We start from the raw sequence: 57671 nt of genomic DNA on the forward strand, positions 1-57671 counted from the left end.
GGTCGTACTGTTCGACTTGCCCGCCAAAGAAGGCGACAAGAACGGCATCGTCAAGCGCGCCATCGACAACCTCAAGAAGCTCAGCCCTGCACCGCTTGGCAACAAGGACGATGCAGCCCTGATCCAGATCGCCAACTACGAAGACAACCTCGAACTGCTGGCCGGCTGCGACCTGATCATCGAAGCGATCGCCGAGCGCATGGACTGGAAGCACGACCTGTACGCGAAAGTCGCGCCGCACATCGCGCCGAACGCGATCTTCGCGACCAATACGTCCGGGCTGTCGATCACCAAGCTCTCCGAAGGCTTTGATGCCGAACTGAAGGCGCGCTTTTGCGGCGTGCACTTCTTCAATCCACCGCGCTACATGCACCTGGTCGAGATCATCCCGACCGAGTCCACCCGTCCGGAAATCGCCGACCAGCTCGAAGGCTTCCTGACGACGACCCTGGGCAAGGGCGTAGTACGCGCCAGGGACACACCGAATTTCATCGCCAACCGTGTCGGTATCTTCGGCATGTTGGCGATCATCCACGAAGCCGAAAAATTCGGCCTGTCCGTGGACGTGGTCGACGACCTGACCGGCGCCAAATTGGGCCGCGCCAAGTCGGGCACCTTCCGTACCGCCGACGTTGTCGGTCTGGATACGATGGGCCACGTGATCAAGACCATGCAGGACAATTTGGCTGACGATCCGTTCTTCTCCGTCTACAAGACGCCGGATGTGCTGGCCAAGCTGGTCGCTGCAGGCGCACTGGGTCAAAAAGCCGGTGCGGGTTTTTACAAGAAGGTCGGCAAGGACATTCAACGCCTTGACTTCGCATCCGGCGAATATGTTGCCGGCGGCGGCAAGGCGGCCGACATCGTGGCGCGCATCCTGAAGGAAAAGGATCCGGTCAAGAAGTTCAAGGCCCTGCGCGAGTCGACCAATCCACAGGCGCAGTTCCTGTGGGCGATCTTCCGCGACGCGTTCCACTACATCGCCGTGCATCTCGGCTCGATCGCCGACAACGCGCGCGACATCGACTTTGCGATGCGCTGGGGCTTCGGCTGGAACGTCGGCCCGTTTGAAACCTGGCAGGGCGCAGGCTGGACCCAGATCGCCACCTGGATCAAGGAAGACATCGACGCCGGCAGCGCGCTGTGCGCAGCACCTTTGCCGGCATGGGTCTTCGAAGGCCAGGTCGCTGAAAAAGGCGTGCATACGCCGGAAGGTTCGTACTCCGCCTCAAGCAACGCGTACATCCCGCGCTCGACGTTGTCGGTGTATGACCGCCAGCCATTCCGCGCGCCAGTATTGGGCGCCGGTGCGGTCGACGGCAAGACCGCCGGCGTGACCTTCCACGAAGACGACTCGGTGCGCATCTGGCACCAAAACGACGACGTGCTGATCATCTCGCTGAAAACCAAGATGCACGTCATCGGCGAAGGCGTGATCAACGGCCTGAAGATGGCGCAGGCCGAGGCTGAGAAAAACTTCAAGGGCCTGGTCATCTGGAATGCGGATGCAGCTGACGGCGGCGCCTTCTCGGCCGGCGCTGACTTGCAGTCGGCACTGCCACTGTTCATGCAGGGCGGCGCCAAGGCCATGGAGCCGGGTATCGCGCTGCTGCAGGACACCTTCATGGCGATGAAATACTCGAACGTGCCAGTGGTGGCCGCGGTGGCGGGCCTGGCGCTGGGCGGCGGCTGCGAAATGGCGCTGCACGCTTCCAAGCGTGTCGCATCGATCGAGTCGTACATCGGCCTGGTGGAAGTGGGCGTGGGCCTGATTCCTGCCGGCGGCGGCTTGAAAGAGGCGGCAGTGCGCGCTTCGAACGACGCCAAGGGCACCGACATCCTGCAATTTTTGAAGACCGGTTTTACCAACGCGGCAACGGCCAACGTGTCGAAGTCGGCGCTGGAAGCCAAAGCGATGGGCTACCTGAAGGAAGACGACGTCATCGTCTTTAACATCTACGAGCTGCTGCACGTGGCCAAGGTGGAAGCGCGCGCGATGTTCGACGCGGGCTACCGTCCGCCGCTGCAAAAGCCGGTGACGGTCGTTGGCCGCTACGGCTACGGCACCATCAAAGCGCAGCTGGTGAACATGCGCGACGGCGGCTTCATCTCCGCGCACGACTTCAAGCTGGGCGAGATGATCGCCGAGATCGTATCGGGCGGGAATGTGGACCAGGGCAGCGTGGTCAGCGAGCAGTGGTTCCTCGACATGGAGCGTAAAGCTTTCCTCGAGCTGCTGAACCATCCGAAAACCCAGGAACGGATCATGGGCATGATGCAGACCGGTAAACCGGTACGCAACTGATCGACCTGCATGTCGCTCCTGTCCCAAGCATTCAAACTTTTACTGCGCGTGAGGCCAAGCATGGTGTATGACCGTATCAAGCAGCAAATGATGGAGACGCTGCCGTTTGTGCAGCTGCTGGGGATCAGGATCGACGAGATCGGACCGGGCACGTCAAAAGTGTCGATGCCGTCAGATCCAAAGCTGAACAATCACCTCGGCACGCCGCACGCCGGGGCCTTGTTCACGCTGGCCGAAACGGCATCCGGCGCTGCCATGGCGGGCGGCTTTGCCGACCTGATCATGGGTCTGCGTCCGGTCGCCAAGGAGTCGCGCATCCAGTACCAGAAAGTGGCCAAGGGCGCGACGCGCGCCGAAGGCCGCGTTCCGGGCGATATCGCGGCATTGAAAGCGACGTTGAAAGCAGACGGCAAGATAGCTTTCCCGGTTGAAGTCGATATCTTCGACGAACAGGGAACCTTGGCGGCGCAGGTGCAGGTCGACTGGTACTTGTCGGAAAAGCGGTAAGTGTCCAGTCGTGGACCCGGTCATCCCCATTTCGAACCACAGAATTTTTGAGAGAACAACATGAGCAAACAACTTACTGAAGCGTACATCGTCTCCGCAACCCGCACTCCGATCGGCAAGGCGCCGCGCGGCATGTTCAAGTCGACCCGTCCGGACGACCTGCTGGTCCACGCGATCCGCTCGGCCATGGCGCAAGCGCCGGGCCTGGACCCCGCCTTGATCACCGACGCCATCATCGGCTGCTCGTTTCCGGAAGCGGAGCAGGGCTTCAACATCGCCCGCATGGCGGTACTGCTGGCAGGCCTGCCAAAGACCGTTGGCGGCGTAACCGTCAACCGTTACTGCGCGTCCGGCATCACGGCAATTTCGATGGCGGCTGACCGGATTCGCGTTGGCGAGTGCGACGTCATGCTGGCCGGCGGCGTCGAGTCGATGTCGATGGTGCCGATGATGGGCCACCACCCATCGATGAATCTGGAGATGTTCACCGACGAGAACGTCGGCATGGCATACGGCATGGGCCTGACCGCGGAAAACGTGGCCAAGCAGTGGAAGATCACCCGCGAACAGCAGGACGCGTTCTCGGTCGAGTCGCACCGCCGCGCCATCGCCGCGCAGCAGGCGGGCTTTTTCAAGGACGAGACCACGCCGGTCGAAATCATCACCCGCACGCCAAACCTGGCGACCGGCCAGATTGACGTCGCTACCCGCACGGTCGACACCGACGAAGGCGCGCGCGCCGATTCGACTCTCGAGTCGCTCGGCAAATTGAAGCCGGTTTTCGCAGCCAAGGGTACCGTCACCGCGGCCAACAGCTCGCAGATGTCCGACGGCGCCGGCGCGCTGTTGATCGTCAGCGAAAAATTCCTGCGCGATCACAACCTGACGCCACTGGCGAAGTTCTCGTCGTTCGCGGTGCGCGGCGTGCCGCCGGAAATCATGGGCATCGGTCCTAAAGTGGCCATTCCAGCGGCGTGCGCCGCGGCCGGCATCACCCAGGACCAGCTGGACTGGATCGAATTGAACGAAGCGTTCGCAGCCCAGGCATTGGCTGTGATGGGCGACCTGGGTCTCGATCCGGCCAAGGTCAACCCGATGGGCGGCGCTATCGCGCTGGGCCATCCGCTGGGCGCGACCGGCGCTATCCGCGCCGCGACCGTGATCCACGCACTGCGCCGCAATAACCTCAAGTACGGCATGGTCACCATGTGCGTCGGTACCGGCATGGGCGCAGCGGGTATCTTCGAGCGCGTATAAGGGTTCGAGCTGTTTAGACGCTCGAGCGGTTTAAACTGTTCGGTTAAAATATTGTCATCAAGGGCGCTGCGGATTACCTCGGCGCCCTTTTCACTTTTTGGAGTTACGCATGGATATTGAGATCAGCAAGGCTGACGGCATTTTGACAATCGCGTTCAACCGCCCCGAGCGCAAAAACGCCATCACGGGCGTGATGTACCAGGTCATGGCCGATGCGCTGGTTGGCGCCGAGAGCGACGCGGCAGTGCGCGCCATCCTCATCACCGGCAAGCCGGAGATTTTCACGGCCGGTAATGACCTTGAAGACTTCATGAAAAATTCGGTGCCGGTTGAAGGCGTGCCTGCCGACGCGCGCCCGGTATTTCAGTTCATGCGCGCGCTCTCGGGCAGCAGCAAGCCGGTGGTGGCGGCGGTGTCCGGTGCGGCCGTCGGCATCGGCACCACGCTGCTGATGCACTGCGACCTGGTCTACGCGGCCGACAACGCCAAGTTCTCGATGCCGTTCGCGCAGCTGGGGCTGTGCCCAGAGTTTGCGTCGTCGCTGCTGTTCCCGCAGTTGGCGGGCTACCCGCGCGCCGCTGAAAAGCTGCTGCTCGGCGAAGCGTTTCTGGCGCAGGAAGCATTCGAGATGGGACTGGTGTCGCGCGTGCTGCCGCTGGCCGACCTGATGGCCTTTGCGCAGGGCCAGGCCGCCAAGCTGGTGGCGCTGCCTGCAGCGTCGATCCGCGCCACCAAGGCGCTGATGAAGCGTGCCAGGATGGGGCCGATCAATGACACCATGGCGGCGGAAAATGAACTGTTCGGGGCAATGCTGCTGGCGCCAGAAGCGAAGGAAGCATTTACGGCGTTCTTCCAGAAGCGCAAGCCGGATTTTTCGACCTTTGCATAGGGCAGGAAAATATACCTCAATGTGGCAGTCGAATAAACTATTCATCGTCATCGGCTTGCTGCTCGCAGCCTCGGCCTCCTGCCGCGCCGCGCACGTGGTGGTGGGCGACCTGACGAAATATCGCACGGTCGATGACGTGCACGGTTTGTTCGAAATTAACGCGGAAGGGCAACGGTTTCTGCGTGCCTATAACCGTAAGCACCACACGAACTGGGTTGGTTTCGGACCCGACCTGAGAATGCAGGTCGAGCGTTGCCTGGTTCCCTTGCGAAGCAGGTGGGCTGTGCAATCTGACGGCCAGGAGGGGCCGGGCGTGATGGTCTTGTGCGACAAGTCCGTTCAAAAAAGACGCTGGGACATTTTGGTCAACGCGTACCCCCCGTCCCGGAAACGCTAGTCATTTCCTGGTGTTTATTGCCGAATAGGCATAATCTGCTTCACGCCTGCCACGCCCGCCCGGGTTGGCCTTTCTGGGAATGTGAATGGATTCTGTCTACAACGTCATCGCCACGGTTTTTGGCCTGTTTGTCTTTCTCCAAAAACTTCCCGGTGCTGCCCTCCCACGCAAGTAAGCGATTCGACGGTGAGCAAAGACCGGCAGGGGTTGACCACGCCGCTGGCAGCTATTACATTAGGTGAGCAGTAGCTTATAAAAAACGGGCGGAATGACATGGGTCGACACAAGACGGTGCAAGATGAACAAATACGCGACTTGGCACGGGCGGTTTTTCTTGAGCATGGCGCGGTAGGTTCCACCAAGGAGATTGCACGTCGCGCCGGTATTTCGGAAGCGACGCTGTTTCAGCGTTACCCCACCAAGGCGGCGCTGTTTATGGCCGCGATGGTGCCGCCCGTCGTCGATATCGATGCCATCATGGGTACCGGCCTTGCGCCGCAAGACGTGCGTTCGGCGCTGGTCGCCATCGGGCACCGCATGCTGGCGTACTTCCGCCAGCTCATTCCCGTCCTGCTGCAACTACTGACGCATCCATCGATCAACATTGCCGACATTTCCAGCCATTTCGAGCGCTCGCCTCCGGTTGCTCTCACCGAGGCGCTGGCCGATTTTCTCGATCAGGCTGGCGCCCGCGGCGTCATTGCCAAGCACGATCATTTGCCGGCCGCAGGTCTGTTCATCGCGGCCATCCACAGTTTGCCGCTGTTCGAATTGATGGGTGTGCATGGCGGGAATACGGAACAACTGATCGACGGCTTTGTCGAGGCATTGTGGCGCGGCATGCAGCCGCCGGTTACAAGCACGCCGCTTCGCTGAGCGGGCAAATGTTCACCGCTCAGGTGAATTGCCAAAAATACCAGTTGTACTAGTTGACATGCGCCCGTCACTCGCGTAAATTTATAAGTAAGTTATTACTTATAAATACACGCCAGATTGCGAGAAGCCTTATGCACCCAGTTGCGCATGACACGAACACAGTTATCCCGGATCGGTCCGCTTTGCCGGCACTGATCTCGATGCGCCACGTGAGCAAGCGTTACCAAACACCGTCGGGCAGTTTCGATGCATTGCGTGATATTGAGCTTGAGATCAGCAGCGGTGAATTTGTCGCGGTGGTGGGCAAGTCCGGCAGTGGCAAGACGACCTTGATCAACTTGCTGACCGGGATCGACACCGTCACCTCCGGTCACATCCAGATTGGTTCCACCGCCGTGCACACGCTGTCGGAGGAGCAACTGGCGGTATGGCGCGGCAAGGCGATCGGCCTTGTCTTCCAGTTTTTCCAACTGTTGCCCACCTTGACCATCGCCGAAAACGTCATGCTGCCCATGGATTTTTGCCGCACCTACCCGAGCGCGGCGCGCCGCCCGCGCGCCCTTGCCTTGTTGACCAAATTAGGTATTGCCGATCAGGCCGACAAATTGCCGGCTGACTTGTCCGGTGGGCAGCAGCAGCGCGCCGCGATCGCGCGCGCGCTGGCGAACGATCCGCCAGTGCTGGTGGCCGACGAGCCCACCGGCAATCTCGACTCCAAAACCTCGGATGACGTCATGCAACTGTTCGCGGCGCTGGCGAAAGAAGGCAAGACCGTGGTGATGGTGACCCATGAACGCGACCTGAGCCGTTATTTCACGCGTACCATCATGCTCTGCGACGGCGCCGTTGTTGCCCCGGCGCGGGACGCGTGATGCTCAGCCCCCGCTGGAAAAAACTGGCCGGCGACCTACGCGCCATGCAAAGCCGGCTGGTCATGATGGTGATGGTGCTGGCGGTGGCGGTCGGCATATTCGGCGTGACCGCCATTTTGAGCGCGTACACCATTTTGACGCGCGAAATCAGTGTCAATTACCTGGGAACGCACCCGGCTGCGGCGCTTATCGAGCTCGACCAGGTTGATGCGGTGCTGCTCGACGTGGTACGGCGCTTTCCCGGTATCGAGGACGCCCAAGCCGGCGCGTCTGTGTTGTCGCGGGTGCAGACCACGACGGGCAAATGGCTGCCCTTATTATTGTTCGTGGTGCCCGACTTTAACGATGTGCGCATCGGCCGCTTTACCCGGCAGTCTGGTGATTGGCCGCCACCGACTGGCAGCATGCTGCTTGAGCGCACTGCTTTTGAACTGCTGGAAGCACGGCCGGGGGCAAGCCTTGCCGTGCAGTCGCCTGACGGGGCGCGCCGGTCGATGCGGCTGGCCGGGGCCGTACACGATCCGGCGCTGGCGCCAGCCATGCAGGAGCAGACGGCCTACGGCTATATCACGCCGGCCACGCTGGCCTGGTTAGGCGAACCGGCGCGCTTGCACCTGCTCAAGCTCACGCTGCGGCAAGGGCGGTCGGACAACGCTGCGGCGCAGGATACGGTCGGCAAGCTGGCCGCATGGCTGCGCGCGCAGGGGCACAAGGTGCAGGAAATTCGCATTCCTCCGCCAGGCAAGCATCCCCATCAAAACCAGATGACAGCAATCCTGATCATGCTGCTGCTGTTTAGTTCCATGGCACTGGTACTGGGCGGCATTCTTATCGCGAGCATGATCGATACGCTGCTCACGCAACAGATCCGGCAGATCGGGATCATGAAGGCCATCGGCGCGCGCACTGCGCAGATCGTGCAACTGTATGTGGTACTGGTCGTGTTGATCAGCCTTGCAGCGCTGGCCATCGGCATGCCGCCGGGCGTGATGGCCGGGCGCGGCTTCGCGCAGGCGATTTCCCACGAGCTCAATTTCACCCTGTACAGCCAGGCCATCCCGGCCAGCCGTTACCTGATCGCGGTGATGGCAGGCCTCTTGACTCCCTTGTGTATCGCGCTGGTACCAATTGTCAGAATTACCCGCGTGACTGTGCGCAGTGCGATCAGCGACTTCGGCGTTGGCCGACCGGCTAGTGGCGCCGGCAACTTGTTCGCGTGGCTGGGGAAATTCGCGGCCATTGACCGCAGCTACTTGATGTCATTTCGAAATATTTTTCGGCGTCGCGGCCGACTGGTACTCACGTTGGCACTGTTGGCCTCGGCAGGGGCGATGTTCATGACCAGCGTAAACGTCAAGTCGGCTTGGGAACGCAATCTTGCCGACGCTGCGGCGGACCGTCGTTACGACCTTGAAGTACGCCTGAGCCACCCTGCACCGCACGAACCAATGCTTGCCGCCGTGCGTGCGATGGAAGGGGTGGCCTGGGCAGAGGCATGGAATGTGTCGCCAGCGGCGCCGGCACGACCGGATGGCCTGGACATCGTCCGCACCTATCCCGACGGCGGCCATGGCAGCTTCTCATTGCGCTCGGTGCCCGCAGGCGATGGCTCGACCGCTCTGACGGTGCTGGAAGGCCGCTGGTTGCGCGACGACGACACGGACGCGGTCGTGTTAAATCATGTGGCGCACGCTTTGCTGCCCCAGGCCAAGGTCGGCCAGCACATTGCGCTCAATCTCGATGGGCGCCAAGCGCGCTTTCTGCTGGTGGGGATAGCGCGCGAAATCATTACCCCGGCCAGCGCCTACACGAGCGCCCGAGGCTACGCCGATGCCACCGGTCAAGCCGGTACGCTCAACGCCTTGCGTGTGGTGACGACGCGGCACGACACGGCCAGCGTTGACGCGATCACCCGGCGGATTGAACAGGTCCTGGAGCGGGCCAATGTCAGCATGAAAATCGTCGTTTCCGAAAGCACCCTGGCGCGCGCCTTGAGCGGCCACGTGTCGCTCTTGATCTTTGCGCTAAGGGCCATGTCGGTGGTGATGGCCATCGTTGGCACCTTGGGACTGATGTCGGCAATGAGCACCAGCGTGCTTGAGCGCACGCGTGAATTTGGCGTCATGCGCGCCGTTGGCGGCACGCGCCGTATCGTCGTTCGTAGCGTTGTCATCGAGGCAGTGGCGATTGGTTTGATGAGCTGGTGCATGGCCGTGTTGTTCTCCCTGCCCTTATCCCTGCTCGTAGGGCGCACGATCGGTAAGCTCGCTTTTCAATGGCCGCTACCGTTGACGCTGGCGCCATTGGCGATGCTGACCTGGCTGGGCGTGGTCGTACTCGGCGCCGTTGGCGCTAGCGCCGTGCCGGCGTTCAACGCAAGCAGCCTGACCATTCAAAAAGCGCTTATTCACCTTTAAGGAGCACGCGATGCACAAACGGTTGTTATACATTTTGATGGGTGTTGTTCTCGTGGGATTGCTCATTGCGGCTCACCGCTTCAACTTCGCCGGCGTCATCAGCGAGCTGCACGGACACTGAGCGCGCGCAGCGCGTCGAAGGCGCCGCCAGCCGGCCGCGCCGCCAAAAAAAGCGTTGACGCTCAAAACTTGCCGGTGCTACTATCACTTGCATGGAAGCGCTTCCACACGCCTTATTGAAGACCCAGCAAAAAGGCTGCACCCGCCAACATGTCGCGCAATCTACCCCGGGTGTGGGCTTGCTGAGTGGAACGGGATACCCAGTCGATCAGGGCGTGGTCGATGCATGCAGGCGAGTATCTGCATATGTGGCAGCCCGCCTGAGCGCTTTTTTGCCATTCTCTCGCAAATCACTTCCAGGAGTTAATTACGTGGCAACGATCAAAGATGTCGCCTTGCGCGCCGGCGTCGGCATGAGCACCGCGTCGCGCGTCGTCAGCGGCAAAGGCTACGTTGCGGCGGCCACCATCGCGCGCGTGCAAAAGGCGGTCGAGGAACTCGACTTCAGGCCGTCGCATGCGGCGCGCGCGCTCATGTCGGGCACCTCGCAAATGGTGGGCGTGTACATCCCCATCCTGAAAGGCACCTTCTACACGCCCATCCTCGCGGCCATCGACGCCGAGCTGCGCGCGGCCGACCTGCACATGGTGGTCGCTTTCGGCGTGGGCAAGGGCGACGCGCGCCGCCAGGCGGTGGAAGGCATCAACTTCCTGCTCGAGCGCGGGTGCGACGGCCTGATCGTCATCAGCAATCACCTGTGCGAGGAAGACGTGCTCGCGCTTGGCAAGAACCAGTCGCGCATCGTTTTCATGAACCATCTGCTTGACGGTATCGAGTCGCATTGCTTCACGGCCGACCATCACTATGGCGGCGTGCTGGCGGCGCGCGCCTTGCTCGAACATGGCCACCGCAAGATCGCCGTGATCGGCGGGCCGTCCACCTCGCCCGACAACGTGGCGCGCCTGTCCGGTTTCATGGGCGAACTCGAACGCATCGGCATCAACCCGGCCGGCGTGTGGCAAACCGAAAGCGACTTTTCGCCGGAAGCCGGATGGGCGCAAGCGGCGCGGCTGATCGAGTCAGGTTACCAGTTCACCGCCGTTTTTTGCGCCAACGATGAAATCGCCGTCGGCGCCATGGCCTATTTTCAGGAGAACGGGCGTGAAGTGCCGCGCAATATCTCGGTGATCGGCTACGACGACACGCCGAGCGCCGCATTTTCAAGCCCGCGCCTGACGTCGGTGCGCATTCCCTGGCTGGAGATGACGATGGCAGCGCTCGACGAACTGTTCAACCGCTGCTACGGCACCCAGCGCACCATCCAGCGCCACTTCCTCATTTCGATCACCCAGCGCGCGTCGCTCGCCCGGCCGCCCGGCACCTAATAACGCAATAGTTCTCGCCTGGCACGCGAGTTTTTTTAACATTGACATGGAAGCGCTCCCATGTCGCAGGAGACAAATCAGATGAACTTGAAAAATACGTGCTTGACCGTGTTGATGGCGACGGCCCTTGCCGCTTGCGGCGGCGCCGGGGGCGGGGTGGCGCCCTCGGTGCCCAGCGTGCCCGCGGTACCCGCCGTGCCTGTCCCGCCGGTCGTCGTCACCGCAACGCCGGTCGCGCCGCCGCCCGCCGCGCCCATCCTGAACGCCTCCCAGATGATCCATGCGCAAGGCGCAAAGTGGGTGCGCGCCGACGGCACGCCCGTGCTGCTCAAGGGCGTCAACCTGGGCAACTGGCTGCTCAATGAATTCTGGATGATGGGCCAGGGCTCCAACGGCATCGACGACAACTGCAAGCTCGATGCGGCGCTCGATACGCGCTTCGGCTACGCGGAGCGCGAGCGCCTGATGAAGGTGTTCCGGGACAACTGGATCGGCGAGCGCGATTGGGATCTGATGGCCAGATACGGCTGGAACGCCGTGCGCGTGCCCTTCATCCACAGCGTGGTCGAAGACGAAAAAAATCCGCGCCACCTGCGCGCCGACGCCTGGCGCTACCTGGACGACGCCGTCGCGCAGGCCGAAAAGCGGGGCATGTATGTGATCCTCGACCTGCACGGCGCCGTCGGCAGCCAGGGCGTGGAACACCACAGCGGCTGCGCCAACCGCAATCTGTACTGGTCCACGCCGCAGTACCAGGAACGCACCATCTGGCTGTGGCAGCAGATCGCTGCGCGCTACAAGGACCGGCCGGCGGTGGCCGGTTACAGCCTGCTCAATGAACCGTGGGGCACGGGCGCCGCCAACCTGGCGGCGGTGGTGGCCAAGCTGTACGAGGCCGTGCGCGCCGTCGACCCGAATCACGTGATCATCCTGCCGGGTCATAACTCGGGCATTGCAGCCTACGGCAATTCGGCGGCGGTCGGCATGAAGAACGTCGCCTTCGAGATGCACTTCTATCCCGGCATGTTCGGCTGGGGCGCCATCGGCGCAGACGTGCACCGCGACTGGCTGACCTGCAGCGGCGGCGCGGCCAGCGGCGTGTGCGAATGGGACCAGCGCATCAAGGCGCTCGACACGCCATTTTTCATCGGCGAATTGCAGCCATGGGCGGGGCTGGGTGCGGACCTGGGCGGCCAGATCACGCGCGTGACCTTCGACACCTACGGCAAATTCGGCTGGGCCGCCACCGCCTGGACCTGGAAGCTGGTCACCAACGACGGCGGGCAGGGCGCAGGGACTTGGGGCCTGGTCACCAACGCTGCCGGCCAGAGCATCCCCAAGGTCGACTTCACCACCGCGTCCAACGCGCAGGTAGAGTCGCTGTTCAAGCTTTTTGGCAGCGTGCAGTATGAGCCGCAGCAGCGCGTGATGGACTGGATGACCAGCACCACCGCGCCCACGCCGTTTGCCAAATAGGTATTGTTTACTGTTCACTGCCCAAGGGAGGAGGCGACAAGCGCGCCAAACCGTCATGGCCTGGCCATGAACGGACACAGTCATGTCATACCGCGCCCGCATGCACATTCCCGGCAGCGCGCGGCCTATACTGATAATGGAGAGAACATGCATTCGCAAATAACTATGCGCGCCCCAGGCGCCCTTCGACTCTTGCTCGGGCTTGGTCTGGCCCTGGCCGGAGCGACCAGCGCGGCCCAGACAGCACTACCGGGCACGCTGCAGGCAGAGTCTTACACCAGCATGGCGGGCGTCGCGCTCGAAGCGACGGGCGACGCCGGCGGCGGCAGCGACGTTGGCTGGATCGACGCCAACGACTACATGACCTATTCGGTCAATCCGTCGTCGGCGGGCTGGTACACGGTGCAGTACCGGGTGGCCTCGGCCGGCACCACCGGCCAGATCGTCTTGAGCCAGAACAGCCTTGATATCAGCAGCGTAACTGGCGTGCCAAACACGGGCGGCTGGCGAACCTGGACTACCATCGCCTCGCGCATCTACCTGTCGGCGGGCGCCCAGAATCTGACGGTGTTCGCCAAGGGCGGCGGCTTCAACCTGAACTGGATCGGTTTCACCAGGGAAGCCAGTACCGCCGCGCTGCCGGCGATTCGCCAGAGCGGCAAATACTGGGTCGACGCCAGCGGCGCGCGCGTGAACCTGCGCGGCGTGAATCTGGGCAATTGGCTGGCGATGGAAATGTGGATGATGAATTCGTCCATTGCCAACAGCGGCGGGGCGATCGCCGACCAGTGCACGCTTGAGTCCACGCTTGCCAGCCGTTTTGGCGTGACCGAAAAAGAGCGCCTGATGAACGTCTGGCGCGACAGCTACATCACGGCGCGCGACTTCGACCTGATAAAGGCAATGGGCATGAACGTGGTGCGCGTGCCTTTTTTGTATGACGTGGTCGAAAACAAGAACGCGCCCTACACGCTGCGCGCTGACGCCTGGAAGTACCTCGACTTTGCCGTCAACGAAGCGGAAAAGCGCGGCATGTATGTGATCCTCGACCTGCACGGCGCCGTTGGCGGCGCGGCGGCGGCCAGCGAGCAGCACGACGGCTGCGTGGGCCCGGCGGAAATGTGGACCAACCAGACTTACCGCGACCGCACTAAATGGGTGTGGGACATGGTCGCCAGCCACTACTGCGGCCGCACCGCGGTGGCCGCCTACGACCTGCTCAATGAACCGTGGGGGACCGACGCCACCACGCTGGCCAACTTTGGCTACGAGCTGTTCGACACCGTGCGCGCCAAGGATCCGGAGCACATGATCATTCTGCCGGGGCACAATTCGGGCATCGACGCCTATGGCAACCCGAATGCGCGCGGCAAGAGCAACGTCGCGTTCTGGATGCATTTTTATCCCGGCCTTTGGGGATGGAACGAAGTCTCCGGTCCCGCGGCGCAGGCAAACATGTATGCGGACTGGCTGCAGTGCGGCACCGGCGACGCGCGCGAGGTGTGCGCCTGGAATACCAAGCTGACCGCTTTGAGCACGCCGTTCCTGGTGGGTGAATTCCAGCCGTGGACTTTGCTGGGCAACTACGGTGCGCAGATGACGCGCCATACCCACGACATCTTCAACATGCTTGGCTGGGGCGGCACCGCCTGGTCGTACAAGACCACGTCGCAGGCAGGCTGGAACGGCGGCGGCTGGAACTGGGGCATGGTCACCAACAGCACCGCCGGCGCCTATGGCAACCTGAATGTGAGCACCGCGTCGGCCGCGGCGATCGAAGCATATTTCCGCGGCTTTGGCACGCAAGCGCTGGTCAAAAATGAAGCGATGGCCACGTGGATGAACTGGAAGCCGACGGTGGGCACGCGGATTGAAGCGGAAATGTTCAATAATCACGTTGGCATGCGCGTGGAGACGACCACGGATACTGGCGGCGGCTTCAATGTGGGCTACACGGACAACAATGACTGGATGACGTATCCGATCAATGTGCCGGTCGGCGGTGCGCACACGGTGCAGTTCCGCGTCGCCAGCGGTTTTACGGGCGGGCAGTTGGTGCTCAGTAAAAACGGCGCCGATCTGGCGCTGATCAATGTGCCCAATACGGGCGGCTTTCAAGCTTGGACCACGGTCAGTGCGACGGTGCAGTTGACGGCAGGGCAGCAGGACTTGGCGATCTACTCGCGCGTGGGCGGGTGGAACCTGAACTGGTGGCAGCTGAACAAGCAATAGACCAAGCAATAGACGTTCTGTAGCTCCTCTTTGCAACAGCGGCGCAGCAGCGGCGCTGTTGCTTTTTTTTTGGTGTCCGAAGAGCTGGCGTCGCCCAGCCACGAGTGAACATTCGTCATCAAATCGATTGACTTCGCAAACACCCCAATGCTACGATCAACACATGATGTGGGAACGCTCCCACATCATGTCATTGCCCCGGTTTCAGTCGTTGCGCTCCCCAGCAGGTGCGCCTGGCTGCCAAACCCGGGCAAAATTTTCGGGTCACTGTGGAAGCGCTTCCAGATCGTTCCTGCATCACCGACCCGGCATCACCGCTTGCTCTTCATAAAAATAAACCGGAGACAGAGACACCATGCATACCCAAGGTAACCAGACGCGCCAGCTTCACCCGCGCGGCATCATCCAGATCACCCCGATCGCCGCCGCCTGCGCGCTGCTGCTGTCGGCCGCGGCTGCGCAAGCGCAAAGCACCGCGCCCACTGGCGAGAGCACCAATGTGGTGACCGTGACCGGGATTCGGGGCAGCATCGCCAGCTCGATCGCCATCAAGCGCGACTCCGATTCGATCGTCGAAGCGGTCACCGCCGAAGACATCGGCAAGCTGCCCGATGTCAGCATCGCAGAATCGATCTCGCGCCTGGCCGGCCTGACCGCGCAGCGCGTCGAAGGGCGCGCGCAAGTGATCTCGATCCGCGGCCTGGCCCCCGACTTCGCGGGCACCTTGATGAACGGACGCGAACTGGTCTCGACCAGCGACAACCGCGGCGCCGAATACGACCAGTATCCGTCGGAGCTGATCAACGGCGTGACCGTCTACAAGACCCCCGACGCCACGCTGATGGGGCAGGGCTTGTCCGGCACCGTGGACCTGCAGACGGTGCGCCCGCTCGACCGGCGCGGACGCACCATTGCCATCGGCCTGCGCGGCGAGCGCAATTCGAACGGCGCCCTCAACGACGGCTCAAAAGCGGGCGGCAAGCGCATGAGCTTTTCTTACATCGACCAGTTTTTCAACAATACGCTGGGCGTGGCGGTCGGCTTTGCCCATCTCGATTCACCCGGCCAGCAGCGCGAATACAAATCATGGTGGTGGGGCGGCGAGAACAATGGCCTGCCGGCCGACGTGATAGCGCTCAAGGGCGCCGAAGTAACCGCCTCGTCACGCCAGCAGCGGCGCGACGGCCTGATGGCGGTGATCGACTTCAAGCCGGGCAAGAACTACCGCACGGCGCTCGACCTGTACTACTCCGAGTTTGACCAGGAAACCACGATGCGCGGCATGATGTGGAATTCGCACCAGTGGAGCGCAGTCCGCTACAACAATCCGGTGATCGACACCATCGGCGGCACCAAGCTGCTCACGGCCGGCGCCATCGTCAACCTCGAGCCGATCGTGCGCAACGACTTCAATACGCGCAAGGACAAGATCGGCGCGCTGGGCTGGAACAACCGCCTCAAGGTGGGCGGCTGGGCGCTGGACGGCGACCTGTCGTATTCGAGCGCCAAGCGCCGCGAGCAGGTGCTGGAAACCTACGCCGGCCTCGGTCCTGCCAACGCCGGCCTCACCGACAACGACTTCAAGTTCAAGATTCCCACTGGCGCCGGGCTGCCCACTTTCACGCCGAGCGTCGACTTTGCCAACCCGGGCAAAATCAAGCTCACTGACGTCGGCGGCTGGGGCAAGGACGGCGACATGCACCGCCCCGTGGTGGAAGACACGCTGGGCGCGTTCAAGCTGAGCGCCAGGCATGACCTTGGTGGTTTTTTCCGCAGCGTTGAAACGGGCATCAGCCAGTCCAGGCGCGAAAAGACCCACGTCGACGTCAACAACTACTACTTCCTGAAGAACAATCGCGCCCCCGCGACGGTGTCGTCCGACCTGCTGGTGCCAACCACCTCGCTGTCGTTCGCCGGCCTGCCGGGCACCCTGAGCTACGACACGCTCGCGGTGCTGGACAAATACTACGACCAGCAACCGGCGCGCCCCGACAACGACGCGCTGAACAACTGGAGCGTGACGGAAAAGCAGACCACCGCCTTCGGCAAGCTGTCGATCGATACGGATCTGGGCCAGGTGCCCCTGCGCGGCAACCTGGGACTGCAAGTGATCCGCATGCAGCAGGATTCGGACGGCATTGCCTTGTCCGGCAACACCACCAAGCCGATTTCGGGCGGCGACGCCTACACCGACGTGCTGCCTAGCGCGAACCTGATTTTCGACCTGAACCACTACCTGGGCGGCACCACCGCGCGTTTTGGCGTGGCCAAGACGCTGGCCCGGCCGCGCATGGCCGACATGCGCGCCGGCGCCACCGGTGGCGTGGACGCCACGACCAAAATGTGGAACGGCAGCGGCGGCAATCCAGGCTTGCAGCCTTGGCGCGCGAACGCCTTCGACCTCTCGCTTGAACATTACTTCGGCAAGAGCGGGTACATCGCCGGCGCGCTGTTCTACAAAAAGCTCAAAAGCTATATCTACAACCAGCAAACGGCATTCGATTTTACGGGCTTTCCGAATCCGTCGAGCGTGGTGCCGCTGTCGAACACCGGCACCATGAACCGTCCCGCCAACGGCGAGGGCGGCATGGTGCGCGGCGCCGAGTTGTCTGGCTCCTTCGAAGCCAGCCGCCTGTGGAGCGCGCTGGAAGGCTTTGGCGTGCTGGCCAGCATATCGGCCACGGAAAGCTCGATCCATCCCAACGGTCCCGGCACCAAGGAAAAGCTGCCCGGCCTGTCGGGCGTGGTGTCGAACGTGACGGCGTTTTATGAGAAAAATGGCTTTTCGGCGCGCGTGAGCCGGCGCTACCGTTCGGCCTATCGCGGTGAAGTCACGGGCTTGTTTGCGCAGCGCGCCTTTAGCGAAATCCTGGCCGAAAACCAGGTCGACTTCCAGCTTGGCTACAGCTTTGACACCGGCCCCCTGAAAGGCGCCGCGCTGCTGCTGCAGGTGAACAACGTGAGGAACGCGCCGTACCAGACCATGCAAGGCGACCCCTTTACCGGCGGCTCGTATGCGCCGGAACGTTACACCACGTACGGGCGCCAAGTGCTGCTGGGCCTGAACTACAAGCTGTAATTAACCCGTCGGGCGCCCCTGCAGCAAGGCAGCTGCGCCCTCTATTTGTGAGCGACTCCATGCATAAGAATATCTATCTCATTCTCGCCGCCCTGGCCTGTGGCGCCAGCGCCTGCGCCGCGCCGCTGGCCGACTGGCCGCACATCACGAGCGCGGTGCGCACCGACGCGCACCTTGAAGCGCGCGTCAAGGAAATCGTCGGCGCGATGACGCTGGCCCAGAAAGTGGGCCAGATGACGCAACCGGAAATCAAAACCGCAACGCCGGACGACGTACGCCGCTATTACCTCGGCTCGGTGCTCAACGGCGGCGGCAGCTGGCCGGCCATGAACAAGCACGCCGCGCCGGCCGACTGGGTGGCGCTGGCCGACCAGTATTACGACGCGTCGATGGCCACCGACATGCGCCTGAAGGTGCCCGTAATCTGGGGCATCGACGCCATCCACGGCAACAGCAACGTGGTCGGCGCCACCCAGTTCCCGCACAACATTGGCCTGGGCGCGGCGCACAATGCGCGCCTGGTCGGCAAGATGGGCGCGGCGGTGGCCAAGGCGGTGCGTGCCACCGGCATTCACTGGGTGTTCGCGCCCACGCTGGCAGTGGTGCGGGACGCCCGCTGGGGTCGCACCTACGAAAGTTTTTCGCAAGACCCGGCCGTAGTCAATGCCTACGCCGGCGCCTACGTGCGCGGCCTGCAGGGAAAGCTCGGCAGTGACGCGAGCGTGATCGCCACCGCCAAGCACTTCATGGGCGATGGCGCCACCGATCAGGGCAAGGACCAGGGCAACGCGCTGGCCACGCGGTCACAGATGATCAATGTGCACGGCCAGGGGTACTACAGCGCGCTGGCCGCCGGCGCGCAAACGGTGATGGTGTCGTACAACAGTTGGCATGACAAGGCCGGCGGCATCGACTATGGCAAGCTGCACGGCAGCAAAGCGATGATCACCGAAGCGCTTAAACAAAAGATGGGCTTTGACGGTTTTGTCGTCTCGGATTGGAACGGCATCGCCCAAGTGCCCGGTTGCAGCAACGCCAGCTGTCCGCAAGCCATCAATGCGGGCATCGACATGGTCATGGTGCCGGACGACTGGAAGGCTTTCATCGCCAACACTATCGGACAGGTGGAAAGCGGCGTGATTCCGATGGCGCGCATTGACGACGCGGTCACCCGCATCGTGCGCGTGAACTCGTGCGCGAATCCCTGGTCTTACTGAAAAATGACGGGAATGCCTTGCCGCTGGCGCCAGGCAAAAAAATTCTGGTGGTGGGCAAGGGGGCCGATAGCCTGCCGCTGCAAAATGGCGGCTGGACGCTTACGTGGCAAGGCACGGACAACAAAAATGGCGACTTTCCCAATGGTGATACGATTTTGGCCGGCATTGTCGAGAAAGCGGGAGCGGCCAACGTCACGTACAGCCACGATGTGAAAGGCATCGACGTGGCCGCATTCGACGCCGTGATTGCGGTCATTGGTGAAACGCCGTATGCGGAAGGCGCGGGCGACATCGGGCCTGCGGGAACGCTGCGCCACAGCGCGCGTTATCCGGAAGACCTGGAGGTGCTGAAAGCTGTTGGGGGTAAGGGCAAGCCGGTGGTAACGGTACTGTTGTCCGGTCGGCCTGTGTATGCCAATGACTTGATGAATCTGTCGGACAGCTTTGTCGCCGCGTGGCTGCCCGGCACGGAAGGCAAAGGTATCGCGGATGTCTTGTTCACAGGCGTAAATTCAAAAGGAATGCATTCAGGAGGAGGGCATTCAAAGGACTCACATTCCAGTGGCAGACGCCCCTTCAGCGGCACATGGTCATTCGCGTGGCCCGGTAGCGTTTGCCAGACGGACCTGAGCACGGCGGGCAAAGACAGCGCGCCTCTGTTCAAGCTTGGCTACGGCCTGCGCTACGGCAGCTCGGCCACGGTCGGGTAGCTTGACACGCGCTATACCGAGGGGGGCTGCGGCATCACGAATGCGTGGCCGGTGCTCACGCAAGGGGATCGCGCGAGCTGGCCGCTGTATCTTGGCAGCGGCGCCGAGCGCATTGCCCTGGGCAGCGATTTGAACAAGGTCTTCACCGTGTCGGGCGCCACGGTAGAAACGGTACAAATGAACACCCAGCAAGACGGCAAGCGCATCACGTGGCGCGGGCCGGCGCGCTTTGAGGCAAGCGGCGACAAGGCGCGTGCTCTGCCGGCCTTTGCCGCCACTGACGGCGCGCTGCAATTCGATACCATGGTCGACACCACACCCACGGCACCCGTGATGGTCGGAATAAACGGCGAGTCCATTGACATCGCCACAACGCTGGCAGGCCTGGTTGGCAAAGGGAAGCAAACCGTCAAACTTGCGCTGGCCTGCTTTACTGCCAAGGGGGTCGACCTGGGCAGGATCATCACGCCGTTCAGCATCGATACCGAAGGCGCGTTCAAGGCGGCATTTGCCAATATTGAAATCGTTGGCGGCGGCGCCAAGAGCCGTGATGCGCTGGCCTGTCCGCCATGATGCGGTCGCCACCAAGCTGATACCCGCCTCAAACAGGACGGGACCCGTGACGAATCCCGCGATCAGGCGCCACTATCGAGCGCTATTGGCCACTAACGCAGGAAAGTCCTCGCCTCGATCCCGGCGGCGGTGGCCAGCGCCACCATGTGCACCGTCCCGCGCGCGCAGCCCGGCTGGCCGTACTGGGCATGAAACGCCAGCACCAGGTCGATGCCGGTCGCGAGCATGCGCTCGTTCAGTCCCTTCCAGCTGTCGGCCGGGTAGGCTTTGCGGTCGGCCCGGTTCTTCTTCATTGGTTCGGCCGCCAAGCCCAGTTCGGCGGCCAGCGCAATGGCCAGCGCATCAATGCCGGGCGTGTCCCCCGTCGCAATGGTGGACCCTTCCGGCAGCGCCGACAGCGCGCGCCGCAAGGCGTGCGCATCGGTCCAGGTGGTCGATCCGGTGACCAGTACGCGCATCAGTTTCTCTCCTGTTTTGGCAAGCTGCCGGCAATTAAGGTAAGGTATAAATTGTTGAAATAGCTACCAAAGTGAGTACTGTATATGATCGATCTCGAACAGATCAAGGCGATGTTTGCCAACGTCGGCGAAAACGCCGGCTGGGACCTCGCGCAGCCCATGGAATGGGGCTACTTCTTTACCGACCGCAAGCGCGCCAAGCTGGAGTCTGCGCTCAAGGAACTGCAAAAGCTGGGCTTTCGCTACGTTGACATCTTCATTCCCCAGCTTGAAAAAGGGCAGGAAGACTATTTTTTCCTGCATGTGGTGAAGGTGGACGTGCACACGCCCGAGTCGCTGTTCGCACAAAATGCGCGCTTGTACGAGCTGGCCGCCAAGCACGAACTCGATAGTTACGACGGCATGGACGTCGGCCCCATCACGCCAAAATAAACCAGGAGTTTCACGCTGCAGTCAATCGCGTCCAAGCTGTGGCATGTTCAGCACGCCTTCACGATCGCCGGTTCCACCGTGTCGTCGCGCATGACCATCGTGCGCCTGGGTGACGGCAGGCTGTGGCTGCATTCCCCCGTGCCCCAAAAACAGGTGGTGCCGCTTGTCTGGCGCGTCGATAAAGGCGGCATCGGCGCCACAACCACATCGTTGAACGCGACGGGTACGCCGCGGTCGAGCACGCCTTTCGTGTATTTGTGTAAAGAGTTGCACGGCAACCGGGGGCAGACCACAAGCTCCGCACCCGATCTTGCGGCTAAGCAATTGTGAAAGTTTCTCCGGGGATGTATATTGGTGAATTCGGAGGAAACGATGGTTCAAGAGCGGAAAGACCGGTTGATGGCTTACCGGGTTGAGAAGGGCCTCATGGTCCAGAAGCAGATGTCCACGCGTGCCGCTGCCGCCTATCTTGCTACCTATGGCGTGCCGATGCATGTGTCGGTGCGGGTGCTGACGGGCCCGAACAAGCGCCCCCCCGCACAGCATGAGGACGGGACGTTTTGGTTCGAAATCATCCGCGCCGCTGGCATGACCTACGGCGGCTAGTTTTTTCCGCCATATCGTCGGCGTCAATTCCCGGCTTCAGTTCGCACCTTCAGTTCGCACCTTCATTCCTCACCTTCAGTCCTCACCTTCAGTCCTCACCTTCATTTCCCACCTTCATTTCCAACCCACGCTCAGAATGAATTGACACCCAAAATCGATGGGTGTTATATTCTCGATATTGCGTTGGGAACGTTTCCAAGTTGGCGTCTTCCAAGCAAGCGGACACAGATCCGCCCACCCGGAGACACGATGGCCGCACCAAGCAAGCACCTGCTTCGCAGACTCATCCCGTTTGCCGCACTGATTCCGATGGCGCTGACCGTCATCGTCGGCTATCTGGGCACCGTGCTCTGGTCGCTCAATACTTCCTTTACCAACGCACGCACCTTTCCCACCGATACCTACGTCGGCATGGCGCAGTACACGCGCCTGTTCGACAACGAACGCTGGATGGTCTCGCTGCACAACCTGGCGCTGTATGGCGTGCTGTTCATCGCCGCCTGCCTGGTCATCGGTTTTCTGCTGGCCGTGTTCATCGACCAGAAAGTGCGCGGCGAAGGCGTGCTGCGCACCGTCTTTTTGTATCCGTATGCGATGTCGTTCGTGGCCACCGGACTGGTATGGCAATGGATGCTCAAACCGGCCGACGGCATTGAACACGCCGTCATCCAGGTGGGTTTTGCCGGCTTTTCCTTCGACTGGATCGAGAACGAAGACATGGTCATGTACACCATCGTGATCGCCACCGTGTGGCAGGCGTCAGGCCTGGTCATGGCCATGATGCTGGCCGGCCTGCGCGGCATCGACGCCGAAATCTGGAAGGCCGCGCGCCTCGATGGCATTCCCGTCTGGCGCGTGTACATGTCGATCGTGCTGCCGATGCTCGGCCCCACCGTGGCCACCGTGCTGCTGCTGCTGACTACCGCCGTCGTCAAGCTGTTCGACGCGGTCGTCGCCATGACCCAGGGCGGCCCCGGCACCGCCAGCGAAGTGCCGGCCAAGTTCATTATGGATCACCTGTTCCAGCGCGCGAACATCGCGCTGGCCTCGGCGGCAGCGGTGGTGATGCTGGTGCCGGTCATTGCGATGGCCGCGCCATTTTTGTATGCGCGCCGGCGCAAGGATCATGCATGAAGCGCCGCTCGCAATTTTCGCGATTTTCGCCCGCCCGCCTGGGCATCTACGCGTTCCTGTTCAGCGCCGCGCTGTTTTTCCTGCTGCCGCTGTATGTGATGCTGGTCACCTCGGTCAAATCGATGGAGGAGATCAGGCTCGGCAATATTTTCGCGCTGCCGCTGCAGGTCACCTTTGAACCCTGGCGCCAGGCCTGGAGCAGCGCCTGCACCGGCCTGTCATGCGAGGGCATTCGCGGCGGCTTCTGGAATTCGGTGGCAATCGCCGTCCCCAGCACCATCCTGCCGATCCTGCTGGGCGCGATCAACGGCTATGCGCTGTCGTTCTGGCGCCCGCGCGGCTCCGCGCTCCTGTTCGCGGTCTTGATGGTGGGCGCCTTCGTGCCGCTGCAGGTGATGATCTATCCGCTGGTGCGCGTCACCGGCGCCATGGGCCTGTTCGGCTCCCTGTCGGGCATCGTGCTGGTGCATATCATCTTTGCGATGCCGGTCATGACGCTCCTGTTTCGCAATTACTACGCGGGCGTGCCGCACGAATTGTTCCAGGCCGCGCGCATCGATGGCGGCGGTTTTTTCCGCATCTTCGCGCAAGTCATGCTGCCCATGTCGCTGCCGATCATCGTGGTGGCGGCCATCATGCAGGTGACTGGGGTGTGGAACGATTACATCCTGGGGCTGCAGTTCGCCGGCACCGACAATTATCCGATGACGGTCCAGCTGAACAACGTGATGAACACCACCACCGGAACGCGCATGTACAACGTCAACATGGCCGCGACCATCCTCACGTCGATGGTACCGCTGGCGATCTATTTTATTTCAGGGCGCTGGTTTGTGCGCGGTATCGCCGCCGGCGCGGTAAAAGGCTAACGTCATGTCGAATGTTTGTTTGCGGGACCTGTGCATCAACCTGGGCGGGAACGAGATCATCAAGGACCTGACCCTGGCCGTGGAGGAGGGCGAGTTCCTGGTGCTGCTCGGGCCTTCCGGCTGTGGCAAGTCGACCCTGCTGCACAGTATTGCAGGCCTGATCGACGTCACTTCCGGCACGGTTGAAATCAAGGGGCGCGACATGACCTTCGCCGACCCGAGCGAGCGCGGGATCGGCATGGTGTTCCAGTCCTATGCGCTGTATCCGACCATGACGGTGGAAAAGAACATGTCCTTCGGCCTGCGCATCGCCGGCACCCCCAAGGCGGAAATTGCGCGCCGCGTGGCGCGCGCCGCCGAGATGCTGCACCTCGACGCGCTGCTGCAGCGCAAACCGGCGCAGCTGTCGGGCGGGCAGCGCCAGCGCGTGGCGATCGGGCGCGCGCTGGTGCGCGAGGCCGGCGTGTTCCTGTTCGACGAGCCGCTCTCGAACCTGGACGCCAAGCTGCGCGCCGAGCTGCGGCGCGAACTCAAGCTGCTGCACCAGACGCTGCGCTCGACGATGATCTACGTGACGCACGACCAGGTCGAAGCGATGACGCTGGCCACCCGCATCGTAGTCATGAAGGGCGGCAAAGTGCAGCAGATCGGCGCGCCGGCAGAGGTCTATGAGCGCCCGCAAAACCTGTTCGTGGCCGGCTTTCTGGGCACGCCCGCGATGAACTTCATCGACGGTACGCTCGACGCCGGCGGGCGCTTTATGTCGCCGTCCCTGTCGCCGTCGCCGTCGCTGACGCTCGCGCTCGGTCCCTCTTGCAGCCTGGCTGGCGGCAAGGTGGTGCTCGGCATTCGTCCCGAACATATCCTGCTCGGCGACTCGGGGCCTTTTACCGGGACGGTGGCGCTGGTGGAACCGATGGGCAATCACCAGATCGTGTGGATCAGGATTGGCGAGCGCAAGCTGTCGGCGATCGTCAACGACAACCGCGTTTTCGCGCTCAATGAAGCGGTGCGTTTTGGCGTCGACTGCGCGCGCCTGTCCGTGTTCGACAAAACGAGCGAGCAGCGGCTCGCCGCATCCTGAGGAAAATGACATGGCCACTATCAAGGATGTAGCCCGCCTGGCGGGCGTGGGACTGGGAACCGCTTCGCGCGTGGTCAGCGGCAAGGGCTCGGTGTCTCAGGCAACCATGGAAAAAGTCAGACAGGCGATCGAGGAGCTCGACTTTCGGCCCTCGCACGCGGCCCGCTCGCTGCTCTCGGGCAGCTCGCAAATGATCGGGGTTTACATCCCGGTGCTCAAGGGGACGTTTTACACGCCGATCCTGCAATTGATCGACACCGAGCTGCGCGCCGCCGGGCTGCACATGGTGGTCGCTTTTGGCGTAGGCCTGGGCAACCCGCGCGAGCAGGCAATTGAAGGCATCGAATTTCTGATGGAGCGCGGCTGCGACGGTTTGATCGCCATGACCAACCACCTGACCGACGCCGACATTGCGGCGCTGGGGCCGAAGCAATCGCGCCTGGTGGTGCTGAACCACAGCTTTGCGAGCATTCCCGAACAGTGCTTCACGGCCGACCATACGCAAGGCGGGGTGCTGGCGGCGCGCGCCTTGCTCGACCTTGCGCATCGCAAAATCGCCGTGATTGCCGGCCCTTCCACGCTGCCCGACAACGTGGCCCGTATCGCCGGCTTCATGGGCGAAATGGAGCGCGCGGGGATCGACACGGCCGCCATGTGGGTGGCCGAGAGCGATTTTTCGCCCGAAGGCGGCTGGGCCTGCGCCAAGGAGCTGGTCGAGTCAGGCCACGTGTTCACGGCGCTATTTTGCGCCAATGATGAAATGGCCGTCGGTGCGCTCTCGTTCCTGCACGAGATTGGCATGTCGGTGCCGGGCGACGTGTCGGTGCTGGGCTACGACGATACGCCAAGCACTGAATTTTCGGCCCCGCGCCTGACGTCGGTGCACGTCCCGTGGCGCACGGTCACGCGGTCCGGGCTGAACGCGCTGCTCAACCGCTGCTATGGCCTAGAGCGCGCCGTCACGCGCGATTTTCCGATCAGCGTCACGCAGCGCGCTTCGCTCGCCAAAGCCGCACAATCAGATTGACAAAAACACCCCGAGACCGCAATATCGATCTTAATTGGAATCGCTTCCAATTTGACCTCCACCGACCCTGCGCAAAGACCATGATCAAACATTCCTGTCTCATCGCCGCCGCCGCGCTGCTGCACGCCGGCGCCGCCTCCGCCGCAACTGCCCCCACCGCTGCCGTCAGTGCGCCACTGGCCGACTGGCCCCGCATCCGCAGCGCCGTCCCGCCCGACGCCAGGCTTGAAGCGCAAGTCAAAAAAATCGTGGCCGGCATGTCGCTGCGCCAGAAAATCGGCCAGATGACGCAGCCCGAAATCAAGTCCGTCACGCCCGACCAGGTCAGGGAGTTTTACATTGGGTCGGTCTTGAATGGCGGCGGCAGCTGGCCGAACGGGAACAAGTACGCCACGCCGGCCGACTGGGTCGCGCTGGCCGACAAATACTACGACGCTTCGATGAGCACCGACATGGCGACCAAGGTACCGGTCATCTGGGGCATCGACGCCATGCACGGCAACAGCAATGTGTACGGCGCCACGCTGTTCCCGCACAATATTGGCCTGGGCGCGGCGCGCGACAAGCTTTTGATCCGCAAGATGGCCGCGGCCGTGGGCCAGTCGGTGCGCGCCACCGGCATCAACTGGGTGTTCGCGCCCACGCTGGCCGTGGTGCGCGACGATCGCTGGGGCCGCACCTACGAGAGTTTTTCGGAAGACCCCGCACTGGTGAGCAGCTACGGCGGCCAGTACGTGAGCGGCCTGCAGGGCAACCTGAAAGGCGACGCCAACGTGGTGGCCACAGCCAAGCACTTCATCGGCGACGGCGGCACCGACCAGGGCAAGGACCAGGGCGTGAACAAGGCCGGCAAGGCCGAGATGATCAAGCTGCACGCCCAGGGCTATTACAGCGCCCTGGCGGCCGGCGCGCAGACGGTGATGGCGTCGTTCAACAGCTGGAACGATGTGGCCGGCGGTGTCGATTACGGCAAAATGCACGGCAGTAAAGCCTTGCTGACCGATGTCCTGAAAACGAAAATAGGCTTTGACGGCATGGTCGTCTCGGACTGGAACGGCATTGCCCAGGTCCCCGGCTGCACCAACGACAGCTGCCCGCAGGCGATCAACGCCGGCATCGACCTGGTCATGGTGCCTGACGACTGGAAGGCCTTCATCGCCAACACCGTCAGGCAAGTGGAAGCCGGGGAAATCCCGATGGCGCGCATCGACGACGCCGTGGCCCGCATCGTGCGCGTCAAGCTGCGCGCCGGCTTGTTCGGCAAAAAGCCTTCAGCAAACCCGTTTGCAGGCAAGCCGGAGGCGCTGCAGGCGCGCGCGCTGGCGCGCCAGGCGGTGCGCGAATCGCTGGTGCTGCTCAAGAACGACGCCGGCGCGCTGCCGCTGGCACGCGGCAAAAAAATCCTGGTGGTTGGCAAAAGCGCCGACAACCTGTCGAACCAGAGCGGCGGCTGGAGCCTGACCTGGCAGGGCACCGCCAACCGGAACAGCGACTTTCCCAACGCCGACTCGATCCTGAAAGGCATCCAGGAGGCAGCGGGCGCGGCCAACGTCACCTACAGCGAAACGGCGGCGGGTGTCGATGTGGCAGCGTTCGACGCGGTAATCGCGGTCATCGGCGAGACGCCCTATGCGGAGGGCGACGGCGACATCGGCCCATCGGGCACGCTGCGCCACAGCGCGCGCCATCCTGAAGACCTGGCGCTGCTGCAGGCCGTGGCCGGCAAGGGCAAGCCGGTCATCACGGTGCTGGTGGCGGGCCGCCCGCTGTACACCAACGACCTGATGAACCTGTCGGACAGTTTTGTCGCCGCCTGGCTGCCCGGCACCGAAGGCAAGGGCGTGGCCGACGTGCTGTTCAAGGGCGCCTATGGTTTTACGGGCAAGCTGTCGTTCTCGTGGCCCAAGGCCGTCTGCCAGGGTTCGCTCAACGTGGGCGACAAGGATTACGCGCCGCTGTTCGCTTACGGCTACGGGCTTGATTACGCGAGCCGCGTCAAGGTCGGCCAGCTGGACGCGGCATTTGCCGACGGCGGCTGCGGCGTGACCAATATGTACCCGGTCTTTCACCAGGCCGACCGCGCCACCTGGCCCTTGTACGCCGTCAGCGGCGCGCAGCGCACCGCCTTGGGACTGGACGTCAACAGCGTGGCTACCGTGCCCAATCTGAAAGTGGAAACCACCCAGGTCAACACCCAGCAAGACGGCAAGCAGGCCACCTGGACCGGCCCCGCGCGGCTCGAGGCGCATGGCGCCAGGGCGATCGCCCTGCCGGCCTTTGCCAGCGTTGACGGCGCGCTGCAGTTCGATACCATCGTCAGCGCCGCGCCAAAGGGGAAGGTCACCGTGTCAATTGGCGCCGCTGCGCTTGACGTGACCGGCGTGTTTGAACGCCTGGCCGGCAAGCAGAAGCAAACAGTGCGCATTCCCTTGGCATGCTTTAGCGCCAAGGGCGCCAACCTGGCCAGCATGGATACCCCGTTCGCCGTTGACAGCGAGGCCGCCTTCACGGCCGCTTTCGCCAACATCCAGATCGTTGGCGGTGGCGCCAAAGAGAAGGATGCCTTGACTTGCGCGGAGGCCAAATGAACCTCGACAATGTGCGCTTTTCCGATGGTCCGCGCCTGCTGGCCGACGTCGGCGGCACCAACGCGCGCTTTGCCATCGAAACGTCGCCGCGCCAGTTCGACGCCGTTGCGGTGCTGCCGTGCAGTGCGTTCCCGAGCCTGGGCGCGGCCGCCGCGGCGTATCTGAACAGCGGCGCGGCCAGTGCCCATGCGGGCGCGGTTCGCCATGCGGCGATCGCCATTGCCAACCCGATCGACGGCGACGCCATCCGCATGACCAACCATACGTGGAGCTTTTCGACGGCCGCTCTGCGCAAGGAGCTTGATTTGTCCACGCTGCTGGTGGTGAACGACTTCACGGCGCTGGCGATGGCGCTGCCGTACTTGCGCTCGTCGCAGCGTATCCGGGTGGGCGGCGGCGTCGAGCTGCCGGGGCGCACCATCGGGCTGGTGGGGCCGGGCACCGGCCTTGGCGTGTCGGGCATCGTGCCGGTGGACGGGCGCTGGGCGCCGCTGGCCAGCGAGGGCGGGCACGCCAGCTTTGCGCCCGCCGACGATATTGAAATCGCCATCATGCAGCAGCTTTGGCACGACTTCGGACACGCCTCGGCCGAACGGCTGCTGTCGGGGCCCGGGCTGGAACTGATCTACCGCGTCATCTCGGGCGGCGCCTTGGGGGCGGCGGCCATCACCGAACGCGCGCTGGCCGGCCAGGACGCCGACTGCCTGCGCACGGTCGACTGCTTTTGCGGCGTACTCGGTTCGGTTGCGGGAAATGTCGCCTTAACCCTGGGCGCGACCGGAGGCATGTATATTGGCGGGGGCATCGTGCCGCGCCTGGGCGCACTGTTTGCGCAGTCGCCGTTTCGGGCGCGCTTTGAGGCCAAAGGGCGCCTGCAGAGCTACCTGGAAAAAATCCCGACGTACCTCATTACCGAGCAGTACCCCGCGTTCCTCGGCGTGTCGGCGATCCTGTCCGAACAACCGGCGCACCGGCATTAAAACACCCAACGGAGACTTCACTACATGGAACACATTTCACAGCCGGGCGCGCTGCGCAGCAATTACGCGGAGCAGGGCAGCACCACCGGGCCGCTCATCATCGTCACCATCCTGTTTTTCATGTGGGGCTTGCTCACATCCATGAACGACGTGCTGATCCCGCACCTCAAATCGGTCTACACGCTCACCTACGTGCAGGCGATGCTGGTGCAGTTCTGCTTTTTCGGCGCATATTTCGTGGTGTCGCTGCCGGCCGGGATATTGATCAAGAAAATCGGCTACCAGAAGGGCGCCGTCACCGGCCTGATGATCGCCGCCGCCGGGTGCGCGCTGTTCTATCCGGCCGCCACGTCCGGCTATGGCCTGTTCCTGCTGGCGTTTTTCGTGCTGGCCTCGGGCATTACCATCTTGCAGGTGGCGGCCAATCCGTATGTCACTGAACTGGGCAATCCGCAGACGGCGTCGAGCCGGCTGACGCTGACCCAGGCCTTCAATTCGCTGGGCACCACGGTCGGTCCGCCGCTGGGCGGCATGCTGATTCTGGGCGGCGTGGTGCTGAGCGTGACCGAGCTGGCGGCGCTGCCGGCGGCCGAGCAGGCGGCGTATCGCGCCAAGGAAGCGGCGATGGTCTCGGGTCCTTACCTTGCCCTGGCGGCGGCCTTGATGGCGCTGGCGGTGCTGTTTGCGCTGGCGCGCCTGCCCAAGATCACCCACGCCGAGCCGGTCAGCAGTGTGGCGGCGGCGCAAGGCAAGCCGTCGGCGCTGTCGCACCTGCACCTGTTGCTGGGTGCGGTCGGCATCTTCCTGTATGTGGGCGGCGAAGTGAGCATTGGCAGCTTCCTGATCAGCTTTATGGGTGATCCGTCAATCGCCGGACTGCGCTCAGACAGCGCAGCCAACTACGTGGCCTATTATTGGGGCGGGGCCATGGTGGGCCGCTTTATTGGTTTTGCGGTCATGCGTTACGTCAGCCCGGGCAAGGCGCTCGCCTTCAATGCGGCGTGTTCGATCGCGCTGATTTTGATTGCCATTTTTGGCTCCGGCAAGGTGGCGATGTATGCCATCCTGGCGGTGGGCCTGTGCAACTCGATCATGTTTCCGACTATTTTCAGCATGGCGCTCAACAAACTCGGGCCGCTGACGGGCCAGGGTTCGGGCATCCTGTGCATGGCCATCGTGGGTGGTGCGCTGGTGCCCTTCGTGCAAGGCTTCGTGGCCGATACGGTCGGGCTGCAGATGTCGTTCCTGGTGCCCGCCGCCTGCTACACCTTCATCTTGTTCTATGGGCTGAAGTTTGCGGGGATGTACAGCAAGCCCTAAATTCTGACGCTCAGGTGAAAGCAATGATTTCCGACTGGGAATCATTGCTTTTTTCGTTTTGGGGCGTGGCACGCCAACTGAACTTGGTGGCGACACGCGTTGTCAAAAAGTTGACACCATCCCCAACCCGAACAGGAGAGTGAAATGCTGAAAACCAAATTAGCCAGAGGCGCGCTGGCGATCTCGGCCGTTGCGGCCTTGTTTGCCGCGCTCGCGGTCCAGGCGCAAACGGGCGGCGGCAGCGCCGGGTCGACGGGCGCAGGCCAGTCCGGTACCGGCCAGCCAGCCGGGCAGCCCACTGCGGGCCAGGAGGGCAGCCATGCGGGCATGCACAGTGGCAAGCAGACTGGAACGCAGAGCGGCACCCAGAGCGGCGCCCAGAGCGGCACTCAGGCAGGCAGCAGCACGGCAAGCGGCGCTGGCACCATGGGCGGGGCGGCACCGAGCCGGGCCGACCAAAAACTGATCAAGGACATGGCTATGGCCAACCTGGCCGAAATCGAAGCTGGCCGCATGGCGCAAGGAAAAACGCAAAGCGATCAAGTGAAAAGTTTTGCGCAGCAAATGATTGACGACCATACCAAGGCATTGGGCGAAGTGCAGCAGCTTGCGCAAGCCAAGGGCGTGGCGCTGCCAACCGAGCTCGACCGCATGCACAAGCGCAAGGCCGAACGCATGGCCGCGCTGTCCGGCGACGCCTTCGACCGCGCCTACATGGCTCAGGCAGGGCTGGCCGACCACAAGGCCACCCACAGTCTGCTGCAAAAAGTACAGTCGCAGGCCAAGGATCCCGACGTCAAGGCTCTGGCCGCGCGCACCATGCCCGTTGTCGATCAGCACTTGAGCTCGGCGCAGCAGTTACACAAGGATACGGCGCGCGGCAGCAGTCGCACCCAGGGCAATACCGGTGCCTCGTCCGACAAGACCGACAAGACCGACAAGGCCGACAAGACCGACAAGACCGACAAAAAATAGGCACCCAAAGGCCAATGGGCGTTGCAGGCAGGTTCAGGCGTACGAGCGGGGCGGTCAGGCTACAATGACCGCTCCATGCAAGCCATCCTCGCCACGACTTTCCCGTTTTTTGCACTTGTGCTGTGCGGCTATGTGGCTGTGCGCAGGCACATGTTGCCGCAGCTTGCCATTCCGGGCATGAACGGCTTTGTGCTGTACTTCGCGCTGCCATGCCTGCTGTACCGATTCGGATCGACCACGCCGCTGGCGCAACTGCTCGATCCGGGTGTGTTCGGCGTATATTTGCTGTGCGCGCTGGTCATGGTGGCACTGGCGGTGGGGTTTGCGCGCGTGCGCGGCGTAGACTGGAATAATGGCGCCTTCGGAGCGCTGGTGGCGGCGTTTCCCAACACCGGCTTCATGGGCGTGCCCTTGCTGGTGGCCCTGCTGGGGCCACGCGCGTCGGGACCGGTCATCGTCACCATCACAATCGACCTGCTCATCACCACATCGCTATGCATCGCCCTGTCGCGACTGGGGCAGGGCGGCAGCGGCACGGCTTTGCGCCACGCCTTGGCGGGCGTGCTGCGCAATCCCATGCCATGGGCGATCATGCTCGGCGCGCTCGCTTCGGGTATGGCGATCACGCTGCCGGGGCCAGTCAACGGCACGGTTGCCTTGCTGGCGGGCGCGGCGTCGCCCGTTGCGCTGTTCACCATTGGCGCCGTGCTGGCGCGCTCGCAAATGCAGGCCGCCGGACCGGCTGCCTGGCCTTCTGCCGGGTCTACTGCCGCGTCCACTGGCGGGGCATCTTCCTCGTCCACTTCCTCGTCCACCTCCTCGTCCACTTCCTGGTCCGCTTCTTGGTTCGCTTCTTGGTTCGCTTCTTGTTTCGCTTCTTGTTTCGCTTCTTGGTCCGCCTCCCGGTCCAGCCGCTGGTCGACTGTCTGGTCCCACGTCGTCCCGTTCGCGCTCGCCAAGCTGCTGCTCCATCCGCTGCTGGTGTTCGGCGCCGGGCACGCCGCAATTGCCGCCGGCGCGCCGCTCGACCCGTTTGCGTTCAAGGTGCTGGTGCTGGTCGCCTGTTTGCCAAGCGCGAGCAATGTGGCGCTGCTGACCGAACGCTTTGGCGCCGATACCGGCCGCGTAGCGCGCATCATCCTGGTCTCGACGGCACTCTCGTTTTTCAGCTTCTTGGCAGCCGTTGCAATATTGTCATGACTAGCGGTGGATGTTTGTGAAATAATAACGTCCGAACGCCGGGCTGTGCCGGTATTGACAGGGAAATCACGTGGTAGAGATGTTTGTAATGGACGCGCAGTTGGCGCAGTGGGAGGCGGCGCTGCCGTCCCTGCAGGATGGCGCGCGCCTGCACCTGATGGTGCGCCTGGCGTGGCACTTGCGCCAGCGCGACGTGACGCGCGCGCGCAGCCTGGCGCATGCCGCCGGCGAACTGCTCGCGCTGCTGCCCGACCCCGAACGCAGCCGGGCCGAAGCGCGCCTGATGCTGATTGAAGGCGAAGCCAAATGGCTGTTCGGCGAGCATGATGCGGCGCGTGCGCTGGCCGACCAGGCCTGCATCGAATTCGACCAGCAGGGCGACGCCATCGGCAGCGCCGACGCGCGCTGGCTGCGCGCCTGGCTCGAAATCGACCGCGGCAATGCCGCGGTCGGCGAACACGAACTTGCCAGCGCCGGCGGCTACGTGCGCCAGTCCGGCGACCCGCTGCGCATCGAAGTGTTCGACGCCGGCGCCGCCGTGTTCGCGTGCTACGTCGACCTGGGCGCCGCCACCGAACAATGGGCCGTCCGCTTTGACGCGCGCGCCAGTGGCGCCCACCTGGCCGTGAATGGCTGGATCCGCGACTACCAGGGTTCCAGCGCCTTTCAAGGGGGCGACTTCGGCGCCGCCGTCGGCCCGCTGACGCAGGCTTACGAGGCGGCCCGCGCGACCGGCCAGCTGCGCCGCGCGATCAACCTGGCCAGCAATATCGGCAACGCCTTGATCAACCTGAACGCGCAGGAAGCGGCGCTTGAATGGATGCAGCGTGGCCTGGAGCTGGCGCGCACCACGCACTGGCCCATCAGCGTAGGGCTGGCCCTGATGCAGACGGCGCAAACGCTGCGCCAGCTCGGCCAACGCGCCGCCGCGCTGGCGCTGCTCGATGAAGCGCTGGTCACGCTCGCGCCGCTGCCGCAGGAACGCGCCTACGCCATCGCGCTCGAATACCACGGCGACCTGGCGCTCGACGGCGGCGACTACGAACGCGCGCTGGAGAGCTTCCACAAGCTCGAAGAGCGCGGCGTGGCGCTCGGCCAGCTTGATTTTCAGAGCGGCGCGCGGCGCGGCCAGGCGCACGCGCTGTCCAGCCTGAACCGGCCGCAGGCCGCGCTGGCCAAGGCCGACGCCGCGCTGGCGCTGGCGCGCGAGCATGACGACACCTACAACCAGATCGCCGCGCTGACGGTGCTGGCGCTGATCCACACGCGCCACGCACTGCCCGCGCCCGACCCCATGTTCGGCCCCAACGCCGCGCTGCATTTCCTGCGCCAGGCCATGGCGGTGGCCGCGACCATCGACGGCTACAGCATACCGGCCGACTTGCTCGACGCCGTTGCCAGCGAATACGCCGGCGTGGGCGAGCATGCGCGCGCTTATGAAGTGGCGTTGCAGGCCAGCGCCGCGCGCGAGGCGGCCCACCTGCAGCAGGCCGCCAACCGCGCCGCCGCCTTGCGCGTGCAGCATCAGGGCGAGGCCGCGCGCAACGAAGCGGCGCACCAGCGCGGCATTGCCGCCGCCGACGCCTTGCGCGCCGAAGTGCAGCGGCAAACCAGCGCCACGCTCGAACATCTGGTGGCCATCGGCCAGGAGATCACCACCCATCTTGAGGCCAGCGCCGTGTACCGCGCGCTCGCGCGCCACGTGCACGGCTTGCTCGATGGCGCGCACCTGTCGATTTTCGTCGTCGAGGCCGACGGCGACTCGCTCAGCTGCGCTTACAGCATTGACGACGGCAGGCCGGCTTCGGCCGCGTGCCTCTCGCTGACCGGTCAGGGCGGCGAGGCGGCCCGCTGCGTGCGCGAGCGGCGCGAAATTCTCATTGAGCGCGTTCTCGCTGAGCGCGTTCTCACTGAAAGCGACGGGGCGCAAGGCGAACAGGCGCCCGTGCTGAGCGAGCTGTTTGCGCCGCTGCTGATCGGCGAACGCGTGCTGGGCGCGATGACGGTGCAGTCGCAGGCCGCGCACGCCTACGGCGAACGCGAACGGTTGATCTTCCGCTCACTCTGTTCGTACGGCGCCATCGCGCTCGACAACGCCAACGCTTACCGCCAGGTGGCGGCCACCTTGACAACCTTGAGCGCCACCCAGGCGCAGCTGGTGGAAAAAAATCTCGCGCTTGAAAAGGCTTACCAGGCGCTGGAAGAGCTCAGCCTCACCGACCAGCTGACGGGCCTTCGCAACCGCCGCTTTTTCCTGCAGCACGTGGAGGGAGACGTCGGCATGGCGCTGCGCCATCATGACGATCCGCTGCGCAGCACGGCCAACGACGAGCACTGCGGGCCTGGGCGCGACATGGTGTTCTTCATGGTCGACCTGGATCACTTCAAGGACGTCAACGACGTGCACGGCCATGCCGCCGGCGATGCGGTGCTGGTGCAGATGCAGGAACGGCTGCGTGAAGTGTTCCGCGAGTCGGACTACCTGATCCGCTGGGGCGGCGAGGAATTCCTGGTGCTGGCGCGCGCCACGCACCGCGACGACGCCAAGGTGGTGGCCGAGCGCATCCGCCAGGCCGTGGCCAAGCGTACGTTCGTGCTGGCCGACGGCACCGAGCTGGCCAAGACTTGTTCGATCGGCTTTGCGTGCTTTCCGTTCGTGCCCGAAGAGCCGCGCCTGCTGTCCTGGTCGGAAGTGGTGGAGCTGGCGGACCAGGCGCTGTACCTGGTCAAGCGTTCGGGGCGCGATGGCTGGGCGGGCATTTACAGCACGCCGGAAAGCCAGTTCAATGAGCTCTTTCCAAGGCTGGTCACGCAGCTGGCGCAAGCGGTGGCCGGTGGCGAAGCGAAGGTCGTCACCAATCTGGCGCATCTGGAAATGCCGGGCGCCCGAGAGTGGCGCGTGACGGAAATCGCGGCAACCACACCACATACCCCCCACCTGAAATTTGCATAAAAAACGGGCAAGGATGTCGTCATGCTTTGGGGGCCAGTAGCAAATATGATTAGCGATGCTCCGAGCATGAGGTCATTGGCGGCTGCTTGAGTTTCTGCAAGGAAATAATCTCGGACTCGTTATATGGTGGATCCGCGCTCATCGACCGATAGCGCATCACCCACCAGGGAGTCTGGAAGATGGCAACGTCGCAGCCGTGCGCATGTACGCACTTGAACGTCTCGCAAAAGAAAATGGTGTTCCTGTCGAGTTTTACGATCCCGAACGACAATACCGGCGGCCATAAATTCTATTATGACCGGCAGTTTAGCGCCCCATTTAGCGTACCGAAGGGTTGGTCGTTCGTCGTCACGGACATCACCGTCGCCGCCAGTCCCGTGTCCGGGCCGCTGCCCGATCCCAAGCGCTACATCCTTGCCATCGTCGCCTTTACCAACGGCGAGGAGCGCCATTTCGAGGCCTCCCTCCTGACCGACAACACCATGCACACGCCGTTGTCCGGCGCCTATGTGATCCCGTCCGGCCATACGCCCACGTTCAGGAATACGACCTTCTCGACGTCTCACGCGGAGGCGAAACTGATCGGGTATTTCGTGCCGGGCGACGGCCTGGGCCCCGGCGAACCGGCGTTCCCCGGCGCCGCCGCTGCGGCGACCGATGTGGAAGGTCAAGCACCATTGGCGCGCAAGGCGCCGATCGGCTAAAGCACGGCGCCGTCTGTTTCCCGGCGCTTGTATGCCGGGAAGCAGGCAGCGCACGCTGCGAGCAAGATGCCGGCAGGTGAGCACGGTCGTCAACCCGGCGCCATGGCAGTGCCGCAGCACCCGGCACGGGTATGATGGAACGACGTTTCCGGCGCGCCGGGACGCTTGCCTACTTTGCCGAATCCATCATGATGAACACCACCCGCACCAGATCGCGCCGCACACGCCAATGGCGGCGCACAGTCTTGCAAGCGAGCTTGCTCGCTGGGCTTGGCGCTCTGGCAGCGCCCGATGCGCGGGCCGGCAAACAGGTCGTCGGGGGCGTGCAAGTGAACGCCTGTGAACAAATTCAAATGTTCAGGGGCCGGGTGGATTTTCACACTCCCTACACCCCGTGCCCCAACTGACAGGGCCGGGTACCGGTTCTCCGGCCCGGCTAAGCGCGCCGATACAGCGCCAACCCGGTATCGGCCGCCACCATCGCCTGATCCTGCGGCGTGCGATTCTGGCTCATCTTCCACTTCCCCTGCATCCTGCTCACGGGAATTTCAATCCCCACGATCGCCTGCATGATCTTGTCAATCCACGCGCGCGGCGCCTGATCCACCGTCCACGGTGCGGCGCGCGCCGCTTCGTGCGTCGCCGTCATCCGCTCCAGCAGCGCCAGCAGCCACTGTGCATCTTCCACCGCGCGCAGCCGTCCATGCGCATGCACCACCGCGTAATTCCAGGTCGGCACCACCTTGCCGCTGACCTGCTTTTCCTCGTACAGCGACGGCGACACATACGCCGACGGGCCCTGGAACACGACCATCGTCTCGCCGTCGTGGCGCCACAGGGGATTGGCGCGCGCCACGTGCGCGCGCAGTACGCCCAACGGCGCATCAAGCGTTGCCGGGCCCAGTTCAAACGGTATGTGGTCCGCTGCCAGCCCGTCGGCACCATTGACAATCACGGTTCCCAGCGGGTGCTGCGCAATCAGTTGCTGCAGCAGTGCCGGGCGGGTTTCATCGAAAGGCGGGGGTGAGTACATGGTTCAGGGTACTCCCTTGATAAGGACTTCGGCTTTGATCGAATTGGCGATGTAGCATTTCTGGTGGGCGCTGTGATGAATCGCGTCCAGTTCCGCCGCCGCAGGCGCGCGCTCGCCGCCGAACACGATCGCCGGCGCCAGCGTAATGCGCGTGATCGCCATTTTGCCCTCGCCATTCCGGTCCATGAGGCCCACTGCCTGGTCGCAGTAGCTGTCCACGATCAAGCCGCGCTGCGCGGCGATCGACAGGAAAAACAGCATGTGGCAGCTCGAGACCGCAGCCACCAGTGCTTCTTCCGGATCGAGCGCGCCGGGGTCCGACATCGGCAGCGGCACCGAGTGCGGCGAGGACGAGGCCGGCACCGTCAGCCCGCCATCGAAACGCCATGCATGCGCGCGGCTGTAGCGGTTGTCGGCAAACGGCTGCGCGCCGCGCTTCCAGGCAATGGTGGCAACAAACTGCGTCATGGCGGCTCCCGAAAAAGATAAGTGACAGTCATCTTACGATGCACTTTGGCTTGTTCAAATAGCCAATTTGAGCGAATATGGAAAGACCAATGAATACTGCCGAACTCTTCGCGTCCTTGACGCTTGACCGCAATGCCGCCGCGCCGCTGTTTCGCCAGCTGTACGGCGCCGTCAAGGACGCCGTGCTGCGCGGCACGCTCAGATCAGGCATGCAGCTGCCGCCCACGCGCGAACTGTGCCGCCTGATGGGCGTCTCGCGCCAGACCGTGCTCAATGCCTGGGACCAGCTGATGGCCGAAGGCTACCTCAGCGGCTTTGTCGGCAAGGGCACCTTTATCGGCAGCCAGTTGCCGGTGGGCGCGCGCACGCCGGCGCCGCGCGGCCTGATGCGGCCCCTGTCGGCGCGCGGGGCCAACTACGCCGGCGCCATGAAGTACGTCGGCTACCACCAGGGACCGGTGCGCGCCTTTCGCGCCAGCATGCCGGGCCTGGACCTGTTCCCGTTCGACGTCTGGAGCCGGCTCGAGGCGCGCCGCTGGCGCCGGCCCGACCACCACATGGGCTACAGCGACCCGGCCGGCTACGCGCCGCTGCGCGAGCTGCTATGCGTGTACCTGCGCGCCGCGCGCGGGGTCAACTGCACGCCCGGCCAGATCATCATGACTTCCGGCTCGCAGCAGGGCCTGTACCTGCTGTGCGCGCTGCTGCTCGACCCGGGCGACAAGGTGTGGGTCGAGTCGCCCGGCTACCAGGGCGCCAGCGCTCCCTTGTTCGCGATGGGCGCGCAAGTTTGCACGGTGCCCGTCGACGAACAAGGGATGGATGTCGCCTATGGCGTGGCGCGCTATCCGGATGCGAAGATGGTGCTCTCGACGCCGTCGCACCAGCTGCCGCTGGGGGTGACGATGTCGCTGCAGCGCCGCCTCGAATTGCTGCGCTGGGCCGGCGCCAACGGCGCCTGGATCATCGAGGATGATTACGACAGCGAGTACCGCTACACCGGTCCGCCGCTGGCGTCGCTGCAGGGCCTCGACAGCGCCGACTGCACCGTGTACGTGGGCACGCTGTCCAAGGTGCTGTTTCCGGGACTGCGCCTCGGTTACATTGTGGCGCCGCCGGCGCTGGTTGAACCCATCGTACGGGCCAAGGCGGCGCTCGACCGCCACAACGCGATCGTGCCGCAGATGGTGCTGGCCGACTTCATGGGCGAAGGCCATTTCGCGCGCCACATCAAGCGCACGCGCGAGGCTTACGCCGAGCGGCGCTGCGCGCTGCTGGACGGGATTGCCGCGCGCCTGGGCGACCAGCTGCGTTGCGGGCCGGCCGATGCGGGGCTGGACCTGTGCGTTTTTTTCCAGCGCGCGCTGGACCAGGACCAGGACCAGGTGGCGCGCATGGCGCTCGAGCAGGCGGTGGAGGCGCGGCCGTTGTCGTACTACGCGAGCCGCGTGGCCACGCCCGAATGCGCCACGGCGCCCGGGCTGTTGCTCGGTTTTTCATCGATCAAGCCGGCCGAAATCGCGCACGGCCTGGACGTGCTGGAAAAGGTCTTGCGCGCCGCCGGGAAGATTCAGGTTTGACCCGCGCGCCGCGCTTGCCGCTGCGCCTGAATTTTTTCCGCTACGATTTTCAGCCGGCCGCGCAGGCGCTATACTGCGCCCATGACGACCATCCGCTGCTCCTGGGCCAATCCGGCCAACCCGCGCTACCTCGACTACCACGACACCGAGTGGGGCGTGCCTTGCCACGACGAGAACCGCTTGTTCGAAATGCTCAACCTCGAAGGCGCGCAGGCGGGCCTGAGCTGGGAAACCATTCTGAACAAGCGCGACACTTACCGCATCGCTTTTGACAACTGGGACGCTGAAAAAATCGCCCTTTACGGTCCCGACAAAGTGGCCGAACTGCTGTCGAATGCCGGCATCGTGCGCAACAAGCTCAAGGTGGCCGCCGCCATCACCAATGCCCAGGCCTACCTGCGCCTGCGCGCCGAAGGCGGCTTGCTCGACCAGTACCTGTGGGCATTTGTCGACGGCAAGCCGCTCTGCAACCGGTATACGTCGGACACGCGGCCGGCAACAACCGAGCTGTCGGACCGCATCTCCAAGGACCTCGCCAAGCGCGGCTTCAAGTTCGTCGGCTCCACCATCGTGTACGCCTACATGCAGGGCATCGGGATGGTAGACGACCACGATGTTGCCTGCTTCCGGCACGGCTGCAAGTAGCGCCATGGACTGGCAAGGGCGCGCGCAATTTACCGTTTTCGACAGCGACTACGGCGACGGCGAACGGTTTCGCACTTTGCTGCAACGCTGGCGCGATGACGGCGCGCGGCCGGCGCGCCTGCATTACATCGCGCTGCACGCTTCGCCCTTGCCCGGCTTTCGCCGCATCCCGCAGATGGACGCCGGCGTCACGCTCGACCTGCTGTGCGCCCCGCTTGACGAGGCGCTCGCGCAGCTCGATGCACGGCTCGACGCCATCACGCTGCACGCCATTGCCGGGACCAGCTTTGCGCGCGCCCTGGCGCGCCTGGCGGCGCCCGGCGCCCGGCTCACTGCCAGCGCGCTGACAACGGCGCAGGCGCACACGCTGGGCGGCGCCGGCTTTGCCTGCACCAGCGGCCCTGACGGCACCCTGCGCGCCGTGTTCACCACCCGCAAGCCGCCATCGCCGTGGATGCGCACACCAGAACCGCAGCGGCGCGCCATCGTGCTGGGCGCCGGCATCGCCGGCGCTGCCGCCTGCGAGCGCCTGTGCGCGCGCGGCTGGCACGTAACGCTGGTCGAGCGCCATGCGCAAGCGGCCAGCGAGGCATCGGGCAACCAGGCCGGCATTTACATGCCGCTGCTCTCGCAGGACGACAATGTCATGACGCGCCTGTCGCGCGCGGCCTTTCTGTATGCGCTGGCGTATTGGGATACCTTGGGCGGTATCGGGCCTGGGGCGCGCATCCATGGCGCCGCCTGCGGCGTGCTGCAGCTGGCACGCGGCGCGCAGCACGCCGGCGTTCAGCGCGCCATCGCCGAGCGCCATGGCTATCCGTCCGAGTACGCGCAATGGCTTGAAGAGGGCCCCGCCAGCGCGCTGTTGGGCAGCGCCGCGCCGGACGGCGCCTGGCTGTTCCGCCAGGCCGGCTGGGCGCAGCCGGCCAGCGTGTGCGCGGCCATGCTGGATGCCTGCGGTAGCAGGCTGGTGCGCCGCTTTGGCGCGGGCAGCGTGCGCCTGGTGCACGGCGCCGGGCAATGGTCGGCGCTGGACGCATCGGGCACGCTGGTGGCCAGTGCGCCGGTCGTCATCGTTGCCAACGGCACCGGCGCGCGCCACTTGGCGCAAACCGATGCGCTGCCGCTGGCCAGCGTGCGCGGACAAGTCACTTACCTGGCTGAAGGCGCCTTGCCGGCCTTGCCGTTTGTGCTGTGCCGCGAAGCTTACCTGACGCCTGCAGTCAAGGGCTGGCACAGCCTGGGCGCGAGCTACGACGCCGATCCCGATCCGGCCTTGCGCCAGGCCAGCCAGCTTGAAAACCTGGTCAAGATCGGTTCGATGCTGGACAACCCGGCGCTGGGCGGCGCTGCGCCGCTGGCCGGGCGCGTGGGCTTTCGCTGCGTGGCCCCGGACCGCTTGCCGCTGGTGGGCGCGCTGCCGCAGCAGGACGACGGCGCGCGCATCGAGCGGCTGCGCCAGGTGCCGCGCCAGAACGGCCTGTACGGCTTGCTCGGCTATGCGTCGCGCGGCCTGGCGTGGGCGCCGCTGGCAGCCGAGCTGCTCGCGTCCCAGCTGGACGGCGAGCCGCTGCCGCTGGAAGCCGAATTGGCCGCCGCGCTCGATCCGGCACGTTTCCTGGTGCGTGCGCGGCGTCGCCTGTGACAGAACTCGTGATACAACACCCGGGATACAACACTGCAAGCAGATTCAAACGAATCGGCCGGCGAAGCATCGTATAATTGGCTTGCGGCAACTTTTCTGTTCCGCTGCCACGGGAGACTGGGAACGATGGACGATACGCCGAGCTCCGGAGAGCTTTTTCTGTTCCTTGCGTCCACCGCGCATGATATGAAAAATTCCATCAGCGTCCTGTCGGGCACGCTGGAAACGCTGATCGTGGGCGCCTCGCCCGAAACCGAGTCGGCCTATCCGCAGATGGCGCACATGCTGTACCAGACCAAGCGCCTGAACGACAACCTGATCCAGCTGCTGGCGCTGTACAAGCAGGTCGGCAAACCCGAATACCCGTTCGACATCCAGCCGCTCGAGTTGGGCAACCTGATGGAGCAGGTGGTCGCGGCCGAGCGCGTGCTGCTCACCTCCAGGGGCATCACGCTGGTCACCGATTTCGATCCCGCGCTGATCTGGCACTTCGATGAAGACTTGATCATCGGCGTGCTCGGCCACGCCATCAACAATGCCGTCAACTACACGCGCGACACGATCCGCCTGGCTGCGGTTAAGGTCGGCGACTGTCTTGAAATCCGGGTCGAGGACAACGGCACCGGCTATCCGGCCGCGATGCTCGAAGCAGGCGTGTCGGCCATGCAGGGCAAGCGCGCGGGCGTGAACTTCCTGACCAACAGCACCGGCCTGGGGCTGTATTTTTCCAGCGAGGTGGCCAAGATGCACAAGCACCGCGAGCGCAGCGGCAGCTTGCGGCTCGAGAACGGCGGCGCCTTTGGCGGCGGCTGCTTTGTACTGACTTTGCCATGAGCGAGGCGCTCAAGCTGAACGCGTCGCTGGCCACGTCCAGCCAGCATATCGACTGGTCGGCCAAGAGCTATCTGATCGTCGACGACTTCATCGGCGTGCGCCAGCTGCTGCGCGAGTCGCTGCGCAACCTGGGTGCCAAGAACGTCGACCAGGCCTCCAGCGGCGGCGAGGCGATGGCCTTGCTGGTGCGCACCCGCTACGACGTGGTGCTGTGCGATTACAACCTGGGAGAAGGCAAGAACGGCCAGCAGGTGCTGGAGGAAGCGCGCATGCGCAACCTGCTGATGCCCAGCAGCGTGTGGCTGATGGTGTCGGCCGAAAAAAGCACCGAATCGGTCATGGGCGCAGCCGAGCACCAGCCCGACGCCTACCTGATCAAGCCGATCACCGAAGGCGTGCTGCTGACGCGCTTGAACCGCGTCTGGCACAAGAAGCAGGTCTTCAAAAAGATCGACCAGGCGTATGCCGAGAAGGATTTCCTGCGCGCGGCGAAAATGTGCGACGAGCAGATGGGGCAGAACAAGGTGCACGAGATCGACCTGCTGCGCATGAAGGCGCACCTGATGCTCAAGAGCGGCGAGCCGGGCAAGGCGCGCGAAGCGTACGAACGCGTACTCAAGGAGCGCGAATACCAATGGGCGCGCGCCGGACTGGCCAAGATCCGCATGGCCAACGGCGAATTCGATCAGGCGCGCCAGATTTTCCAGGCCGTGATCGCGGATAACCGCTATTACATGGACGCCTACGACCAGCTGGCCAAGGCTTACACCGAGATGGGGCAGGCCGAAGAAGCCTGCTCCATCCTGGAGCGGGCCGCGCGCCTGTCGCCCAATTCGGTGACGCGCCAGCGCGCGCTCGGCCAGGTCTCGCTCAAGCTGGGCAACGTGGGCATGGCGGAAAAGGCGTTCAGGAAGTGCATCGCGATCGGTGAATATTCGGTGCTCAAAAGCGCCGACCCTTACCTGGGCCTGGCGCGCGTATGCGGCCTGAAAAACGACACCAAGGAAGCGCTCGCGCTGTTGCTGACGGCGCAGCGCGAGTTCGCGACCGACCAGATCCAGCTGCGCGCCAAGATCACCGAAGGCATGGTGTATCACGAGAGCGGCGACTTTCGGCGCGCGCGCAAGGCCGGCGACGAGATCGAGGAAATGCTGGTGCGCGATCCGGTGCGCCCGGATACGGCGACCTGCATGGAGACGGCAACCTTGCTGTTTGCCGTGGGCGTGAAGGAGACGCCGGTCGACTTGCTGTGCTACGTCATCAAGAACAACCACGACAACACGGTGCTGCTCGACGATGTGCAAAAAGTGTTCGACAAGGCACGCATGAGCGACGAGGGCGTTGCGCTGATCAAGGCGTCGAAGAAGGAAGCGTCGGACCTGATGAACCAGGGCGTGTTGCTGTGGAAGACCGGCAAGCTGGCCGAGGCGGTGCTCTGGATGCGCGATGCGCGCGCGACATTGCCCAACAATATGCGCATCTTGTTCAATGCTGCGCAGATCTTAATTTCGCATTTGCAGCAGCTTGGTTACGATGCGGCGCTGGCCGACGAAACCACTGAGGTATTGCTGCACGTGGACAAGGTGATGCCGGGCCAGCAGCGCTTTGCGCAACTGATGGAACAGCTGGCGTCGCTGTCCCCCAAGAGCGATGAAGAGGCGGGCACGGCCGCGTGATAGGGAAACCAGGCCGCCCAAGCGAATCGACACGGCTTTGCGCTGCACCCAACAAGCGACTTCAAAGCGTCGTATTTATTACGCTGCACGCCGGTTTTCTTCGTCTGAACGCATGCTAGTGGTAAACTGCAAGTTACGCGGGATATTCCGCATTTCATCAGGAAAAGGGACGTACATGCGCGACATCGCAAAGGAAGTCTACGAAAAGATGAGAGTTGGTAACAGTGCGTGGATCAAGCCTGTTGCCGCCAAGGGCGATACGGTGCCCGCATTTCAGGCAGTGCATGAGCAAGCCAAACAGATGGCGGAAGACGGGCTCATTTCCATCTCCAGGGTCGAGCGCCAGGACGATGGCTTGATCGACGCCATCCGCATCCAGCGCCTGGCCTGACCAGGCCAGCGCGGCCGGTCGTATTTCTGGCGTACTTCGGGCGTACTTCGGGCGTACTTTTTAATCAGTTCAACTAGCGTTCTTGCCAGCTCTGGGCTTGCTTGCCCGCGGCTTGGCTTCCACTTTGGCCTTCGCCTCGGGCATTTCGGCCGCCTTCCCACCTTTGCCCGGTTTTCCCGCCGCCCCGCTCGAGGCCGCCGTCAGCTTGCCTGCCGCGTCCAGCGCCTTGGAAGTGGCGTTGGCCATGGTGTCCGACGACATCGCGGTGGTCACTGCCTGTTTGAACTGGTCTTGCAGCAAGTTCCACCACAGGGCGGGATTGGCCAAGGGCGGTACCGCTGGCGCACTATCGCTGGTTGGCGCGGGCGCGGGCGCGGCCGCGATTTTCGGTTCCGGCTTGGGCTCCACGCGCGCTGCGGGTTCGGCTGCCGGCTGGGCAAAGAATGCTGATGCGTAAGGTGCGGCTGCCAGCACCGATTTTTCGTTCGCGCCCGGTTGCTTGACGGCGTTCGAGAGCGCCGCGCCCATCGATTTGAGCGTCGCGATCGTGCCGCGCTGCACTTCGAGGGCTTGGATCGTGCCGCGCAACATGGCGACATTGACGTTGAGCCAGGATTCGACCGCCTTCAGGTCGGCAATTTTTTTGTCCAGCTCGTCAACCGACATGGTTGGCGCGGCCATGCCTGGAATGCTCATGCCGGGCACGCTCATGCTGCCCCACAGGTTCTTGACGAAATCAAGGGTGTCAGTCACGGCAGCGACGCCAGGAATGTTTGGCATTTGCGGTTTCAGCATGAGGGTCTCCGATGTGTGAAGCATCAGCGTAGCAGATAATGAATTCGCTTTCAAAAATTGTTGCGAATCAATTATGCAGGCTCATGCATTGAACATGGGCTTGTCATCGCAACCCTGGTCTGGGGCGTTATTATGGAAAGTGCGATGGCAAGTACGATGGCAAGTGCGATGGCAAGCTCGATGGCTCGGTGCCGATGGCGTCGCATCGTGGCGCTGTGTGCCGCGAGCGTGCTGGTGCATTATCTGGGCGCGCGCTGGCTTGACGTTGGCAGCGGCGCGGCAAGGCAGTCGCCGCGCTCCGGCCAGCACGCGCCAGCAACCGTGATCGCAACCTTGCGCGCGCCGCCTGGCGCACAAGCACAGACTGTCGCTGAGGCGCCGGCGGCTTCGCCCCGGCGTGTGGCGCGGAAAAAAGTTGTGGAAGCGGGCGCTGTGGTTCCAGATCGGCCAGTACAATCCGTCAACCAGGCTGACGTGGCGCCGCGCTACCGTGTCAGCCTGCCGCCGGCCGCCGAACTGACGTTCGATGTTGGCCGCATCGCTGCCCAGGGCGGCTCCTGGAACGGGCAGGCGCTGCTGGACTGGAGCCGCGACGGTTCCGCTTATCGGCTCCACTACCAGGGAGAATTGGCCGAGATGGACAGTGAAGGGCGGCTCGGCGCGGCAGGCATCATCCCGCGCACGATGAGCGAGAAGCGCGGCAATCGGGCGCGCACGGCAACCCATTTCGATGAGCGGGGCAATATCACCTTCTCGGCGACGCAGGCGGCCGTGCCGATGCAAAGCGGGGCGCAGGACCGGGCGACCTTGCCGCTGCAGCTGGCCGCCATTGCGCGCGCCGATCCCGCGCAGCTCGCCGCCGGTGTGGCGATATTGGTCGGCGCCGAAAAGGACGCCAGCCAATACCGCTTCGTGGTGCAGGGGCAGGAAGAGATCGACACCGCCATCGGCAAGCTGGCGAGCTGGCGCCTGACGCGCGTCATCGCGCCGGGCTCATACCATGCCGGCATGGATATCTGGCTGGCACCGGGCCTTGAGTGGTACCCGGTGCAGCTGCGCAGTACCGAGGCCAATGGAACGGTCACCACCCAGACGATCCGCAAGATCGTCGTCAAGGATGCAGGAAACTGAACTATGCAAAGTGTGATGATCAAACGCTGTACCGCCGGCGCGGTCCTGATGGGGGTGGTGCTCGGCGCGTGGGCGCAGGAGCATGCATCGGTCAAGCGGCCGGTGGACCTGCCGCCTTCGGCCGACCTGACCTACAAGATCGAGGCGCGCAAAAAGGGCATTTCGCTGTCGGGCGAGGCCCAGGTCAACTGGCGTGTGGGCGCCGGCAGATACAGCGCGGGCAATACCGCGCGTGCTCAGCTGCTCGGCAAGATCCTGGATAACCGCAGCGAAGGCTTGATCGACGTCTATGGCTTGGCGCCCCTGCAGTTTCGCGAAAAGCGCTTTCGCAAGGACCAGACCATCGCCACGTTCGACCGCGCCGCCAAAACGATCGTCTTCAACGATGGGAAACTGAGCTATCCCTTGACCGGCGGCGAGCAGGATCGCGGCAGCGTGCAGTGGCAGTTGGCGGCGGTGGGGCGCGGCGCGCCCGAAAAATTCACGCCCGGGTCCGAGTGGAAGTTTTTTGTCGCCGGCCGGCGCGATGCCGAAATGTGGACTTTCAAGGTGGTCAACCGCGAGATGCTCAAGACCGGCATGGGAACGCTGCCGACGGTGCACCTGGTGAAGTCGCCATCACCGGATGCGCGCGGCCAGTCGCTCGACTTGTGGCTGGCGCCGTCGCTGGAATGGTATCCGGTCAAGCTGCGCTTTGCCGAAGAAGATGGCGAGTTTGTCGAGCAAACGCTGGACAAGCTCGTCAAAAAATAGCACGGCGTTATCCTGCACGACCCGGAGCAATACCGGGCCCGCCATACGCCACGTACGCTGCCCTGCCAGCGCCAAACGGTCCTCGCCTGGCGCGCTTTCCCCATCCCCCGCCTGCCGCCTGCGCAAGAGGTGATCGCCGTGACGATTGCGTATTTTCAGTCGCTGCGCTTTGTCGACATTATCACCAAATTTAACAATAGCCAATACATTGTGCTTCTTGGCTACCTTGCTATAACATACTTTTTCCTTGCCCTCCATGAAAAAATGTTCAAAAAGAATTCTTATCAGGGATACTATTTTTGCCTGATTTACGTTAAGCTTTGCGCAATGTTGTATAAGCAAGTTTTACCAGCCTGGTGATTGCTGCAAAGGTGCTCGCGTGCTCCTTCCGCCGAAGGCCCATTTGAAACGGAGCCAGCAACCACGGGCCGCAGTGGGTATTGCGTGTGCACTCTCGCTCTCTTTTGCCGCCTGCCGATCTTCTTCAAGGCATCGAGAATGGTGGCTTTTGCGCGCTCGCGGCGCGCACCGACGACACATTTCCAAATAACTTGCATCAGTGCTTGCCGTGCGCGCGTCCAGTCGCGTCGACGCTGATGTTAGATGCAACAAGTAACAAAAAAAGAAAAAAACATTTCTATAACATTACACTTATTAAAATATTACTCATGCAATTTGCGCAAGTGTATTTCAGTCGTTTTTTATTGATAGAAGAATAAGGTTCGTATGCATCAGAAAGTAGTGGTAACCGGGCTTGGCGCCTTGACCTCGATGGGCGCCGACGCGGCCGCATTGTGGGATGGCCTCAAGCACGCTCGCTCCGCGATTGCACCTTTACAGCGCTTCGATGTTGAAAAATACCGGACCCGGATCGGCGGCGAAGTAACTGCCGACGTCTCCGCACTGCTGGGCTGGAACGTTGCCAGTTTGTCGCGCAATGCGCAGTTTTCGCTCGCTGCCGCCGCCGATGCGCTGGCCGACAGCGGCGTGCTGAACATTCCCACCGGCGGCGCCGACATCGGCATCTGCCTGGGCAGCGGGCTCGGTGGAATCTACTACAGCGAAGAAGCCATCGCCGCGCTCGGCAAAGTCGGCCCCCGTGGCGTGAGCCCGATGACGGTGCCGTTCGTCGACCCTAATTCGATCGTCAGCCAGATCGCCATGAAGTGGGGCCTGACCGGGCGCCAGTTCACCGTGTCGACCGCTTGTTCGTCCAGCGCACATGCGGTCGGCATGGCCATGGAAATGATTCGCTACGGCCGCTGCGACGCGGTGCTGACGGGCGGCGTCGAGGCGACCATCTCGCCGCTGGTGTTTGCCGGCTTCGACCGGCTGCGCGCCATGTCGGCCCGCAACGATACGCCGACCCTGGCCTGCCGCCCGTTTTCGGACGACCGCGACGGCTTCGTGATGGCCGAAGGGGCCGCCATGCTGATGCTGGAAAGCGAAGCGCACGCCAAAGCGCGCGGCGCAAAAATTTATGCGCAAGTACTCGGTTACGGCGCCACCGGCGGCGCCTTCCATGCGGTGATGCCGCGTCCGGACGGCAGCGACCTGGTCGCATCGATGACGCGCGCGCTGGCCGACGCCGGCGTGCAGGCCGGCCAGATCGACATGATCAACCCGCACGGTACCGGCACCATGCTCAACGACGAAGCGGAGCGGGTGGCGCTGCAGGCGCTGTTTGGGGCCCACCTGGCGGATATCGCCGTGACCCCGACCAAGCAGTTGACCGGCCACTTACTGGGCGCGGCCGGCGCGATCGAGTCGCTGCACCTGGTCAAGTCGATCGCCGAGTCGTGCGTCACGCCGATCGCCCACGTCAACGGCACTTCCGGCCTGAATATCAGGACCGGCGAAGCCTACGGCAGGCGCATCCAGTACGCCGTCAACAATTCCTTCGGGTTTGGAAACAATAACGTCAGTCTTGTCTTTGGAGCATATGCATGAAAATCGACCGTCAAGAATTCATTGATCTTATCAAGCAAAACGTCACCGGCGTGAGCATCGACGCGGTCAAGCCGGACGACAAGCTGTCGGACCTGGGCATCGATTCGCTCGGTTTTGCCACTTTGCTGTTTGCAATCGAAGACAAGCTGAATGTGCAGATCGACGACCAGTACCTCAGCAAGCTGAGCGGGTTATCCACGATTGCGGAACTGGTATCAACCTTCAAGGGCCTCGGCTACGAGATTGAAGTGTGATACCGGTATCCAGAGAATTCGCTCCGTAACGGGAGCGAAGGGCGCATCAGCCAGACTGATGTATTAACGATGTATTTATTTAAAGGCATTACATGAAACTGAACATCAACAAAGCAGCACAAGGTCCTGTCCTGGCTAAAAGCGATGAGCCGCGCGAGCCAGACACCAACTACTGCGGTACCGGCGACATCAATGGCTCGACCGGCGTAGGTTGCGGTCGTGTTACTGACAACGGCGACACCATTTTCGTCGGTGTTACCCGCACCAACGGTGGATCCGTCGGCGTCCAGTACTCAGGCACGATCAAGTGCTGCTAATCGACTAACATTCGGCGCCAAGTCGATTGTTGGTCGTCATCTCGCGGCGCCTAGTAACGCCGTGATGTGACTGTGAGTGCCGCATATCCGTGCGGCACTCACAGTGATAGCAGAACCTGACACCACCCTTTCCAGACAATACCATTTCCACTCAATTTATGTCGCCCTTCTCGTTTGTCCCCTTCTTAGGACGTACGCTTAGCATGCTGATCTTGGTGCCTGTCATCCAGTTCATGCTGCTGCGTAACCTCAAGAGCAACAATCACGCGACGGCGGCCGCTATCAGCAGGTCCCTGCAAGTGACAATGAACCAGGCTGCCGGCATTTTCCGAAGCAGCTTGCGTCGTTTTGCACGCTTTAATATTGATTATTTCTTGCTATGCCGCAAAGGCGTCGAGCATATGCTGGCCCAGGCGCAGGATGTTGAATTGATCGGGGCCGAACAACTCGCCCCGTTTGTCGATTCAACCCGCCCGGTCATCATTGTTACTATGCACATGGGCAATTTCCAGATGGGGTTCTTGAAACTGGTGTCTGCGATCCGTACCCGGCGCAAAATATCCGTGTTCAAAGTAAGCGGCGCCGACCGCAACGAAGAGGTGCTGCTGGCCGCTTTTGGACGGTGCGGCCATGACATCAGCATTTTGCGCGCCACCGAAGATGGTGGGCGCCAAGCCTTTATGGAACTGCGGCGCGGCAACGTCGTGGCGATGACGGTGGATATCGAAGTACACGTCACGACGCGCGAGGAAGTCGTGTTTTTCGGCCACCCGTGTCAGATGCAAAGCGGGCCGGCGCAACTGGCGGTCATGACACGCGCAGTGATCATTCCCGTCATCACCTACGACGCTGCAGACGGCCGTCAGATGGTGCGCGTGGAGCAACCATTGTATTCCGAAGCCGCTTACGAGGGCGAGTCGAATCGCCAAGCGGTGCACAGGCTTACCCAGAACATTGCATCCTTGCTTGAATCCTGGATCCGGATCGATCCAAGGCAAGTCATGTTCTGGTCCGGACTGGCCGAAACGATCTGGCACCGTCCACCATCGATGCCTGCGAAGGCGGACTTGGCGCCGGCAGCGGGGCAGGAAGCGGTATCGGCATGAAGCGACTTTTGCCCGAACATCTCCCTCAACTGCTGGCCCAGCCCACGTTCAGCGCCCGCAGCAGCTATGTGGCGCTGGCCTCTGCCTTTGGTAATTCCAGGTCCGAACTCGACGCAGTCCTGGCGCAGGACGACAGCATGCAATTTGTGGACGATGAATGCGCGCCGGCCCTGCTCCTGTCGCTGCACGCCGTGGACCGGGTCCAGGGGCACGCGCGGGTCCAGTTGCACGGCAAAGACGAGCGTGGCGCATTGCCGGCCTTCCTGCAACGCCTGTCATCGCAGTTTGCGCTTACGCGCCTGTATTCGTACGTGTTTCCCCATGAAACGACAGAAATCGCGCAGCTGCGCGCGCTCGGTTTCGTGCCGGAAGCGTGCTTTCGTCAGCACCTGTTTGTCGACGGCGCTTATGCCGACCTGCAAGTGTTCGGTCTGGTCACGGATACACCATGATCTTTCAATTGCCGGGCTTGGTGATCTGCGTGCGCAAGCCTGAATTGGCCGACCTCGATTGTTTGACGCGATGGGTTTCCACCGAGGCTTACCTGAACAATATCGGTGGCCCGGGGGCGCATCATGCGGGACAAGCACGCCTGCGCGCCGAGCAAATGCTGCAGGATAATGCCGATGACCACTCGCCGAATAAATATTTCCTGGCCGAAGACCGGTTTACCCGCGAGCCGGTCGGGCTCGCAATGCTATGCAAGATCGACTGGCGCCACCGGCATGCGGAGTACACCTACCTGGTGGGCGACGAGGCCAACCGCAGCAAGCTGGCTGCCGGCGATCTGAATATGGTTATGTACAACCATTGTTTCAATCACCTCAATTTGCGCAAACTGTACGGCTACATCTTCGACACCAACGCCGCGTCGCTGCGGATGATTTCCTACGGCGGGCAGCTTGACGGCACACTGCGCCGTCATCGGGTGCGCGCCGGTGTCGCTTCGGATGTGCATCTGTTTTCGATCCTGGATAGTGAATTTGCTGCGTTCGTCAATAAACACGCCGCGACATTACTGAAAAAACATATCGAGCGGGGGCTGATCAATTGGCGACCTGGGCTATAACATGGCTGCTGTTGATGGCGCTGCGTTGCCGAACCAAGCGGCGCACGGGATACATGCTGGACGCACTGCTGGTGACGCTGGGCGTCCTGATGCTGCTGCAGGGCGCTGCCGCGCCCGCGCTGACGACCGCCTGGCGCGCGCTGCCGGTCTACCTGCTCGCCGCACTGCTGGTGTTCGCGCTGTCGGTGTGCATGACATCGAACACGCCGCGGGCCTACCTGGGCAACGTCCTGGCGGCGCTGGGCAAGGCACGCGGACCACGCCATGCGTATCTTGCCTGGCGCGCGCTGCTGGTTGCACTGTACGAGGAAAGCGTGTGGCGCGTGGTGCTGCAAACGGCGCTCTGCGCCTGCATCGGTCCGCTGATCGCGCTGCCCGCAGTGGCCGCCGCGTTCACCCACTTGCACCGGCACCGTACCGCCGGCAGCTGGCCGCGCACGCTCGAGTTGTTCAGTTTCTCGCTGATCCTGGGAATGCTCTACCTGTACACGGGCGACCCGCTGGCAGCGATCCTGCCGCACGCCATTCGCAATTACCTCATTGGACTTAGTGGATACCGAAGTGAAAAAGTTTAAAACCGTTTTCCTGTTGTCCCTCGCCGCGCTGGCCGTCGGCGGCGCCGTCATGGCCACCCGCGGCGCCAGCTTCGGCGCGGCCAAGGCCGCCAACGCGCGCCTGGCCGGCACCGTGCTGCCAAGTGTAGGTCCGCTGCGCGACGTGATTATCGCCAAGGGCACGGTCGCCTACGAACACCAGCTGGTGCTGCGCTCACCGGTCAGCGGCCGCATCGGCGCGCAGGTGCCGCGGGAGGGCAGCGAGGTGCGGCGCGGCCAGCCTTTATTGCAGGTGCAGGATATCCAGGACGACAGCGAAGCATCGCTGCGCGCGCTCGACAAGCGGCGCGCGGTGGCCAAACTGGACGCGCTGGAACGCGAACTGCGCGTTGTGCGCCGACTGGTAGAAGTAGGCAGCTCGGCGGCCTTTGATCTCGAGCAAAAAACCGTCGAGCGCGACATGGCTGCCAAGGATATCGAGCGTGCCAACCTCGACCAGGCGCGTTTGGTCGACAAGCGCGCCATGGGTCGCCTGAACAGCCCGCTCGACGGCCAGGTGCTGGCCGTCGCTGCCGTCGCCGGGCAACTGGTGAACGCGGGCGAGGAACTGCTCACGCTGGTCGGCGGTGAAAGCCGCACCGTGATTGCCTATCTGGATGCGATGGACGTCGAGCGGCTGCACGTCGGCCAGGCCGTGGTGTTCAGCGACCAGGAAGACGGCGGCGTGCGGCGCGCCGGTCGGGTCAAGGAAATCGCGCGCGCCATTACGCCTGCGCAGCGCCAGAATGCGGTCAAAATCGTCATTGCGCCGCTGGCGCCGATCAACGATTTGCGCGTGGCGCAGCAACTGTATGTCGAATTCATCGTGCTGGAGGAAAAATCGGTGCTGCGCGTGCCGCGCGACCGCGTGTACCTCGACGGCAAGCAAAAGTTCGTCAACGTCGTCACCAAGGATGGCGTGCGGGCGCGCGCGGTGCAAACCACGCGCGGCGACGCCACCTACGACCGGGTGGTGGCGGGTATTTCCAGCAGCGACCTGCTGGCGCGCAGGGGCCAGCTTGCCAGGACCGCCAATGATTGAGCTGGCCGGCATCGAGAAGCACTTCGTGATCGGCGGGGGCACCCTGGGCGTGATCCGCGGCATCGACCTGTTCATCGGCAAGGGCGAATTCGTCGCCATCATGGGACCGTCCGGTTCGGGCAAATCGACCCTGCTCAACATCATCGGCTGCCTCGACACCGCCTCGGCCGGCAGCTATCGCCTGTCCGGCGACGACGTGTCGGCCATGGACGACCGCGAACTGGCCGCCATCCGCAACCGCCGCATCGGCTTTATTTTCCAGAGTTTCAACTTGATCGCCCGCAACAGCGCACTCAAGAATATCGAAAAGCCGCTGATCTACCAGGGCGCCGGCGCCGCCGAGCGCAGCGCGCGCGCCGCCAGCATGCTCGAACGCGTAGGGCTGTCGAACCGAGCCTCGCACTTGCCGTCGCAGCTGTCGGGCGGCCAGCAGCAGCGCGTGGCCATCGCGCGCGCGCTGGTGACCAACCCCGACATCCTGATTGCCGACGAACCGACCGGCAACCTCGATTCGGCCACCGGGCGCGACATCATGGGGCTGCTGCGCGAAGTGAGCGGCGAGGGCCGCACCGTGGTCATGGTGACGCACGACCCGGCGCTGGCCGCGCATGCCGACCGCACCATCCACCTGGCCGACGGCAAGGTGGCCGCGTGAACCGTTCCTGGCTGGGGCTGCCCGCCCATTCGCTGATCGCCGAAGCCTATGAGGCGCTGGCCGACAACCGCCTGCGTTCGGCGCTAAGTCTGCTTGGGGTGGCGATCGGCATCGCTTCCATCATCGTGGTCAGCAGCATCGCGTCGTCCGGGCGCGACATGGTGTTTCGCGAACTGGAAACGTTTGGCCTGAAGACGATCTGGGTGTTTCGCACCTTTGCCGGCGAAGACCGGCTTGAAAAAGATGCGGTCGGCTCGGGCATCAGCAGCGCCGATTACAGGCAGTTGCTGCAGGATGGACAGGGCGTTCTGGGCCGCTTGTCGCCGGTGGTCGAACTGCCGGGCGAAAAAGTGGTCGCCGCCAAGAACGGCAAGACCGCGCGCGTGCGCCTGCAGGGCGTGAGCCATGACTACGACGTGATCGACGGCGACGAGACCGCCAGCGGGCGCTTCCTGACCGAGGACGATATCAGTGCGCGCCTGAATGTGGCCGTAATCGGTTCGGCGGTGGGAGAAAAGCTGTTTCCCGAGCGGGCCGGCGATCTGGTGGGCCAGAAGTTCACCTTGGGCGACCAGTGGTTCGAGGTGGTCGGCGTGCTGCGCGAAAAAAGCCGCGACTTGATCACGAGCATTGGCGCCGGGCGCGGAGAAGAAACCGGCGCGCGCATTTTGATTCCTTACACCACCCGCCAGAAGATGATGGGTGACTCCGATTTTGTTAGTTATTTACAGGGCCAGGCAATGGATTTAAACCGCTCCGACGAGGCCATCGCGCACATCGTCGATACCCTCAGCGTCAGTCATCGCGGCGTGTTCCGCTACAAGGGCGAAAGCATGGCCAGCTACGTGGCCACCGCCAACAAGATCCTCGGCGGCGTGGCCCTGATCGGCATTGTCGCGGCCGGCGTTTCGCTGCTCGTCGGCGGCCTGGCGATCATGAACATCATGTCCACTTCCGTCATCGAGCGGACCCGCGAAATCGGCGTGCGGCGCGCGATCGGCGCGCCCCAGGTGGCCATCCGGGCCCAGTTCCTGACCGAAGCGGTGTTGATCAGTTCCATCGGCGGCGCCATCGGCATCGTGCTCGGCATCGGCGTGGTGCGCCTCATTTCGGCCGTCTCGTCGCTGCTGGTGAACATCTCCTTCGACGGCTTGCTGCTGGCCATCCTGAGCACGCTGGCAGTGGGCGTCGCTTCCGGCTATTACCCGGCGTTGACAGCCTCGCGCCTGGCCCCGGTGGAGGCTTTGCGCCATGAGTAAGCAATGTGCGCTGCGCACTGCCATCGTCCTGCTCCTGGCGGCCAGCGGCGCGGCCGCGGCCGCGACCGCGGCCGATACTGTCACGCGCGCGCCCGCGCCCAGCTTCGACCGCGCGCTGCGCCAGGCCATGCTCAACGATCCGGAACTGCACAAGGGTGCGCTCGGGGTCGAGATCGCCGAGCAGGAAACCGGACGGGCGCTGAGCCAGTTCATGCCGCGCATGGACTTGAGCGCCGGCACCGCGCGCATCGATGCCTACGGCAATGTACCGGGCCTGGAAACGCTGCTGCTGGCCGGTAGCCGCTATGCCTACAGCGCCAGCAGCAGCCTGTCGCTGACGCATAACCTGTACAACGGCGGCATCGACCAGGCCAACCTGGACGTGAGCCGCGAAAAAGTCCAGGAAGCGCGCATGCAGTATTACCTGAAACGGGCAACGCTCGCCTCGCAGGTGCTCGATCAGTTCCATGTGCTGCGCCAGGCCGAACTCGAATTGCGCATCGCCCAGGTGCAGCAGGAGGCCAAGGACGAGCAGTTGCGCCAGGTTGAAGGGGACTTCGCGCTCGGGCGCCGCGCGGCGCTGAACGTGTCGGAGGCGCAGTATGAAGCGCAGATGCGCGCGCTGGCCAGCTCGACCCGCGAGCGCGCTTATCGCAATGCGCTGCGCGACCTGACGGTGCTGATCGGCGAGGCTCCGCGCGCGCTGCCGGCGCCGGCGCCAGCGTCGGCGCCCCAGCATGGCTACAATAATGTGCTGACCCGCTGGGGTTTTGGCGCGCCCGGCGCGGTCAACGAAGTGCAACTGTCGGCCTCGCGCATCCGCCAGGCCAACCTGGACGTGGAGCGGGCCAAGGGACGCTACCTGCCACGGCTTGACATTTATGCGCGCATCACCAGCGCGGGCGTCAACCGCAACGATTTCAACAAGGCGTACACCGGGCAGACCAAGGACAAGCGCTTCATCGGCTTTTCGCTGACGTGGAACCTGTTCGACGGCTTCGATACCTCGTCCGACGTGGCCGCCAGCCTGGCACGGGCCGCCTACGCCCAGGCCGATTTCAAGGTGGTTAGCCGGGATCTGGCCAAACAAATCAATGAACTGGGCCGGCCCCTGGCCGACGCCGAAGAAGACGAACAGACCGAAAGGAAGCGCTTGGAACTGATGCAGAAAAAACTGGGGATCACGCGTGTCAAACTCGAGTTGGGCAAAATCGACGCGCATGCGGTCGCGACCGCGCAAACGGAACTTGCGGTCCAGGAGCTGGAGCTCGAAAAGCGCTCTGAAACGATCGACTACTACAAAGCCCGGCTTTTGCTGCGCAAGGGAGCTTTATGACCGACCGTCACAGTCACAGTAACGCCGAGCGCGGTTCGGTGCGCCGGCTGTACCTGCAACTGATCAAGCCGCAGCGGATGGGGATCGCCCTGTTCTTCGCGCTGCTGATCCTTGCCATGGGTTTGCAGGTACCGTTGCCGTTCTTGTTAAGCAAGGTCATCGACGGTCTGTCGTCTGGCCTCCCGTTTGCCGAGCTGCGCCCTGTGATCTTCCTGCTGGTGGGACTGTCGGTGGCGGGGCTGGTGCTGTCGATTGGCAGCCAGATATTTTCCGCGAAACTCAACAGGCGCTTTGCCATGGATGCGCGCCTGACCGTTTTTCACGCCCTCCAGCACGCGCCGCTGCGCTTTTCGAGTCAGTTTAACGTCAGTGATCTGTACACGCGCATGACCGGGGACTTGGCAGTGCTCAACTATTTTCTGCCGACGGGAATTGCCGCAGCGGCACGCCATGTTTGCGCGGTGCTCGTGTATGGCGTCATACTACTCAAACTCAGTGCGACCGTGGTCCTGTATATCGTCTGGCTGTTACCCCTGGCCGGTGTCATTTTCTACGTG

At 63.3% G+C, this 57671-nt stretch carries 53 protein-coding genes (2 of these 53 cut by a window edge); 49 read left to right on the forward strand and 4 right to left on the reverse strand.

Annotated elements, in window-relative coordinates:
* From ACP7BV_RS08985 to ACP7BV_RS09055, 15 genes are all read left to right on the forward strand, one after another.
* On the forward strand, window positions 1–2305 hold the 3' portion of the coding sequence (locus ACP7BV_RS08985) for a 3-hydroxyacyl-CoA dehydrogenase/enoyl-CoA hydratase family protein (RefSeq protein ID WP_426103469.1). The gene continues 92 nt to the left of window position 1, outside the view; 2305 of the gene's 2397 nt are visible here — the last part of the coding sequence; its start codon lies off the left edge, out of view; the stop codon is at window positions 2303–2305.
* 60 nt (window positions 2306–2365) lie between these two features.
* Window positions 2366–2812, forward strand: coding sequence for a PaaI family thioesterase (locus ACP7BV_RS08990; protein WP_426103470.1), 447 nt, complete (start codon window positions 2366–2368; stop codon window positions 2810–2812).
* Between the two features lie 60 nt (window positions 2813–2872).
* Entirely contained in the window at window positions 2873–4069 is a 1197-nt protein-coding gene (locus ACP7BV_RS08995) for an acetyl-CoA C-acyltransferase (RefSeq protein ID WP_426103471.1), read from the forward strand.
* A gap of 109 nt (window positions 4070–4178) precedes the next feature.
* Entirely contained in the window at window positions 4179–4958 is a 780-nt protein-coding gene (locus tag ACP7BV_RS09000) for an enoyl-CoA hydratase (protein WP_426103472.1), read from the forward strand.
* A 19-nt stretch (window positions 4959–4977) separates the two neighbouring features.
* Window positions 4978–5355, forward strand: a complete 378-nt coding sequence (locus ACP7BV_RS09005) for a hypothetical protein (RefSeq protein ID WP_426103473.1) — start codon at window positions 4978–4980, stop codon at window positions 5353–5355.
* Between the two features lie 273 nt (window positions 5356–5628).
* Window positions 5629–6231: a TetR/AcrR family transcriptional regulator gene (locus ACP7BV_RS09010; protein ID WP_426103474.1), complete on the forward strand. Its 603-nt coding sequence runs from the start codon at window positions 5629–5631 to the stop codon at window positions 6229–6231.
* A 200-nt stretch (window positions 6232–6431) separates the two neighbouring features.
* Entirely contained in the window at window positions 6432–7103 is a 672-nt protein-coding gene (locus ACP7BV_RS09015; protein ID WP_426103598.1) for an ABC transporter ATP-binding protein, read from the forward strand.
* Window positions 7103–9520, forward strand: coding sequence for an ABC transporter permease (locus ACP7BV_RS09020; protein WP_426103475.1), 2418 nt, complete (start codon window positions 7103–7105; stop codon window positions 9518–9520). The genes ACP7BV_RS09015 and ACP7BV_RS09020 overlap by 1 nt, the downstream gene beginning before the upstream one ends.
* 431 nt (window positions 9521–9951) lie before the next feature.
* Complete coding sequence (locus ACP7BV_RS09025) at window positions 9952–10965, forward strand: LacI family DNA-binding transcriptional regulator (protein ID WP_426103476.1); 1014 nt, start codon at window positions 9952–9954, stop codon at window positions 10963–10965.
* An 81-nt stretch (window positions 10966–11046) separates the two neighbouring features.
* Entirely contained in the window at window positions 11047–12441 is a 1395-nt protein-coding gene (locus ACP7BV_RS09030; RefSeq protein WP_426103477.1) for a glycoside hydrolase family 5 protein, read from the forward strand.
* A 147-nt stretch (window positions 12442–12588) separates the two neighbouring features.
* Window positions 12589–14673, forward strand: a complete 2085-nt coding sequence (locus ACP7BV_RS09035) for a carbohydrate-binding protein (RefSeq protein ID WP_426103478.1) — start codon at window positions 12589–12591, stop codon at window positions 14671–14673.
* A gap of 355 nt (window positions 14674–15028) precedes the next feature.
* Entirely contained in the window at window positions 15029–17752 is a 2724-nt protein-coding gene (locus ACP7BV_RS09040) for a TonB-dependent receptor (protein WP_426103479.1), read from the forward strand.
* A gap of 59 nt (window positions 17753–17811) precedes the next feature.
* Complete coding sequence (locus ACP7BV_RS09045; protein WP_426103480.1) at window positions 17812–18969, forward strand: glycoside hydrolase family 3 protein; 1158 nt, start codon at window positions 17812–17814, stop codon at window positions 18967–18969.
* On the forward strand, window positions 18945–19679 hold the full coding sequence (locus ACP7BV_RS09050) for a glycoside hydrolase family 3 protein (protein ID WP_426103481.1): 735 nt from the start codon (window positions 18945–18947) through the stop codon (window positions 19677–19679). Before ACP7BV_RS09045 ends, ACP7BV_RS09050 begins: the two co-directional genes overlap by 25 nt.
* A gap of 51 nt (window positions 19680–19730) precedes the next feature.
* Entirely contained in the window at window positions 19731–20252 is a 522-nt protein-coding gene (locus tag ACP7BV_RS09055) for a putative glycoside hydrolase (protein ID WP_426103482.1), read from the forward strand.
* Between the two features lie 92 nt (window positions 20253–20344).
* Here ACP7BV_RS09055 and ACP7BV_RS09060 read toward each other — a convergent pair whose 3' ends face one another.
* Window positions 20345–20710, reverse strand: a complete 366-nt coding sequence (locus tag ACP7BV_RS09060; protein ID WP_426103483.1) for an SLOG family protein — start codon at window positions 20708–20710, stop codon at window positions 20345–20347.
* Between the two features lie 84 nt (window positions 20711–20794).
* Between ACP7BV_RS09060 and ACP7BV_RS09065 the strand changes: the two genes are divergently transcribed.
* The 14 genes from ACP7BV_RS09065 to ACP7BV_RS09130 all read left to right on the forward strand — a co-directional run bounded on the left by ACP7BV_RS09065 (window position 20795) and on the right by ACP7BV_RS09130 (window position 36582).
* Window positions 20795–21142 carry a ribonuclease E inhibitor RraB gene (locus ACP7BV_RS09065; protein ID WP_426103484.1) on the forward strand — a complete coding sequence of 116 codons (348 nt, stop codon included), beginning with the start codon at window positions 20795–20797 and terminating at the stop codon, window positions 21140–21142.
* 90 nt (window positions 21143–21232) lie between these two features.
* A complete protein-coding gene (locus ACP7BV_RS09070; protein ID WP_426103485.1) occupies window positions 21233–21472 on the forward strand; it encodes a hypothetical protein in 240 nt (79 codons plus the stop codon).
* Between the two features lie 96 nt (window positions 21473–21568).
* Complete coding sequence (locus ACP7BV_RS09075; protein ID WP_426103486.1) at window positions 21569–21748, forward strand: hypothetical protein; 180 nt, start codon at window positions 21569–21571, stop codon at window positions 21746–21748.
* A 249-nt stretch (window positions 21749–21997) separates the two neighbouring features.
* The gene (locus ACP7BV_RS09080) at window positions 21998–22882 is read left to right on the forward strand and encodes a carbohydrate ABC transporter permease (RefSeq protein ID WP_426103487.1); all 885 of its coding nucleotides are present in this window, start codon (window positions 21998–22000) and stop codon (window positions 22880–22882) included.
* Window positions 22879–23751, forward strand: coding sequence for a carbohydrate ABC transporter permease (locus ACP7BV_RS09085; protein ID WP_426103488.1), 873 nt, complete (start codon window positions 22879–22881; stop codon window positions 23749–23751). Before ACP7BV_RS09080 ends, ACP7BV_RS09085 begins: the two co-directional genes overlap by 4 nt.
* A 4-nt stretch (window positions 23752–23755) precedes the next feature.
* On the forward strand, window positions 23756–24835 hold the full coding sequence (locus ACP7BV_RS09090) for an ABC transporter ATP-binding protein (RefSeq protein WP_426103489.1): 1080 nt from the start codon (window positions 23756–23758) through the stop codon (window positions 24833–24835).
* A gap of 10 nt (window positions 24836–24845) precedes the next feature.
* A complete protein-coding gene (locus tag ACP7BV_RS09095) occupies window positions 24846–25862 on the forward strand; it encodes a LacI family DNA-binding transcriptional regulator (RefSeq protein ID WP_426103490.1) in 1017 nt (338 codons plus the stop codon).
* Window positions 25863–25942: 80 nt separating this feature from the next.
* Window positions 25943–28450 (forward strand): glycoside hydrolase family 3 N-terminal domain-containing protein, encoded by a 2508-nt coding sequence (locus ACP7BV_RS09100; RefSeq protein ID WP_426103491.1) that lies wholly within the window; start codon window positions 25943–25945, stop codon window positions 28448–28450.
* Entirely contained in the window at window positions 28447–29430 is a 984-nt protein-coding gene (locus ACP7BV_RS09105) for a glucokinase (protein WP_426103492.1), read from the forward strand. Before ACP7BV_RS09100 ends, ACP7BV_RS09105 begins: the two co-directional genes overlap by 4 nt.
* A gap of 24 nt (window positions 29431–29454) precedes the next feature.
* Window positions 29455–30750, forward strand: coding sequence for a sugar MFS transporter (locus ACP7BV_RS09110; RefSeq protein WP_426103493.1), 1296 nt, complete (start codon window positions 29455–29457; stop codon window positions 30748–30750).
* A gap of 144 nt (window positions 30751–30894) precedes the next feature.
* A complete protein-coding gene (locus ACP7BV_RS09115) occupies window positions 30895–31725 on the forward strand; it encodes a DUF4142 domain-containing protein (protein ID WP_426103494.1) in 831 nt (276 codons plus the stop codon).
* 75 nt (window positions 31726–31800) lie between these two features.
* The gene (locus ACP7BV_RS09120; RefSeq protein WP_426103495.1) at window positions 31801–32925 is read left to right on the forward strand and encodes an AEC family transporter; all 1125 of its coding nucleotides are present in this window, start codon (window positions 31801–31803) and stop codon (window positions 32923–32925) included.
* Between the two features lie 79 nt (window positions 32926–33004).
* Entirely contained in the window at window positions 33005–35878 is a 2874-nt protein-coding gene (locus ACP7BV_RS09125; protein ID WP_426103599.1) for a diguanylate cyclase, read from the forward strand.
* 179 nt (window positions 35879–36057) lie between these two features.
* Window positions 36058–36582 (forward strand): hypothetical protein, encoded by a 525-nt coding sequence (locus ACP7BV_RS09130; RefSeq protein WP_426103496.1) that lies wholly within the window; start codon window positions 36058–36060, stop codon window positions 36580–36582.
* A gap of 436 nt (window positions 36583–37018) precedes the next feature.
* Here ACP7BV_RS09130 and ACP7BV_RS09135 read toward each other — a convergent pair whose 3' ends face one another.
* The gene (locus ACP7BV_RS09135) at window positions 37019–37615 is read right to left on the reverse strand and encodes an FMN-binding negative transcriptional regulator (protein ID WP_426103497.1); all 597 of its coding nucleotides are present in this window, start codon (window positions 37613–37615) and stop codon (window positions 37019–37021) included.
* 3 nt (window positions 37616–37618) lie between these two features.
* The gene (locus ACP7BV_RS09140) at window positions 37619–38083 is read right to left on the reverse strand and encodes an OsmC family protein (protein WP_426103498.1); all 465 of its coding nucleotides are present in this window, start codon (window positions 38081–38083) and stop codon (window positions 37619–37621) included.
* Between the two features lie 89 nt (window positions 38084–38172).
* On the opposite strand from ACP7BV_RS09140, the gene ACP7BV_RS09145 reads away from it, so the two are divergent.
* The 6 genes from ACP7BV_RS09145 to ACP7BV_RS09170 all read left to right on the forward strand — a co-directional run bounded on the left by ACP7BV_RS09145 (window position 38173) and on the right by ACP7BV_RS09170 (window position 44854).
* Window positions 38173–39663 (forward strand): PLP-dependent aminotransferase family protein, encoded by a 1491-nt coding sequence (locus ACP7BV_RS09145; protein WP_426103499.1) that lies wholly within the window; start codon window positions 38173–38175, stop codon window positions 39661–39663.
* An 81-nt stretch (window positions 39664–39744) separates the two neighbouring features.
* Complete coding sequence (locus tag ACP7BV_RS09150) at window positions 39745–40308, forward strand: DNA-3-methyladenine glycosylase I (protein WP_426103500.1); 564 nt, start codon at window positions 39745–39747, stop codon at window positions 40306–40308.
* A complete protein-coding gene (mnmC, locus tag ACP7BV_RS09155) occupies window positions 40277–41953 on the forward strand; it encodes an FAD-dependent 5-carboxymethylaminomethyl-2-thiouridine(34) oxidoreductase MnmC (protein WP_426103501.1) in 1677 nt (558 codons plus the stop codon). Before ACP7BV_RS09150 ends, mnmC begins: the two co-directional genes overlap by 32 nt.
* Window positions 41954–42079: 126 nt before the next feature.
* The gene (locus ACP7BV_RS09160; protein WP_426103502.1) at window positions 42080–42787 is read left to right on the forward strand and encodes a sensor histidine kinase; all 708 of its coding nucleotides are present in this window, start codon (window positions 42080–42082) and stop codon (window positions 42785–42787) included.
* Window positions 42784–44463, forward strand: a complete 1680-nt coding sequence (locus ACP7BV_RS09165; RefSeq protein ID WP_426103503.1) for a tetratricopeptide repeat protein — start codon at window positions 42784–42786, stop codon at window positions 44461–44463. Before ACP7BV_RS09160 ends, ACP7BV_RS09165 begins: the two co-directional genes overlap by 4 nt.
* Window positions 44464–44638: 175 nt before the next feature.
* The gene (locus ACP7BV_RS09170; RefSeq protein ID WP_426103504.1) at window positions 44639–44854 is read left to right on the forward strand and encodes a hypothetical protein; all 216 of its coding nucleotides are present in this window, start codon (window positions 44639–44641) and stop codon (window positions 44852–44854) included.
* A 69-nt stretch (window positions 44855–44923) separates the two neighbouring features.
* Here ACP7BV_RS09170 and ACP7BV_RS09175 read toward each other — a convergent pair whose 3' ends face one another.
* On the reverse strand, window positions 44924–45649 hold the full coding sequence (locus ACP7BV_RS09175; RefSeq protein ID WP_426103505.1) for a PhaM family polyhydroxyalkanoate granule multifunctional regulatory protein: 726 nt from the start codon (window positions 45647–45649) through the stop codon (window positions 44924–44926).
* A 207-nt stretch (window positions 45650–45856) separates the two neighbouring features.
* Between ACP7BV_RS09175 and ACP7BV_RS09180 the strand changes: the two genes are divergently transcribed.
* From ACP7BV_RS09180 to ACP7BV_RS09245, 14 genes are all read left to right on the forward strand, one after another.
* Window positions 45857–46780, forward strand: a complete 924-nt coding sequence (locus ACP7BV_RS09180) for a DUF3108 domain-containing protein (RefSeq protein WP_426103506.1) — start codon at window positions 45857–45859, stop codon at window positions 46778–46780.
* A gap of 15 nt (window positions 46781–46795) precedes the next feature.
* Window positions 46796–47533: a DUF3108 domain-containing protein gene (locus ACP7BV_RS09185; protein ID WP_426103507.1), complete on the forward strand. Its 738-nt coding sequence runs from the start codon at window positions 46796–46798 to the stop codon at window positions 47531–47533.
* A gap of 726 nt (window positions 47534–48259) precedes the next feature.
* On the forward strand, window positions 48260–49483 hold the full coding sequence (locus tag ACP7BV_RS09190; RefSeq protein WP_426103508.1) for a beta-ketoacyl-[acyl-carrier-protein] synthase family protein: 1224 nt from the start codon (window positions 48260–48262) through the stop codon (window positions 49481–49483).
* Entirely contained in the window at window positions 49480–49737 is a 258-nt protein-coding gene (locus ACP7BV_RS09195) for an acyl carrier protein (protein ID WP_426103509.1), read from the forward strand. Before ACP7BV_RS09190 ends, ACP7BV_RS09195 begins: the two co-directional genes overlap by 4 nt.
* Window positions 49738–49829: 92 nt before the next feature.
* Window positions 49830–50054, forward strand: coding sequence for a hypothetical protein (locus ACP7BV_RS09200; protein ID WP_426103510.1), 225 nt, complete (start codon window positions 49830–49832; stop codon window positions 50052–50054).
* Between the two features lie 203 nt (window positions 50055–50257).
* Window positions 50258–51160: a lysophospholipid acyltransferase family protein gene (locus ACP7BV_RS09205; protein WP_426103511.1), complete on the forward strand. Its 903-nt coding sequence runs from the start codon at window positions 50258–50260 to the stop codon at window positions 51158–51160.
* Entirely contained in the window at window positions 51157–51612 is a 456-nt protein-coding gene (locus ACP7BV_RS09210) for a GNAT family N-acetyltransferase (RefSeq protein WP_426103512.1), read from the forward strand. Before ACP7BV_RS09205 ends, ACP7BV_RS09210 begins: the two co-directional genes overlap by 4 nt.
* On the forward strand, window positions 51609–52229 hold the full coding sequence (locus tag ACP7BV_RS09215; RefSeq protein ID WP_426103513.1) for a GNAT family N-acetyltransferase: 621 nt from the start codon (window positions 51609–51611) through the stop codon (window positions 52227–52229). The genes ACP7BV_RS09210 and ACP7BV_RS09215 overlap by 4 nt, the downstream gene beginning before the upstream one ends.
* 53 nt (window positions 52230–52282) lie before the next feature.
* Window positions 52283–52804 carry a CPBP family intramembrane glutamic endopeptidase gene (locus ACP7BV_RS09220; RefSeq protein WP_426103514.1) on the forward strand — a complete coding sequence of 174 codons (522 nt, stop codon included), beginning with the start codon at window positions 52283–52285 and terminating at the stop codon, window positions 52802–52804.
* Window positions 52791–53864: an efflux RND transporter periplasmic adaptor subunit gene (locus ACP7BV_RS09225; protein WP_426103515.1), complete on the forward strand. Its 1074-nt coding sequence runs from the start codon at window positions 52791–52793 to the stop codon at window positions 53862–53864. The genes ACP7BV_RS09220 and ACP7BV_RS09225 overlap by 14 nt, the downstream gene beginning before the upstream one ends.
* The gene (locus tag ACP7BV_RS09230; RefSeq protein WP_426103516.1) at window positions 53857–54519 is read left to right on the forward strand and encodes an ABC transporter ATP-binding protein; all 663 of its coding nucleotides are present in this window, start codon (window positions 53857–53859) and stop codon (window positions 54517–54519) included. The genes ACP7BV_RS09225 and ACP7BV_RS09230 overlap by 8 nt, the downstream gene beginning before the upstream one ends.
* Entirely contained in the window at window positions 54516–55778 is a 1263-nt protein-coding gene (locus ACP7BV_RS09235; RefSeq protein WP_426103517.1) for an ABC transporter permease, read from the forward strand. Before ACP7BV_RS09230 ends, ACP7BV_RS09235 begins: the two co-directional genes overlap by 4 nt.
* Window positions 55771–57114 (forward strand): TolC family protein, encoded by a 1344-nt coding sequence (locus ACP7BV_RS09240; protein WP_426103518.1) that lies wholly within the window; start codon window positions 55771–55773, stop codon window positions 57112–57114. The genes ACP7BV_RS09235 and ACP7BV_RS09240 overlap by 8 nt, the downstream gene beginning before the upstream one ends.
* Window positions 57111–57671 carry the start of an ABC transporter ATP-binding protein gene (locus tag ACP7BV_RS09245; RefSeq protein ID WP_426103519.1) on the forward strand. The gene runs 1149 nt beyond the window's last position, so the window shows 561 of its 1710 coding nt (coding positions 1–561); the start codon lies at window positions 57111–57113; the stop codon falls past the right edge of the window. The genes ACP7BV_RS09240 and ACP7BV_RS09245 overlap by 4 nt, the downstream gene beginning before the upstream one ends.

This window comes from Massilia sp. TSP1-1-2, assembly GCF_049896185.1.
In the GTDB taxonomy this organism is placed as follows: domain Bacteria; phylum Pseudomonadota; class Gammaproteobacteria; order Burkholderiales; family Burkholderiaceae_D; genus Telluria_A.

Bases quoted from the DNA above. Each gene is read 5' to 3' on its own strand.
- ACP7BV_RS08990 (WP_426103470.1), top strand. From the start codon at position 2,366: ATGGTGTATGACCGTATCAAGCAGCAAATGATGGAGACGCTGCCGTTT.
- ACP7BV_RS08995 (WP_426103471.1), top strand. From the start codon at position 2,873: ATGAGCAAACAACTTACTGAAGCGTACATCGTCTCCGCAACCCGCACT.
- ACP7BV_RS09000 (WP_426103472.1), top strand. From the start codon at position 4,179: ATGGATATTGAGATCAGCAAGGCTGACGGCATTTTGACAATCGCGTTC.
- ACP7BV_RS09005 (WP_426103473.1), top strand. From the start codon at position 4,978: ATGTGGCAGTCGAATAAACTATTCATCGTCATCGGCTTGCTGCTCGCA.
- ACP7BV_RS09010 (WP_426103474.1), top strand. From the start codon at position 5,629: ATGGGTCGACACAAGACGGTGCAAGATGAACAAATACGCGACTTGGCA.
- ACP7BV_RS09015 (WP_426103598.1), top strand. From the start codon at position 6,432: ATGCGCCACGTGAGCAAGCGTTACCAAACACCGTCGGGCAGTTTCGAT.
- ACP7BV_RS09020 (WP_426103475.1), top strand. From the start codon at position 7,103: ATGCTCAGCCCCCGCTGGAAAAAACTGGCCGGCGACCTACGCGCCATG.
- ACP7BV_RS09030 (WP_426103477.1), top strand. From the start codon at position 11,047: ATGAACTTGAAAAATACGTGCTTGACCGTGTTGATGGCGACGGCCCTT.
- ACP7BV_RS09035 (WP_426103478.1), top strand. From the start codon at position 12,589: ATGCATTCGCAAATAACTATGCGCGCCCCAGGCGCCCTTCGACTCTTG.
- ACP7BV_RS09040 (WP_426103479.1), top strand. From the start codon at position 15,029: ATGCATACCCAAGGTAACCAGACGCGCCAGCTTCACCCGCGCGGCATC.
- ACP7BV_RS09045 (WP_426103480.1), top strand. From the start codon at position 17,812: ATGCATAAGAATATCTATCTCATTCTCGCCGCCCTGGCCTGTGGCGCC.
- ACP7BV_RS09060 (WP_426103483.1), bottom strand. From the start codon at position 20,710: ATGCGCGTACTGGTCACCGGATCGACCACCTGGACCGATGCGCACGCC.
- ACP7BV_RS09065 (WP_426103484.1), top strand. From the start codon at position 20,795: ATGATCGATCTCGAACAGATCAAGGCGATGTTTGCCAACGTCGGCGAA.
- ACP7BV_RS09070 (WP_426103485.1), top strand. From the start codon at position 21,233: ATGACCATCGTGCGCCTGGGTGACGGCAGGCTGTGGCTGCATTCCCCC.
- ACP7BV_RS09075 (WP_426103486.1), top strand. From the start codon at position 21,569: ATGGTCCAGAAGCAGATGTCCACGCGTGCCGCTGCCGCCTATCTTGCT.
- ACP7BV_RS09080 (WP_426103487.1), top strand. From the start codon at position 21,998: ATGGCCGCACCAAGCAAGCACCTGCTTCGCAGACTCATCCCGTTTGCC.
- ACP7BV_RS09085 (WP_426103488.1), top strand. From the start codon at position 22,879: ATGAAGCGCCGCTCGCAATTTTCGCGATTTTCGCCCGCCCGCCTGGGC.
- ACP7BV_RS09090 (WP_426103489.1), top strand. From the start codon at position 23,756: ATGTCGAATGTTTGTTTGCGGGACCTGTGCATCAACCTGGGCGGGAAC.
- ACP7BV_RS09095 (WP_426103490.1), top strand. From the start codon at position 24,846: ATGGCCACTATCAAGGATGTAGCCCGCCTGGCGGGCGTGGGACTGGGA.
- ACP7BV_RS09100 (WP_426103491.1), top strand. From the start codon at position 25,943: ATGATCAAACATTCCTGTCTCATCGCCGCCGCCGCGCTGCTGCACGCC.
- ACP7BV_RS09105 (WP_426103492.1), top strand. From the start codon at position 28,447: ATGAACCTCGACAATGTGCGCTTTTCCGATGGTCCGCGCCTGCTGGCC.
- ACP7BV_RS09110 (WP_426103493.1), top strand. From the start codon at position 29,455: ATGGAACACATTTCACAGCCGGGCGCGCTGCGCAGCAATTACGCGGAG.
- ACP7BV_RS09115 (WP_426103494.1), top strand. From the start codon at position 30,895: ATGCTGAAAACCAAATTAGCCAGAGGCGCGCTGGCGATCTCGGCCGTT.
- ACP7BV_RS09120 (WP_426103495.1), top strand. From the start codon at position 31,801: ATGCAAGCCATCCTCGCCACGACTTTCCCGTTTTTTGCACTTGTGCTG.
- ACP7BV_RS09125 (WP_426103599.1), top strand. From the start codon at position 33,005: ATGTTTGTAATGGACGCGCAGTTGGCGCAGTGGGAGGCGGCGCTGCCG.
- ACP7BV_RS09130 (WP_426103496.1), top strand. From the start codon at position 36,058: ATGGCAACGTCGCAGCCGTGCGCATGTACGCACTTGAACGTCTCGCAA.
- ACP7BV_RS09135 (WP_426103497.1), bottom strand. From the start codon at position 37,615: ATGTACTCACCCCCGCCTTTCGATGAAACCCGCCCGGCACTGCTGCAG.
- ACP7BV_RS09140 (WP_426103498.1), bottom strand. From the start codon at position 38,083: ATGACGCAGTTTGTTGCCACCATTGCCTGGAAGCGCGGCGCGCAGCCG.
- ACP7BV_RS09145 (WP_426103499.1), top strand. From the start codon at position 38,173: ATGAATACTGCCGAACTCTTCGCGTCCTTGACGCTTGACCGCAATGCC.
- ACP7BV_RS09150 (WP_426103500.1), top strand. From the start codon at position 39,745: ATGACGACCATCCGCTGCTCCTGGGCCAATCCGGCCAACCCGCGCTAC.
- mnmC (WP_426103501.1), top strand. From the start codon at position 40,277: ATGTTGCCTGCTTCCGGCACGGCTGCAAGTAGCGCCATGGACTGGCAA.
- ACP7BV_RS09160 (WP_426103502.1), top strand. From the start codon at position 42,080: ATGGACGATACGCCGAGCTCCGGAGAGCTTTTTCTGTTCCTTGCGTCC.
- ACP7BV_RS09165 (WP_426103503.1), top strand. From the start codon at position 42,784: ATGAGCGAGGCGCTCAAGCTGAACGCGTCGCTGGCCACGTCCAGCCAG.
- ACP7BV_RS09170 (WP_426103504.1), top strand. From the start codon at position 44,639: ATGCGCGACATCGCAAAGGAAGTCTACGAAAAGATGAGAGTTGGTAAC.
- ACP7BV_RS09175 (WP_426103505.1), bottom strand. From the start codon at position 45,649: ATGCTGAAACCGCAAATGCCAAACATTCCTGGCGTCGCTGCCGTGACT.
- ACP7BV_RS09185 (WP_426103507.1), top strand. From the start codon at position 46,796: ATGATCAAACGCTGTACCGCCGGCGCGGTCCTGATGGGGGTGGTGCTC.
- ACP7BV_RS09190 (WP_426103508.1), top strand. From the start codon at position 48,260: ATGCATCAGAAAGTAGTGGTAACCGGGCTTGGCGCCTTGACCTCGATG.
- ACP7BV_RS09195 (WP_426103509.1), top strand. From the start codon at position 49,480: ATGAAAATCGACCGTCAAGAATTCATTGATCTTATCAAGCAAAACGTC.
- ACP7BV_RS09200 (WP_426103510.1), top strand. From the start codon at position 49,830: ATGAAACTGAACATCAACAAAGCAGCACAAGGTCCTGTCCTGGCTAAA.
- ACP7BV_RS09205 (WP_426103511.1), top strand. From the start codon at position 50,258: ATGCTGATCTTGGTGCCTGTCATCCAGTTCATGCTGCTGCGTAACCTC.
- ACP7BV_RS09210 (WP_426103512.1), top strand. From the start codon at position 51,157: ATGAAGCGACTTTTGCCCGAACATCTCCCTCAACTGCTGGCCCAGCCC.
- ACP7BV_RS09215 (WP_426103513.1), top strand. From the start codon at position 51,609: ATGATCTTTCAATTGCCGGGCTTGGTGATCTGCGTGCGCAAGCCTGAA.
- ACP7BV_RS09220 (WP_426103514.1), top strand. From the start codon at position 52,283: ATGCTGGACGCACTGCTGGTGACGCTGGGCGTCCTGATGCTGCTGCAG.
- ACP7BV_RS09230 (WP_426103516.1), top strand. From the start codon at position 53,857: ATGATTGAGCTGGCCGGCATCGAGAAGCACTTCGTGATCGGCGGGGGC.
- ACP7BV_RS09240 (WP_426103518.1), top strand. From the start codon at position 55,771: ATGAGTAAGCAATGTGCGCTGCGCACTGCCATCGTCCTGCTCCTGGCG.